48 protein-coding genes, 1 pseudogene and 1 riboswitch (2 of these 50 only partly in view) are annotated in these 57,671 nt (G+C 59.1%); of the genes and pseudogenes, 24 read left to right on the forward strand and 25 right to left on the reverse strand.

Translation table 11 applies throughout. The features are described 5' to 3' along the window. The 9 genes from glxR to ACRQ1B_RS18750 form a co-directional block, all read left to right on the forward strand. Positions 1-65 carry the end of a 2-hydroxy-3-oxopropionate reductase gene (gene glxR, locus ACRQ1B_RS18710; RefSeq protein ID WP_432295442.1) on the forward strand. It extends 829 nt beyond the left edge of the window, so 65 of the gene's 894 nt are visible here — the last part of the coding sequence; the start codon falls outside the window, past its left edge; the stop codon is at positions 63-65. A gap of 23 nt (positions 66-88) precedes the next feature. Then, a complete protein-coding gene (locus ACRQ1B_RS18715; RefSeq protein ID WP_432295444.1) occupies positions 89-1,402 on the forward strand; it encodes a glycerate kinase type-2 family protein in 1,314 nt (437 codons plus the stop codon). Between the two features lie 30 nt (positions 1,403-1,432). Then, entirely contained in the window at positions 1,433-2,230 is a 798-nt protein-coding gene (gene garL / locus ACRQ1B_RS18720) for a 2-dehydro-3-deoxyglucarate aldolase (protein WP_432295445.1), read from the forward strand. Between the two features lie 194 nt (positions 2,231-2,424). Next, complete coding sequence (locus tag ACRQ1B_RS18725) at positions 2,425-3,384, forward strand: phosphotransferase (RefSeq protein WP_432295446.1); 960 nt, start codon at positions 2,425-2,427, stop codon at positions 3,382-3,384. Continuing rightward, positions 3,381-4,649: a phosphopyruvate hydratase gene (gene eno, locus ACRQ1B_RS18730; protein ID WP_432295448.1), complete on the forward strand. Its 1,269-nt coding sequence runs from the start codon at positions 3,381-3,383 to the stop codon at positions 4,647-4,649. Before ACRQ1B_RS18725 ends, eno begins: the two co-directional genes overlap by 4 nt. Positions 4,650-4,776: 127 nt before the next feature. After that, a complete protein-coding gene (tcuC, locus tag ACRQ1B_RS18735) occupies positions 4,777-6,093 on the forward strand; it encodes a tricarballylate/proton symporter TcuC (protein ID WP_432295449.1) in 1,317 nt (438 codons plus the stop codon). Between the two features lie 109 nt (positions 6,094-6,202). Then, positions 6,203-7,162 (forward strand): D-2-hydroxyacid dehydrogenase, encoded by a 960-nt coding sequence (locus ACRQ1B_RS18740; protein ID WP_432295450.1) that lies wholly within the window; start codon positions 6,203-6,205, stop codon positions 7,160-7,162. Positions 7,163-7,222: 60 nt separating this feature from the next. After that, positions 7,223-8,011 carry a 2-keto-4-pentenoate hydratase gene (locus ACRQ1B_RS18745; RefSeq protein ID WP_432295451.1) on the forward strand — a complete coding sequence of 263 codons (789 nt, stop codon included), beginning with the start codon at positions 7,223-7,225 and terminating at the stop codon, positions 8,009-8,011. Positions 8,012-8,129: 118 nt separating this feature from the next. Then, positions 8,130-8,942, forward strand: a complete 813-nt coding sequence (locus ACRQ1B_RS18750) for an HpcH/HpaI aldolase family protein (RefSeq protein ID WP_432295453.1) — start codon at positions 8,130-8,132, stop codon at positions 8,940-8,942. Between the two features lie 156 nt (positions 8,943-9,098). Here ACRQ1B_RS18750 and recQ read toward each other — a convergent pair whose 3' ends face one another. Beyond that, positions 9,099-10,916: a DNA helicase RecQ gene (recQ, locus tag ACRQ1B_RS18755; protein ID WP_432295454.1), complete on the reverse strand. Its 1,818-nt coding sequence runs from the start codon at positions 10,914-10,916 to the stop codon at positions 9,099-9,101. Between the two features lie 278 nt (positions 10,917-11,194). On the opposite strand from recQ, the gene ACRQ1B_RS18760 reads away from it, so the two are divergent. After that, positions 11,195-12,832 (forward strand): FAD-binding dehydrogenase, encoded by a 1,638-nt coding sequence (locus tag ACRQ1B_RS18760; RefSeq protein WP_432295789.1) that lies wholly within the window; start codon positions 11,195-11,197, stop codon positions 12,830-12,832. A 50-nt stretch (positions 12,833-12,882) separates the two neighbouring features. Here the strand turns inward: ACRQ1B_RS18760 and ACRQ1B_RS18765 are convergent, their stop codons facing one another. Continuing rightward, positions 12,883-15,291: a phosphoketolase family protein gene (locus ACRQ1B_RS18765; protein ID WP_432295456.1), complete on the reverse strand. Its 2,409-nt coding sequence runs from the start codon at positions 15,289-15,291 to the stop codon at positions 12,883-12,885. A gap of 558 nt (positions 15,292-15,849) precedes the next feature. Here ACRQ1B_RS18765 and ACRQ1B_RS18770 point away from each other — a divergent pair. Further along, positions 15,850-16,191 (forward strand): DUF6665 family protein, encoded by a 342-nt coding sequence (locus tag ACRQ1B_RS18770; protein ID WP_432295458.1) that lies wholly within the window; start codon positions 15,850-15,852, stop codon positions 16,189-16,191. A gap of 8 nt (positions 16,192-16,199) precedes the next feature. Here ACRQ1B_RS18770 and ACRQ1B_RS18775 read toward each other — a convergent pair whose 3' ends face one another. Then, on the reverse strand, positions 16,200-17,111 hold the full coding sequence (locus tag ACRQ1B_RS18775; protein ID WP_432295460.1) for a helix-turn-helix domain-containing protein: 912 nt from the start codon (positions 17,109-17,111) through the stop codon (positions 16,200-16,202). A gap of 212 nt (positions 17,112-17,323) precedes the next feature. Between ACRQ1B_RS18775 and ACRQ1B_RS18780 the strand changes: the two genes are divergently transcribed. The 7 genes from ACRQ1B_RS18780 to uxaC all read left to right on the forward strand — a co-directional run bounded on the left by ACRQ1B_RS18780 (position 17,324) and on the right by uxaC (position 25,902). Continuing rightward, on the forward strand, positions 17,324-18,205 hold the full coding sequence (locus ACRQ1B_RS18780) for a carbohydrate ABC transporter permease (RefSeq protein WP_432295462.1): 882 nt from the start codon (positions 17,324-17,326) through the stop codon (positions 18,203-18,205). A 3-nt stretch (positions 18,206-18,208) separates the two neighbouring features. Further along, complete coding sequence (locus ACRQ1B_RS18785) at positions 18,209-19,114, forward strand: carbohydrate ABC transporter permease (protein WP_432295464.1); 906 nt, start codon at positions 18,209-18,211, stop codon at positions 19,112-19,114. 1 nt (position 19,115) lies between these two features. Next, on the forward strand, positions 19,116-20,234 hold the full coding sequence (locus ACRQ1B_RS18790; protein ID WP_432295466.1) for an ABC transporter ATP-binding protein: 1,119 nt from the start codon (positions 19,116-19,118) through the stop codon (positions 20,232-20,234). A gap of 51 nt (positions 20,235-20,285) precedes the next feature. After that, entirely contained in the window at positions 20,286-21,524 is a 1,239-nt protein-coding gene (locus ACRQ1B_RS18795; RefSeq protein WP_432295790.1) for an ABC transporter substrate-binding protein, read from the forward strand. A 73-nt stretch (positions 21,525-21,597) separates the two neighbouring features. After that, positions 21,598-23,163 (forward strand): polygalacturonase PglA, encoded by a 1,566-nt coding sequence (gene pglA / locus ACRQ1B_RS18800; RefSeq protein ID WP_489753110.1) that lies wholly within the window; start codon positions 21,598-21,600, stop codon positions 23,161-23,163. Beyond that, on the forward strand, positions 23,160-24,287 hold the full coding sequence (locus ACRQ1B_RS18805; RefSeq protein WP_432295470.1) for a glycoside hydrolase family 88/105 protein: 1,128 nt from the start codon (positions 23,160-23,162) through the stop codon (positions 24,285-24,287). Before pglA ends, ACRQ1B_RS18805 begins: the two co-directional genes overlap by 4 nt. Before the next feature lie 196 nt (positions 24,288-24,483). Next, positions 24,484-25,902, forward strand: a complete 1,419-nt coding sequence (gene uxaC / locus ACRQ1B_RS18810; protein ID WP_432295472.1) for a glucuronate isomerase — start codon at positions 24,484-24,486, stop codon at positions 25,900-25,902. A 68-nt stretch (positions 25,903-25,970) separates the two neighbouring features. Here the strand turns inward: uxaC and ACRQ1B_RS18815 are convergent, their stop codons facing one another. From ACRQ1B_RS18815 to ACRQ1B_RS18825, 3 genes are read right to left on the reverse strand one after another with little or no spacing between them, the layout of a single operon-like run. Then, positions 25,971-27,332 carry a cytochrome P450 gene (locus ACRQ1B_RS18815; protein ID WP_432295473.1) on the reverse strand — a complete coding sequence of 454 codons (1,362 nt, stop codon included), beginning with the start codon at positions 27,330-27,332 and terminating at the stop codon, positions 25,971-25,973. A 30-nt stretch (positions 27,333-27,362) separates the two neighbouring features. Then, positions 27,363-29,045 (reverse strand): Dyp-type peroxidase, encoded by a 1,683-nt coding sequence (locus ACRQ1B_RS18820; protein WP_432295475.1) that lies wholly within the window; start codon positions 29,043-29,045, stop codon positions 27,363-27,365. After that, a complete protein-coding gene (locus ACRQ1B_RS18825; RefSeq protein WP_432295476.1) occupies positions 29,042-30,130 on the reverse strand; it encodes a hypothetical protein in 1,089 nt (362 codons plus the stop codon). The genes ACRQ1B_RS18820 and ACRQ1B_RS18825 overlap by 4 nt, the downstream gene beginning before the upstream one ends. Before the next feature lie 1,104 nt (positions 30,131-31,234). Here ACRQ1B_RS18825 and dgoD point away from each other — a divergent pair. Next, on the forward strand, positions 31,235-32,383 hold the full coding sequence (gene dgoD / locus ACRQ1B_RS18830; protein WP_432295478.1) for a galactonate dehydratase: 1,149 nt from the start codon (positions 31,235-31,237) through the stop codon (positions 32,381-32,383). A 221-nt stretch (positions 32,384-32,604) separates the two neighbouring features. Further along, a complete protein-coding gene (locus ACRQ1B_RS18835; protein WP_432295479.1) occupies positions 32,605-33,636 on the forward strand; it encodes an L-idonate 5-dehydrogenase in 1,032 nt (343 codons plus the stop codon). A gap of 71 nt (positions 33,637-33,707) precedes the next feature. Here ACRQ1B_RS18835 and ACRQ1B_RS18840 read toward each other — a convergent pair whose 3' ends face one another. The 6 genes and pseudogenes from ACRQ1B_RS18840 to ACRQ1B_RS18865 form a co-directional block, all read right to left on the reverse strand. Beyond that, complete coding sequence (locus tag ACRQ1B_RS18840; RefSeq protein WP_432295481.1) at positions 33,708-34,208, reverse strand: cupin domain-containing protein; 501 nt, start codon at positions 34,206-34,208, stop codon at positions 33,708-33,710. Positions 34,209-34,311: 103 nt separating this feature from the next. Further along, positions 34,312-34,764 (reverse strand): pseudoazurin, encoded by a 453-nt coding sequence (locus ACRQ1B_RS18845; RefSeq protein WP_432295482.1) that lies wholly within the window; start codon positions 34,762-34,764, stop codon positions 34,312-34,314. Continuing rightward, complete coding sequence (locus ACRQ1B_RS18850; protein WP_432295484.1) at positions 34,761-35,561, reverse strand: ABC transporter ATP-binding protein; 801 nt, start codon at positions 35,559-35,561, stop codon at positions 34,761-34,763. Before ACRQ1B_RS18850 ends, ACRQ1B_RS18845 begins: the two co-directional genes overlap by 4 nt. After that, on the reverse strand, positions 35,558-36,565 hold the full coding sequence (locus tag ACRQ1B_RS18855; RefSeq protein ID WP_432295485.1) for a FecCD family ABC transporter permease: 1,008 nt from the start codon (positions 36,563-36,565) through the stop codon (positions 35,558-35,560). The genes ACRQ1B_RS18850 and ACRQ1B_RS18855 overlap by 4 nt, the downstream gene beginning before the upstream one ends. Before the next feature lie 31 nt (positions 36,566-36,596). After that, positions 36,597-37,547 (reverse strand): annotated as a pseudogene (locus tag ACRQ1B_RS18860) (ABC transporter substrate-binding protein); the annotation flags it as partial. A 248-nt stretch (positions 37,548-37,795) separates the two neighbouring features. Beyond that, positions 37,796-38,031, reverse strand: a riboswitch (cobalamin riboswitch). Positions 38,032-38,116: 85 nt separating this feature from the next. After that, on the reverse strand, positions 38,117-39,007 hold the full coding sequence (locus ACRQ1B_RS18865) for a GntR family transcriptional regulator (RefSeq protein ID WP_432295486.1): 891 nt from the start codon (positions 39,005-39,007) through the stop codon (positions 38,117-38,119). Between the two features lie 228 nt (positions 39,008-39,235). On the opposite strand from ACRQ1B_RS18865, the gene ACRQ1B_RS18870 reads away from it, so the two are divergent. Genes ACRQ1B_RS18870 through ACRQ1B_RS18880 form a run of 3 tightly spaced genes read left to right on the forward strand, consistent with a single transcriptional unit; the run spans position 39,236 to position 42,901 of the window. Then, positions 39,236-40,354 carry a mannitol dehydrogenase family protein gene (locus ACRQ1B_RS18870; RefSeq protein WP_432295487.1) on the forward strand — a complete coding sequence of 373 codons (1,119 nt, stop codon included), beginning with the start codon at positions 39,236-39,238 and terminating at the stop codon, positions 40,352-40,354. Beyond that, on the forward strand, positions 40,351-41,361 hold the full coding sequence (locus ACRQ1B_RS18875; protein ID WP_432295488.1) for a zinc-binding alcohol dehydrogenase family protein: 1,011 nt from the start codon (positions 40,351-40,353) through the stop codon (positions 41,359-41,361). The genes ACRQ1B_RS18870 and ACRQ1B_RS18875 overlap by 4 nt, the downstream gene beginning before the upstream one ends. 13 nt (positions 41,362-41,374) lie before the next feature. Then, positions 41,375-42,901, forward strand: coding sequence for a UxaA family hydrolase (locus ACRQ1B_RS18880; protein ID WP_432295791.1), 1,527 nt, complete (start codon positions 41,375-41,377; stop codon positions 42,899-42,901). A gap of 24 nt (positions 42,902-42,925) precedes the next feature. Here ACRQ1B_RS18880 and ACRQ1B_RS18885 read toward each other — a convergent pair whose 3' ends face one another. The 10 genes from ACRQ1B_RS18885 to ACRQ1B_RS18930 all read right to left on the reverse strand — a co-directional run bounded on the left by ACRQ1B_RS18885 (position 42,926) and on the right by ACRQ1B_RS18930 (position 52,961). After that, entirely contained in the window at positions 42,926-44,092 is a 1,167-nt protein-coding gene (locus ACRQ1B_RS18885) for a fumarylacetoacetate hydrolase family protein (RefSeq protein WP_432295490.1), read from the reverse strand. An 11-nt stretch (positions 44,093-44,103) separates the two neighbouring features. Then, positions 44,104-45,393 carry an L-fuconate dehydratase gene (locus ACRQ1B_RS18890; protein WP_432295491.1) on the reverse strand — a complete coding sequence of 430 codons (1,290 nt, stop codon included), beginning with the start codon at positions 45,391-45,393 and terminating at the stop codon, positions 44,104-44,106. Between the two features lie 41 nt (positions 45,394-45,434). After that, the gene (locus ACRQ1B_RS18895; RefSeq protein WP_432295492.1) at positions 45,435-46,280 is read right to left on the reverse strand and encodes a fumarylacetoacetate hydrolase family protein; all 846 of its coding nucleotides are present in this window, start codon (positions 46,278-46,280) and stop codon (positions 45,435-45,437) included. A 42-nt stretch (positions 46,281-46,322) separates the two neighbouring features. Then, positions 46,323-47,054 carry an SDR family oxidoreductase gene (locus tag ACRQ1B_RS18900; protein ID WP_432295494.1) on the reverse strand — a complete coding sequence of 244 codons (732 nt, stop codon included), beginning with the start codon at positions 47,052-47,054 and terminating at the stop codon, positions 46,323-46,325. Positions 47,055-47,067: 13 nt separating this feature from the next. Next, positions 47,068-47,397, reverse strand: a complete 330-nt coding sequence (locus ACRQ1B_RS18905; protein WP_432295495.1) for an L-rhamnose mutarotase — start codon at positions 47,395-47,397, stop codon at positions 47,068-47,070. Positions 47,398-47,408: 11 nt separating this feature from the next. Beyond that, a complete protein-coding gene (locus ACRQ1B_RS18910; RefSeq protein WP_432295496.1) occupies positions 47,409-48,221 on the reverse strand; it encodes an amidohydrolase family protein in 813 nt (270 codons plus the stop codon). A 4-nt stretch (positions 48,222-48,225) separates the two neighbouring features. After that, the gene (locus ACRQ1B_RS18915) at positions 48,226-49,233 is read right to left on the reverse strand and encodes an aldo/keto reductase (RefSeq protein ID WP_432295497.1); all 1,008 of its coding nucleotides are present in this window, start codon (positions 49,231-49,233) and stop codon (positions 48,226-48,228) included. Between the two features lie 66 nt (positions 49,234-49,299). Then, positions 49,300-50,244 (reverse strand): ABC transporter substrate-binding protein, encoded by a 945-nt coding sequence (locus ACRQ1B_RS18920; RefSeq protein ID WP_432295499.1) that lies wholly within the window; start codon positions 50,242-50,244, stop codon positions 49,300-49,302. Positions 50,245-50,348: 104 nt separating this feature from the next. Beyond that, complete coding sequence (locus ACRQ1B_RS18925; RefSeq protein ID WP_432295792.1) at positions 50,349-51,335, reverse strand: ABC transporter permease; 987 nt, start codon at positions 51,333-51,335, stop codon at positions 50,349-50,351. Between the two features lie 84 nt (positions 51,336-51,419). Then, the gene (locus tag ACRQ1B_RS18930) at positions 51,420-52,961 is read right to left on the reverse strand and encodes a sugar ABC transporter ATP-binding protein (protein ID WP_432295500.1); all 1,542 of its coding nucleotides are present in this window, start codon (positions 52,959-52,961) and stop codon (positions 51,420-51,422) included. A 146-nt stretch (positions 52,962-53,107) separates the two neighbouring features. Between ACRQ1B_RS18930 and ACRQ1B_RS18935 the strand changes: the two genes are divergently transcribed. After that, positions 53,108-53,797 carry a FadR/GntR family transcriptional regulator gene (locus ACRQ1B_RS18935; RefSeq protein ID WP_432295502.1) on the forward strand — a complete coding sequence of 230 codons (690 nt, stop codon included), beginning with the start codon at positions 53,108-53,110 and terminating at the stop codon, positions 53,795-53,797. A gap of 4 nt (positions 53,798-53,801) precedes the next feature. Here the strand turns inward: ACRQ1B_RS18935 and ACRQ1B_RS18940 are convergent, their stop codons facing one another. From ACRQ1B_RS18940 to ACRQ1B_RS18950, 3 genes are all read right to left on the reverse strand, one after another. Beyond that, positions 53,802-55,487, reverse strand: a complete 1,686-nt coding sequence (locus tag ACRQ1B_RS18940) for an ABC transporter permease (protein WP_432295503.1) — start codon at positions 55,485-55,487, stop codon at positions 53,802-53,804. A gap of 203 nt (positions 55,488-55,690) precedes the next feature. Further along, positions 55,691-56,668, reverse strand: coding sequence for a Fe(3+) ABC transporter substrate-binding protein (locus tag ACRQ1B_RS18945; protein ID WP_432295793.1), 978 nt, complete (start codon positions 56,666-56,668; stop codon positions 55,691-55,693). A 185-nt stretch (positions 56,669-56,853) separates the two neighbouring features. After that, on the reverse strand, positions 56,854-57,671 hold the 3' portion of the coding sequence (locus tag ACRQ1B_RS18950) for an ABC transporter ATP-binding protein (protein WP_432295504.1). Its footprint extends 217 nt past the window's final position; 818 of the gene's 1,035 nt are visible here — the last part of the coding sequence; its start codon lies beyond the right edge, outside the window — the gene reads right to left on this strand; its stop codon occupies positions 56,854-56,856.

A 57,671-nucleotide genomic window follows, 5' to 3' on the forward strand; every position in this document is an offset into this window, starting at 1 on the left:
CGGCCATGGTCAGGGCGCTCGAATTCCTTGCGAATTTTGAAATCGGTCAAAAGCCGAACGCCTGACCGGCGAATGGGAGGAGGACGCCATGGCCGACGCTCAGAAGGAATTGTTGAGGCAGATGTTCGAGGCCGCGATTGCCGCGGCCCAGCCGGCCCGCTGCGTTCCGGCGAATCTGCCGGAACCTCCCAAAGGGCGGTTGCTGGTCATCGGCGCCGGCAAGGCTTCGGCGGCGATGGCCAAGGCGTTCGAGGACGCATGGTCGGGCGAGCTTTCCGGGCTGGTCATCACCCGTTACGGCTATGCTCAGCCTTGCCAGCGCATCGAAATCGTCGAGGCGGCGCATCCCGTTCCCGATGACGCGGGTCTTAAGGCCGCAAGGCGGATCCTTGACCTCGTCAGCGGCCTGACGGCCGACGATCTTGTCGTCTGCCTGATCTCGGGCGGCGGATCGTCGCTGATGCCGCTGCCGATTGATGGCCTGACACTTGCCGACAAGCAAGCCATCAACCGTGAACTGCTCAGATGCGGCGCCACGATTTCGGAAATCAACACCGTGCGCCGTCATCTGTCTGCGATCAAGGGCGGTCGCCTGGCGGCGGCATGCCATCCGGCCCAGGTCGTCTCCCTGATGATCTCGGATGTACCCGGCGATAATCCGATGGATATCGCCTCCGGCGCCACGGTGGCGGACCCGACGACCTGCCACGATGCGCTGTCCATCATCAATCGTTACGGGATCTCCGTGCCCGAAATTGTGAGGCAGATCCTCGAAAGCGGCCGCGGTGAAAGCATCAAGCCCGACGATCCGCGGCTTGCCAATTGCGAGGCCCGCATGATCGCCACTCCACAGATGGCACTGGAAGCGGCTGCCGTGATTGCGGAGCGCGCCGGATATGAAGCCCACATTCTCGGGACCTCGATCGAGGGCGAAGCGCTGGATGTCGGCAAGGTCATGGCGGGCCTTGCCGGCCACATCGCCAGCCGCGAGCAGCCATTCCAGACACCTTGCATCCTTCTGTCCGGCGGTGAAACCACGGTCACCATTCGCGGCGATGGACGCGGTGGCCGCAATGTCGAGTTTCTTCTTTCGCTTGCCATCGCGCTCAACGGAGCGAGCGACATCCACGGTCTGGCAGGAGATACGGACGGCGTCGATGGAATAGAGGAAATCGCCGGTGCAACCTTCGGGCCAGACACGCTTCAAAAGGCGCGCGCGCTGGGCCTCGTACCGCGCGAATATTTGGCCAGAAACGACGCCCACAGCTTTTTCCAGGCCCTCGGAGACAGTGTCGAGACCGGACCGACCCTAACAAATGTCAACGATTTCAGGGCGATTCTGATCGATCGCCCGACAGCCAGGCAACCATTTGCGAAAGACTCGCCGAGCCAGCTTCGCTGACCACCAACATACTGGGAGGAGGAAACCACCATGCCCAAACAATCACCTTACACCGCCGTTCCGAACACTATTCGCCAGCGTCTGTTAGCCCGTGAAACACTTATCGGCTGCTGGAGCGCATTGGGTAGTCCGATCACCACGGAAGTTCTCGGCCTTGCGGGTTTTGACTGGTTGCTGATCGATCTCGAACACGCACCTAACGATATCCTGTCGCTCATACCGCAACTGATGGCACTGAAAACCTCCGCCTCGGCACCTTTCGTGCGGCCCCAGTGGAACGACACCGTATTGATCAAACGTCTGCTCGATTCCGGCGTCTACAATTTCATCATACCCTATGTCCAAAGCGTGGATGAGGCACAAGCCGCCGTTGCTGCCACGCGATATCCGCCGCATGGCGTGCGTGGCGTTTCCGTATCCCATCGGTCCAACCATTATGGGACGATCGCGGACTATATGAAGGTCATCAACGACAATATCACGGTCGTCGTACAGATCGAGAACAAGGCCGGGGTGGAAGACGCGGCAGCAATGGCGGCCATTGACGGCGTTGATGCGCTGTTTGTAGGCCCGTCAGACCTGGCTGCGGCTTATGGCCATCTCGGGAATGCCAACCATCCGGAAGTTCAGGATGCGATCAAAGCGGTGTTCGCCGCCGCGAAAGCGCAAGGCAAGGCTTCGGGTATCCTGGCGCCCGTCGAAGCCGATGCACGCCGTTATCTCGATATGGGAGCGACATTTGTCGGCGTCGGCTCGGATCTCGGTGTTTTCCGAGGGGCGACCCAGGCCCTGAAGGACAAATACCTGGAGCCGGCTTCGGCTCCTTAAGCCCACGGCTCATTCGTTCCGCGAATTTTGAGAACGCAAGCATGACAGCTCGCGCGACAACGCCCTCCGACGCCTGAATGCCGAAGGGACACAAGGTATATGACCGTCCATTCAAGCAGAAAGACGTTGCTGTGAATGTTAATCAGATCTCTCCGAATAGTAGCCACCAGAATATCCGAGCTCTGCTCGCCCGCATGCAAATCTTTGATGAGGCCGATGACCTTATCGTCGAGATGCTGCCCGGCGGCGTGTCCTCAAACGTGCTGAAAATCTCCACTGGAAAGCGGACATTTTGCCTCAAACAGGCTTTGCCGAAACTGAAGGTCGCCAAGGATTGGCAGGCACCGGTCGATCGTATTTTCAGTGAGATTGACTGGCTGAAAACCGTCGACGGCATTGCCCCCGGCTCGGTACCCAAAATCTACGGCGTCGACCGCGCTTCAGGTTGCTTTGCCATGCAGTTCCTGCCCGCAGCCGACTATCCGAACTGGAAAACACAACTGCTGGAGGGGCACGTTGATGAAAACATCGCCGCCGCGCTCGGCAACACGCTTGGACGCATCCATGCCGCGACAGCCGATCGGGCCGACATGGCGGAGGCTTTCGCCAATGATGCCAATTTCGAAAGCCTGCGACTGGATCCCTATCTGGGCGAAACAGCGCGTATCCATCCGAACCTCGCCGAGAGGATAACCGCCGTTCTAGAGCGGACGAGGCAGTGCAAGCGCACGCTTGTGCATGGGGATGTCAGCCCGAAAAATATTCTGGTCGGCCGCGATGGGCCGGTGATCCTCGATGCGGAATGCGCCTGGTATGGCGATCCGGCTTTCGATCTCGCCTTCTGCCTCAACCATTTCTGGCTCAAGAGCGCGTTGTTCCCGAATCGCGCGGACGGATACATGCGCCTCTTCCGGCGGATGGCCGAAGCGTATTTTGCCCATGTCAGCTGGGAGCCTCGCGCCAATCTCGACATGCGCGTCGCCACCCTCCTGCCGTGCCTCACTCTGGCGCGAGTCGATGGCAAGTCACCGGTCGAATATCTCGATGAAAATCAACGCATGCAGGTGCGTCGCCTCGCAACGAGGTTGATCGATGACGGCTTGCCGTCTCTCGAAGACCTGCAGGCCGCATGGATGAAGGAAAGACAGCAATGAGTATAATCAAGGATGTCCGGGCACGCCGCGTGTGGGATTCACGCGGATGGCCGACAGTCGAAACGGAGGTCCTGCTCGAAAACGGCCGTACCGGCCGCGGCATCGCGCCGGCGGGCGCTTCGCGCGGCACGCACGAAGCGGTTGAGCTGCGCGATGGCGGCAAAGCGCTCTCCGGCAAGGATGTTCAAAAAACCATTGCCAATATCGAGCGCGAAATAGCCTCTGCCCTGATCGGCATGGATGTGACAGACCAGGCAGCGATCGACCATCAGATGATCGCACTGGACGGCACACCGACCAAGGAACGCCTTGGTGGTAACGGTATCATTTCAGTCTCTATCGCGGCGCTGCATGCGGCGGCAGCCGATGCCGGACAACCGTTATGGCGATATCTTGCGGGAGAAAATCCGGTTCGCCTTCCCCTGCCGCAAATCCAGATTTTCGGGGGCGGCGCCCATGCTGGCCGTCGCATCGATATCCAAGACCTGATGGTCGTCGCCACCAGCGCGAAATCTTTCGATCAGGCGCTGGAAATGACCTGCGAAGTCTACCACAGCGCCGGCCGCATCATGAAGGATCGTGGACTGCTGCAAGGTGTCGCGGACGAAGGCGGCTGGTGGCCGGCATTCGACAGCAATGAGCAGGCACTTGATACGCTGGTGCGGGCAATCGAAGGGGCGGGATATGTGCCGGGCGAGGATGTTTCCATCGTACTCGACATCGCCTCATCGGAATTCGGCAGGAACGGCCGCTACCGGCTGGCATTGGAGGAAGCCGAATACGATTCCGACGGCATGTGCGAACTGCTGCTTGGTTGGCTCGATCGCTACCCGATCGTTTCGATCGAGGATCCGCTGGCCGAAGACGACGAGGCCGGTCTCATTGCCTTCACGCAAGCTGCCGGATCGAAAGTACAAATCGTCGGCGACGATTTTTTCGTCACCAATGCGCGTCGTGTCGAAGACGCGGCAGCCAAAGGCGCCTGCAATTGCGTGCTGATCAAGCCGAACCAGGCGGGTACGATCACCGAAACCAAAGCAGCGCTCGATGCCGCCCGCAAGGCCGGTTACGGCGCCATCGTCTCGGCGCGGTCCGGCGAAACAGAAGATGTCACCATCGTTCACCTCTCGACCGGCTGGAATGCCGGCCAACTGAAAGTGGGCTCGTTTGCCCGCTCAGAACGCATGGCGAAATGGAATGAGGCCATTCGTATCGAAAGCGGTGGTCATCCCTTTGCCGGACGCAAGGCGCTGACGCGCTCCTGATCTCGCAAATTCGCCGATCGGGGGCGGCGCGGAAAGGCTGAAGGAGGTTTTCTCCTTTCCTCAACCGCTCCCAACGCGGGTTCCAGCCGCGGATCTCATTTTCAAACGCAATTGGGAGGGAGACATTGTGACCCAAATTGCAGACATGCCGGCACAGGCGGCTCAACCAAGGAAAAGTGTAGACGTCAAACGTATCGTTCAGGTCGGCGCAGGCAATGCGCTCGAAATCTACGATTTTATGATTTATGGCTATTACGCCCGATATATTGCCCAGACTTATTTTCCAAGCGACAACGAATATGTGTCGCTGATGATGTCCCTGATGACATTTGCCTTCGGCTTCCTCGCTCGACCGGTTGGCGCGATCGTGCTCGGCGCCTACACCGACCGCCATGGCCGCCGCAAGGGTCTGATCATGGCGCTTTCGCTCATGTCGATCGGCATCATTGCCGTCGCCTTGACCCCGTCCTATGCCTCGATCGGCATCGCTGCTCCGATCATCGTTCTCTTCGGCCGCCTGCTACAGGGCTTTTCCGCCGGTGCAGAACTCGGTGGCGTCGTGGTCTACCTCGCTGAAATCGCACCGCCCAAGCGCCGGGCCTTCTATACGAGTTGGCAGGCCGGGTCGCAGCAGTTTGCCGTCATGACAGCTTCGATCACCGGGCTGGTGCTGCTCTGGACGATGGCACCCGACGACCTGCACAGTTGGGGTTGGAGAATCCCGTTGCTGATTGGTTGCGCGGTCATTCCGGTCATGTTCTGGCTGCGGTCCAGCCTTCAGGAAACCGAGGTTTTCGCCAAGAAGAAAAAGGCCCCGACCGTTCGTGAGATCTGCACGAGCCTGACCACCGGTTGGCGCGTCATCCTCACCTGCATGGGTATGGTTGCCATGGCAACCGTCACGGCGCAGACCGTTACGACATACGCCCCGACCTTCATCAAAAGCCTGAACCTCGGTGAATCCGCCGGTTTCATCACGCTGTTCTTCGTCGGCCTGACCATGCTGATCTTCCTGCCGACCATGGGCATCGTTGCGGACCGTGTGAACCGCAAGAAAATGCTGGTCATCGTCACCATCACCGCTGCGATCACCGCCTATCCGCTGCTTTCGTGGCTGGCGGATGGACCGACCGTTTTCAAGTTCGTGGTTTTCGAACTCTGGTTCTCCTTCATCTATGCCTCCTATAGCGCAGTGCAGGTGGCCACCATGGTTGAACTTGTTCCGGCACATGCCAGAACGGCGGGTTACTCCTTCGCGCAGGCGGTGGCGGCCGCCGTGCTCGGCGGCTTTACCCCGGCAATCCTCGCCTGGCTGACACATACATTCGAAAGCAACGCCATGGTCGGCGTGTGGCTGACGATCAATGCTCTGATCAGCCTGACTGCCGTGCTGACATTGGACGGCAAAAAGGTTGGCGAGGCGCAAAGTGCCGAGTTCCATTAGGGAACTCGCGTTTTCCGCGCCGGGCACTTCCCCCGTCCGGCGCGGAAATTTCACACAGACCTCCTCGCGGCCACTCCGGCCGTGCCATGAATACGGATAGGATAACCACATGAAAATCATCGTGCTGGACGGGTTCACACTGAACCCGGGCGATATTTCCTGGGCCGGGCTGGAAGATCTGGGCGAAGTCACCGTCTACGACCGCACACCGGAGGAACTCACAGTGGAGCGGATCGGTGATGCGGATGCCATCTTCACGAACAAGACGGTCATCTCCAGAGATATTCTGGAACAGTGCCCCGACCTGCGATTCATCGGTGTTCTCGCGACCGGCTATAATGTGGTCGATATCGATGCGGCGAAGGTAAAGGGCATCCCCGTCTGCAACGTGCCGACATACGGCACCATGTCGGTCGCCCAGTTCGCAACCGCCCTGCTGCTCGAACTCTGCCATCAGGTCGGACGCCACAGTCAGTCTGCTCGCTCCGGCCAATGGGCCAAGGGTGAAGACTGGTGTTACTGGCTCAACCCACTGTTCGAGTTGCACGGTAAGAACCTGGGCATCATTGGTTTTGGCCGTATCGGTCAGGCCTTTGGGCGTATCGGCCAGGCACTCGGCATGAATATCATCGCCCATGACAGCTATCGCGACAAAAACCTTGAAAGCGACAGGCTGCGTTACGCAGACCTCAATGAACTCTATGCCGAGGCGGACGTCATCAGCCTGCATTGCCCCCTCTTCGCCGATAATGTCGGCATGATCAACACGGCGGCAATTTCAAGAATGAAGCCGGGTGTCTTTCTGATCAATACGTCGCGTGGCCCGCTCATCAACGAACAGGACCTTGCAGACGCCCTCAACCAGGACCGCATTGCCGGTGCCGGGCTAGATGTTCTCTCATCGGAGCCACCCGCAGCCGACAACCCTTTGCTGACTGCCAAAAACTGCATTGTTACGCCGCATATCGCATGGGCCGCGCGTGAACCGCGCATGCGCATCATGGCAACTGCGGTCGAAAATCTGCGCGCCTTCATCGGTGGCAAAGCGCAGAACGTGGTCAACGCCTAGAAGGCATTTTCATTCCGACCTTTTCCAACCGTCCATTTTCACGATTCACCGGACAGACAAATGACAATACACAACCCGATCGAACAAGCCGCCGCACGCGTGCGGCAAGCCTATGAAAACCGCAGTTTCTGCGCGCCCGTCCGAGACCTTTTGGGTGACAACGATCTCACCGCCGGCTACGCGGTCAACCAGTTCAACAGCGATTACTGGCGGCGCCAGGGACGTCGCGCGGTCGGGCGCAAGATCGCTCTTTCTTCCAAGGCCGTGCAGCAGCAGATGGGAGTCAACCAGCCGACCTATGGCATGCTGTTTGCCGATATGTGCCTCGCCGAAGGCGTTTCCATCGACGCGACGCCTTACGGGCAATTGAAACTGGAAACCGAAATCGCGCTCGTGCTGGAACGCCCGCTTGAAAGGGCAAAACATACGGTTGCGGACATTATCAGCGCAGTCGCTTATGCGGTGCCAGCCTTCGAAATCGTCACCAGCCGCTTCAACTGGGATGTCAAACCGACCGACTTCGTGGCGGACAACTCCAACGGCTGCCTTTTCACGCTTGGCTCCCAACCACGCAAGCTTTCCGATTTCGACATCCTGCGTTGCAAGATGCGAACGACGCTGCGCGGCGAAGAGGTTTCTGTCGGTTCGGCGGCGGCGTGTTACGGCAATCCGCTCAACGCAATGATCTGGCTAGCCGATACGCTCGCTGCTGCCGGCCAGCCGCTTCAGTCAGGCGATGTGGTGATGACCGGATCGCTCGGCCCGATGGCTATGATCACCGCCGGAGACGTATTCGAGGCGGAAATCGAAGGTCTCGGCCCCATCAGCCTCGCATTCGATCCCGGCTGAATTTCAGTAGACACAAAAGACGTCAAGGGGCGTGTGCCCGCCCCTGCCGAGGACGGCTGGCGCTCGACTGCGCCGGCACGATCGGCGCGAACCGGCACGCGATGAACAGGAGGATACCATGAGCATTTTGATCAACCCGCTCAAACGCGCGCTCCAGGCCGGCAAGCTGCAGATCGGTCTGTTCAGCCAACTCGGCAATCCGGTAACCGTTGAAATGATCGCCGGATCCGGCTTCGACTGGATCGGCATCGATACGGAACACGGACCGACCGATCTGGTGGCACTGTATTCGCAACTGCAGGCGTGTGGTGCGGCGAACGGCGTGACGTCGCCGGCTGTGCGCCTACCATCCAATGACCGTATCCTCATCAAGCAATACCTCGATATCGGTGTGCAGAACATCATCATTCCGCAGGTCGATACGGCCGAACAGGCTCGTGCGATCGTCTGGGAAACACGCTATGCGCCGCGCGGCGGACGTGGTTATTGCGGAGCGCCGCGGGCGTCCAATTTTGGCCGCATCAAGGATTATCCCTTCAAATCGGCAGAGGAAATCTGCGTCATCGTACAGCCGGAGTCGATGAAGGCGATTGAAAACCTGGAAGCGGTGGCCGAGGTGGACGGCGTCGATTGCTTCTTCTTCGGACCCGGTGATCTTTCTGCCGATATGGGCTATCTGCATCAGGCTACGCATCCGGAAGTCGTCAAGGTGCTGGAATCCGCCGCCAAACGCGTCCGCGCCGCCGGGAAGGCAGCCGGCATCATTTGCCCCAATGAAGAGCTTTGCCGCCATTACATCGATGTCGGTTTCAACTTCGTCGAGGTGGGCTCGGATCAGGGTATCCTTGTGCGTGGGGCGGACGATCTCGCCGCCAAATTCATGCCGCTGACTCAGGAAATGAAACCGCACAACGTCCTGCAGTCAGCGTAAAGCATCGTGGTTCGACAGCCGGGGATATCGCTGGCCTTTCCTGATGTCGGAAGGCCGGCGCTTTGCTGGGCTATGTCGGACTGTGTCGTGGAGCGAACAACACAGTTCCCAACATCATAACAGCTCTGAATCAAAAACGGTGATCGCGGCACAGTTTCAATCCAGTATCACCGCCAAAAAATCGTCGCCGTACCGCTTGAACTTCGTCTCGCCCACCCCGGCAATGTTCAGCATCTCGCGTTCGCTCGAGGGACGTTCCCGCGCGAAAGCCACCAGCGTTGTATCGGGAAAAACCATATAGGGCGCGATGCCTGCATCCTTGGAAATCTCCAGACGCAGCTTGCGAAGCCGTTCGAACAGAACGGCTTCCACCTCCGAAAGTCCTGCCCGGCTATTGGCGCCAGCGCTTGATGACCGGGCCGCCTTGCGGTCGGCGCGCGTCTTGTCCTTGCGGAAAATCACCTGGCAGCGTTTCTTGAACACGTCGGCGGCACTTTCACGCAGCACCACGGCACCAAAGTTGGCGTGGTCTATGCCGATGTGATCGAAGGCCAGCAACTGCCGGAAAACCGATTGCCAGGTCTGCACCGAATGTTCGCGTCCGGCACCGAAGACCGGAAAGTCCGTATGTCCGAATTTTTCCGTCTTGTCGGTTACCTTGCCGATCAGCACATCGATCAGATGACCGGTACCAAAACGCTCGCCCGTCCTGTAAACCGCTGCCAGCGCCTTGATGGCCGCATCGGTGCCGTCCCATTGTTCCACCGGTTGGCGGCAGGTATCGCAATTGCCGCAGGCCTGGCTATGGCGCTCGCCGAAATGCGAAAGGATGGCGGTGCGTCGACAGCCCGCTGTCTCGCATATGGCCAGCAGGGCATTCAGCTTTGCCCGTTCGATGCGCTTTGTTTCGTCGGACGACTCCTCGTTCTCCTCAATCATCCGATGACGTTGCACGATGTCCTGCATGCTGTAGGTCATGAACGTGGAGGATGGCAGGCCATCGCGGCCGGCACGCCCGGTTTCCTGATAATAACCCTCCACCGAGGACGGAAGGTCGAGATGTGCGACGTAACGTACATTGGGCTTGTTGATGCCCATGCCGAAAGCGACCGTCGCCACGAGGCAAAGCCCTTCCTCCATGCGAAAGGCTTCCTGAACTTCCGCTTTAACGTCAGGATCAAGGCGCGCATGATAATACCGAGCGCGAAAGCCCTGTTCATTCAACCAGTTACAGGTCTCTTCTACCTTGTTGCGTGAAAGGCAGTAGACAATGCCGCTTTCACCCTTAAATCTGCTCAGAAATTCAAGCAGTTGCGCGCGCCCGTTCGAGCGTTCGACGATCTCGTAATAGATATTGGGACGATCGAAACTGTCGACGAACACATCCGCCTGACCGAGGTCGAGAAGCCGAATGATGTCCTCACGTGTATGCGGGTCGGCGGTCGCGGTGAGTGCTATGCGCGGCACACCGGGAAAGAGCGTTTTCAGATTGCCGAGCGCCAGATAGTCCTTTCGGAAATTGTTACCCCAGGTGCTGACACAGTGGCATTCATCTACACAGATCAACGACACGCGCGCTCGGCCAAGCATGGTCTGAAAGGACGGCAGGACGATGCGTTCGGGGGTCACATAAAGCAGTTTCAACGTCCCGGCGGAGACTTGGCGCCGCACGTCGGCATTCTGTTCATCACTCTGCGACGATGAAAGGCAGGCCGCCGCAACGCCCAGCGCCTTCAGATCCTCCACCTGATCATGCATCAGGGCCACCAGCGGTGACACGACAATGGTCAGACCGTCGAGGCAGAGCGCAGGGATCTGGAAGCAGAGGGATTTTCCTTTGCCGGTCGGGAAAAGAACGAGAGCGTCCCCGCCACGCAGGACGGTTTCGATGACCTCTTCCTGCTGCCCGCGAAAGGATTTGTAACCCCAGACCTGTTCGAGCGCTTGTTTGGGATTGGCATAAGGGCTTTGCATGGGGCTCTCGTTTCAAGACGTCGGCGGCGGCATTGCGGGGGCGGCGGCATCGATGCTCTCGCGCGTCTCAGGAGATGGCACTCTGAAGACTCGCCGCCACAAACTGTGGTCTCGATCTATATCGCCTTCGGCGTGGTGGCAAACATGCCGACCTATTTGCCGCTGTTGCTTCTGAAAAAACGACTGCAACCGGAAGATACGCAGAGTTGCGAAATGCGCGCGACGTGTCAATAAATATGCTGCCGAATCTGCCTGGGGAGGAGTTCGCATTGCTCGAGATGAAAACGGATGTCGTGGTGATCGGCGGCGGGCTTGCCGGCCTCGTTGCAGTCTGCGAACTGGTTGAACGAGGGCGCAAGGTCATCCTGCTGGAACAGGAGCCGCCGGCAAGCCTGGGAGGTCAGGCCTTCTGGTCGCTTGGCGGCCTGTTCATGGTGAACACACCCGAACAGCGACGCCTCGGCATTCGCGACAATTATGATCTCGCGCTTCAGGACTGGGTCGGCTCTGCCGGTTTCGACCGCACCGAAGATCACTGGCCGCGATTATGGGCGCAGGCCTACCTGCAATTTGCCGCTGGCGAGATGCACCGCTGGCTGCATGGTCTCGGCATGCGCTGGTTTCCGATCGTCGGCTGGGCTGAACGGGGTGGCGGGCTTGCGGGCGATCACGGCAATTCTGTCCCGCGCTTTCATATGACGTGGGGGACCGGCCCCGGAACGCTTGCGCCATTTCTGAAGCGGGTTCTGGCGGCACAAGATGACGGCCTTGTCGATATCAGGCACCGCCACAGGGTGACTGCCCTGCAGATGACAACAGGTTCCGTCACCGGCGTTATCGGCGAAGTGCTCGCACCTTGCAACGTTGTCCGTGGAAGGCCCTCGAACCGGGACGTCTTGAAAAATTTCGAGATCGACGCATCCGCCGTGATCATCGCGAGCGGCGGCATCGGCGGCAATGAGGCGCTGGTGCGGCGCAACTGGCCCACGGATCGCCTCGGCGATCCACCCAAAACAATGGTCTGCGGCGTGCCGCAGCATGTCGATGGGTTGATGCTCAATCATGCGACCGCAGCCGGAGCACGGATGATCAATACGGATCGCATGTGGCATTATACCGAAGGGCTCAAGAACTGGGATCCGATCTGGCCGAACCACGGCATCCGCATTCTGCCCGGCCCGTCCTCCATGTGGTTAGATGCCGCCGGCAATCGGCTTCCGTTGCCCGCCCTGCCCGGCTTCGATTCGCTGGGAACGCTGAAGGAACTGTGTTCACGCGGTCATGCGCATTCTTGGTTCGTGACCACGCAAAAAATCATCAAGAAGGAATTTGCACTCTCCGGCTCGGAACAGAACCCGGACTTGACTGGCAAAGACATTCGACTTTTGCTGAAAAGCCGTCTTGGCAAAACCGCAACACCACCTCTGGAAGCTTTCAAGAAGCACGGCGAGGATTTTGTCGTGGCCGACACACTCGAAGCTTTGGTCGAGGGCATGAACAAGATCGGCGAATGCCAGATCTCGCTGGATCACCTGCAAGCGCAGATCGAGGCGCGCGACCGCGAACTGCAAAACGGGTTTGCCAAGGATCTGCAGATCGTCGCGATACGGCAGGCGCGCGCCTATATCGGCGACCGGTTGATGCGGACGGCCAAACCGCACCGCATCCGCGACCCGAAAGCGGGGCCGTTGATCGCTGTGCGCCTGCACATATTGACGCGCAAGACATTGGGCGGACTGGAAACGGATCTCGACGGGCAGGTTTTTGGCAAGAACGGCGGGCCGTTGACAGGTCTTTACGCCTGCGGCGAAGCAGCCGGCTTCGGCGGTGGCGGTTATCATGGTTATCGTGCGCTGGAAGGCACGTTTCTCGGCGGCTGCATCTTTTCAGGCAGAGCGGCCGGTCGCGCGGCCTGAGTGCAACGAAAGCTCCGCCGTCCGCTTATCCGGACGGCGGAATTGTGGCTTTATTCGCCAGCCGGAATCTCCGGCTTTGCATAAGGCCATTTCCAGTCCCGGATTTCTGGCATGTCGTCGCCGTATTCGTGGACATAAGCCTTGTGCGCAGCCAGCTTTTCCTTGAGCGTTTGGATCAGCCCTGCTGCCTTTTCCTTCAATGCCGGCAAGCGTTCGATCGCCTCGATCGCCAGGTGGAAGCGATCGAGTTCGTTCATCACCGCCATGTCGAACGGTGTGGTCGTCGTGCCTTCCTCGACAAAACCGCGGACATGGAAATTCCGGTGGTTGGTCCGCTTATAGACCAGTCGGTGGATCAGATACGGATAGCCGTGATAGGCAAAGACCACCGGGCGGTCCTTGGTGAAGATGTCGTCGAACATCTCGTCGGAAATACCGTGCGGATGATGCTGCGGCGATTGCAGCGCCATCAGGTTGACCACATTGACGACGCGGATACGCAGATGCGGCAGGATCTGGCGCAGGTAATCGACCGCCGCGAGTGTCTCCATGGTCGGCACGTCACCGGCGCAGGCCATGACGATATCCGGGTCAAGTCCTTCTTCCGTGCCCGCCCATTCCCATATGCCGATGCCCGCCTTGCAATGAACCTCCGCTTCTTCGATCGTCAGCCATTGTGGTTCCGGCTGCTTGCCGGCAACGATGACGTTCACGCGGTCCCAGGTTTTCAGGCAATGATCGCCAATGACCAGCAGGGTGTTGGCATCCGGCGGCAGATAGACGCGGACGATATCGGAACTCTTGTTGGCGACGAGATCGATAAAACCCGGATCCTGATGCGAGAAGCCGTTGTGATCCTGCCGCCAGACATGGGATGTCAACAGGTAATTGAGTGACGAGATGGGCTTGCGCCAAGGCAAATGGCTGGAAACCTTGATCCACTTGGCATGCTGGTTGAACATCGAGTCGATGATATGGATGAAGGCTTCGTAGCATGAGAAAAAGCCGTGACGGCCGGTGAGCAGATAACCTTCCAGCCAGCCCTGGCACATGTGCTCACTCAACACTTCCATCACCCGGCCTTCCGGCGCGAGGTGATCGTCGCTATCGAGCGTTTCGGCCATCCATACCTTGTCGGTGGCTTCGAACACGCTGCCGAGACGGTTGGACGCGGTCTCGTCCGGTCCAAAAATGCGAAAGTTCTTTTCCTCGGCGTTGTAGCGAATGACGTCGCGCAGATAGTCGCCGAGAATTTTTGTTGATTGTGTTTCGACGCTGCCTGGAGACGGAACCGCAACCGCATAATCGCGGTAGTCCGGCGTTTTCAGTTCACGACGCAGAAGTCCGCCATTGGCATGCGGGTTTGCCCCCATGCGCCGGTCGCCGCGTGGCGCGAGCGCCTTCAGTTCCGGCTTCAGCTTGCCGTCCGGATCGAACAGATCTTCCGGATCATAACTGCGCATCCACTCCTCGAGAATGCGGCGATGCTCTGCATCTTCCCGGCAGCTTGCGACCGGAACCTGGTGGGCACGCCAATGGCCTTCCACCTTCTTGCCATCGACCACTTTCGGGCCTGTCCAGCCCTTGGGGCTGCGCAGGATGATCATCGGCCAGCGGGGGCGTTCCGATGCATCCGTTTCCGCATGCGCCTTGATGGCGGCGATCCGTTCGAACACGGTGTCGAGCGTACCGGCCATCAGCGGATGCATGAGTTGCGGATCATCACCTTCCACGAAGAAAGGCTCATAACCATAGCCCTTGAACAGGTGTTCGAGTTCCTCATCCGAAAGGCGGGCCAGCACGGTCGGATTGGCGATCTTGTAGCCGTTCAGATGCAGAATGGGCAGAACGACGCCATCGCTTGCGGGATTGAGGAATTTGTTGGAATGCCAAGCGGTGGCCAGCGGACCGGTTTCCGCTTCGCCATCCCCTACCACGCAGGCAACCACGAGATCGGGATTGTCGAAGGCAGCCCCGAAAGCATGCACCAGCGCATAACCGAGTTCACCGCCCTCATGAATAGAGCCGGGAGTTTCCGGCGCGACGTGACTTGGAACACCACCGGGGAAGGAAAACTGCCGGAACAGCTTTAGCATGCCGTCTTCGTCTTCGCCGATCTGCGGATAGATTTCCGAATAAGACCCCTCAAGGTAGGTATTGGCCACCATACCCGGTCCGCCGTGTCCCGGCCCGCAGATATAGATGATATTGGCGTCACGCGCCTTGATGATACGGTTGAGATGGGCGTAGATGAAATTGAGCCCGGGCGTTGTGCCCCAGTGGCCAAGAAGGCGCGGTTTGACATCCTCGGCCTTAAGCGGCTCCTTCAAGAGAGCATTGGCCAAAAGATAAATCTGGCCAACGGACAGGTAATTTGCTGCGCGCCAGTACCGGTCGATCAGGGAAATATCGCGATCATCGAGCGGGGCGGCGGTAATATGCGTTGTGGCAACGTTCATAAATTATCCTCCTGCAGGCCCCTCCCGATCGCCTTGAAGGCATCAGTTCTGATAGGCCCATGGGAAGGCTACGCAACCCAAAAAACCGAGTCAATATTCTCTTTCGGTCTTGATCATGATCAAAATAAATCGATTTAATTCATTTGGCGCCACAAATCAGCAAACAACGAATTGCGGAAGTCGTAAAATTCAATCGCAGCCGAATGGGAACGTACTAAATAGGTAAATAATCGAATTTAATCATGATCAATATTGATTTCTAATTATTGCGATTGAAATAAATATTGAAGTTATGGAAATATATTATTGGCATTTATTTATAAAAGCGACCAGCGAATGTCTTTATCGCTGAATTCTTGAAAAGCAGCCGCATGCGGTCGTTCGTCGCATGACAGGTCCAGCAAGGTTGCCGCCGATTGGCGCTTGCCAATTCATCGGCGGCGATTGCCGCAATCTTTGGCATGCGTCACATTGCCGGGTCGCCATCCCTGTGGCGACTGTCCATCATAGGCAGGTCAGTGCGTCCCGTATGGGACGTCATCATCCACGGAGATCGACATGACAGTTCGTCCGCCGGGGAATTTTGGAAATTTCGATCCGACAAAAAGTGGCCTTGCCACCCTTGAATATGAATTGATGGCAGAGCGCGCCCATGCGCTCGGACGCCATGGCCAAGCCGTAGAGATGGCAATTGCCGCACTCAACGCGGGCGAAAGCAAAGCGCTGAAAACGGCAGAAATCGAGCGCCTGATCGATGCTGCTTCCGAAGCCGTGTGGGGCTTCTTCGTCCATAGGGAAACCTGCGGGCTTCATAATGGCGAGGACGTCATCAAGGAGTATGGTATTCCGGGCAAGGTTCTCGCGCGCCTTGGTGCAAGGCCACGCCAGCACCCTGCCTGACACCGGAGTTACGGGTCGGCATTCATCAGTCGCTGCTGTTCCGGCTCATCAAATGCCAAAAGTCCGCCATTCCGATTGCGTTTCACGCGGTTCACGTGGTCGCGCGGACTGATGCCGGTCGTGCGCCGGAACATGCGCGAGAAGTAATAGGGATCGCCATAACCGACTTCGGCTGCCACCATCGCAACCGCCATCCCCGTCTCAAGCAGGTGCATCGCACGCTCCATGCGCTTGAGTTCCTGATATTTTCGCGGCGTCTGCCCCACTCTCTTTTTGAATTCTCGCAGAAAATAGTCGGCATTGAACGGCGAGGCATCCACAGCCCTCTCGGCAACATCCGAATCGAGTGGATTGGCAGAGATCATCGCGACTGCCTTCATAACGGCAAGATCGAGCGCATCCGCGCCTTCGGCCTGATATGTCGCCCGGTCCTGCCAGCGAACAAAGGCATCCTCGATATAGGCGATCAATAGATACATGAAGAGATGGTGCTGCCCGAGCGTGATCGATGACGGCGGTGCGGTCTGACGGTACTGGCGCACCAGCGGCCCGAGGAGCGCCCATTTCTTCAGCCGCACCTTCTGCCGCAGCTCCATCTGCGCAATCAGGTCGTGATTGCCGTAGATATCGAGCGTGAAATGCTGGGCAATGCCGGTATAGGCTTCCGGCCCGTGGTTCCAGCCGCGAAACCGCTGCCCGCGCCGTATGAGCATCGCATCCCCCGGCTCCATCACATACCGCTCGCCCTCGATCACGTAATGGCCACGTCCCTCGAGACAGATCACCAGATCTTCCACGGGGTTGGTCTTGTCGATCCTCCAGACCTTGGAATGCTGCATGCGGATGGTCGCGCGCGTCAGCTCCAGTGCCAGCGCGGATGGCGCAATACTGGAAAGAATCCCACCTTCGATTTCGTCCATCTTTTTTCCCATGTTTGTTTATTCATTCTGGGACGAAAATCCAATTATGTCACGAGGATTACAGCTCAAACGAGCAAATTGATCTTTGTTTAGATTGATAGCTAAGTGCATGACGCATAACAGCCTTGCACTTTCTGGCTGGAGGAGGAATTGAATTTGCACAAAAACGAATTTGCCCCGGCGGGGTGGCTTTTGCCGCCCGGAGGCGTCACATGAAGTCACAGCGTTTTATGGGATACGCCTATCTGGCGCCGTATCTGGTCGGCCTGATCATTTTCACGACCATACCTTTTTTGACATCGCTTTATCTCAGCTTCACCAGTTACGATCTGATGAGCAGCCCGCAATGGACCGGGCTTTCCAATTACGAAAGACTTTTCACCCGCGACCGTACTTTTGACAAATCCCTGACTGTCACGTTGATCTACGTGTTCAGCACCGTGCCTCTGAAGCTCGCCTTCGCGCTCTTCATCGCGGCGATCCTGAATTACAAGTTGAAATTCATCAACGTTTTCCGCACGGCCTTTTACGTGCCCTCGATCCTCGGCGGATCGATCGCCATCGCCGTTCTGTGGCGCTACCTGTTCTCCACCGAAGGCCTCGTCAACATGGCGATCGCCATGCTCGGCTTCGGCCCGGTGGACTGGTTCGGCGATCCAACCAATGCGCTCTTCACCATCACGCTTCTGCGCTGCTGGCAGTTCGGCTCGGCCATGGTGATCTTCCTCGCCGCCCTGCAGTCGATCGACAAGTCGCTCTATGAAGCCGCTTCCATCGACGGTGCCGGCAAGGTCACGACTTTCATCTTCGTCACTCTGCCACTTTTGACGCCAGTCATCTTCTTCAATCTCGTCATGCAGATGGTCCAGGCGTTCCAAGAGTTCAATGGTCCCTACATCATTACCCAGGGCGGCCCGCTGAAATCCACCTATCTCCTACCCCTCTACATCTACGAGGAGGCCTTCAAGAAGTTCAACATGGGCTACGCCTCGGCGATCGCCTGGGTGCTCTTCGCCATCATCATGGTCCTCACGCTCGTGGCCTTCTGGTCCTCGAAGAAGTGGGTCTATTACGCCGGCGACAAAAGGAGCTAAGCCATGACCGACATCCATTTGTCCAACACATCTGTCCATACCGCCGACGAAGCTGCGGCCGCGAAGCGGGCCCGCATGGACCTCATCTCATCGGTCGTCCGCTACGCGCTTCTCTTCGGTGTCGGCTTCCTGATGCTCTACCCGCTGATCTGGCTGGTGGGCGCCAGCTTCAAGACCAATTCGGAAATCTTTGCCGGTGCAGGCTTCTTGCCGGAAACGCCGACACTTGAAGGTTATGTCCAGGGCTGGCAGACGTCCACGCCTTACACATTCGGCAGGTTCTTCTGGAACTCGTTCCTTATCATCCTGCCAAAAGTCATCGGTACGGCAATTTCGTGCACGATGGTCGCTTACGCCTTCGCGCGCTTCGATTTTCCGTTCAAGAAGATCCTGTTCGGATCGGTCATCGCCGTCCTGCTTTTGCCCAACGTTGTCACCCGAATTCCGCAATACATCCTGTTTCGGGATCTCGGCTGGTTAGACAGCTTTCTGCCGCTCTGGGTGCCGTCGGCACTCGCCGGCGATGCTTTCTTCGTCTTCATGCTCGTGCAGTTCCTGCGCTCGCTTCCGACGGATATGGAAGAGGCCGCTCGCGTCGATGGCGCAAACAGCCTGCAGACGCTCGTCTTCATCGTCGTTCCCATGCTTGGACCGGCACTGGTTTCGGTCTGCCTGTTCCAGTTCATGTGGACGATGAACGATTTTCTCGGGCCGCTGATCTACATTTCGTCGGTCGACAAATACCCCGTGAGCCTCGCGCTCAAACTCTCAATCGATACAACCGAAGCCTTCGAATGGAACCGCATCCTGGCGATGTCGGTGCTCACCATCACACCTGCGCTCGTCGTGTTTTTTGCCGCGCAGCGTTATTTCATCGAAGGGATTTCTGCGGGAGGCAGGAAAGGCTGACATGGCAAACGTTCAACTGAAAAACCTCGACAAAGTCTACAACAAGACCAACAAAGTCGTTCACGGCATCAACCTCGACATTCAGGATGGCGAATTCATGGTGCTGGTCGGACCATCCGGCTGCGCCAAATCGACGACACTGCGCATGATTGCCGGTCTGGAAGATATTACCGGCGGCGACGTCATCATCGGTGGCCAGCGGGTCAACGACCTGACACCGAGCAAACGGCAGATCGCCATGGTGTTCCAGAACTATGCGCTTTATCCGCATATGAAGGTGCGCGGCAATCTCTCCTTCGGCTTGCGCATTGCAGGCCGACCCAAGGCAGAAATCAATGCGGCGGTCGACAAGGTCGCGGCCATTCTGGAAATCGAACCGCTGCTGGACCGCCTGCCGAAACAGCTTTCGGGCGGTCAGGCACAGCGTGTCGCGCTCGGCCGCGCCTTGATCAAGAACCCAGGCGTTTTCCTGTTCGACGAACCGCTGTCGAACCTTGATGCCAAACTGCGTGCTTCCATGCGCGTTCGCATCACCGACCTGCACCGCCAGCTGAAAGCGGAGGGCAGTTCGCCCACCGTGGTCTACGTCACCCACGACCAGACGGAAGCGATGACCATGGGCGACCGCATCTGCGTCATGCAGGCCGGGCGCATCATGCAGGTTGCCACGCCGAAGGAACTCTACAACGCTCCAGCCAATCTGTTCGTGGCCGGGTTCATCGGCACGCCGGAGATGAACCTCGTCGATGGCGCGATGGAAGGCGGTGAATTCGTCATGGGTGGCCAGCGCCTGGCGCTCGGCACCGAATTGACGGCCCGGCTTTCGGGTCAGCCGGGTGAAGCTGTTCTCGGTATTCGACCGCAGCAGTTCTCTCTGGTCTCCGAGGGACCGGCTCTGCAGGCCAAACTCGTCAATGCCGAGTTCATGGGCCATGAGGTCTACATGCACGCCGATTGTGAGGGACGCCGCCTGATCAGCGTTGTCGGCGCCGCGGAATTCGAGGCACGCGGACAGTCGGATGTGATCCGTCTGCGCCCGGACCCGAAGACACTTCACATTTTCGATAAATCGGACGGTCGTAACGTTTCTCTGCAGGCAAGCAGCAGCATCGCGGCCTAGTTTCAACGAGGAGGAAGACAGATGAAGGGCATTTTAAAAACATCGATGATCATGGCCGGCACGGCACTTGGTCTCATCGCCATGGCACCGTCGGCAGGAGCGGCGGAATTGCGCATGTCATGGTGGGGCGGTGAAAGCCGCCACGTGGCGACCCAGAAGGCCATCGCCGCCTGCGGTGCCAAATATGGCCACACCGTGAAGGGCGAATTTACCGGCTTCGACGGCTATCTCGAAAAGCTGACCACGCAGATGGCCGGCAAGACAGAAGCAGACATCATCCAGGTCAACTGGCCGTGGCTGCCGCTGTTTTCCAAGGATGGCAAGGGTTTTGCCGATCTGCGCACGCTGAAGGACATAGACCTTTCGAACTGGACCGAGGGAGATCTGCAGTCGGGTTCCACGAATGGCGTCTTGCAGGGTCTGTCCGTCTCCACGAGCGGTCGCGTATTCTTCTTCAACACGACGACGCTTGAAAAGGCTGGCGTGGCGGTCCCGACAACCTGGGACGAATTCTTTGCAATGACAAAGACGGTCAAAGAAAAGCTTGGTCCAGATTATTACACATTCAACGCAGTCAAGGAGACGGCGCATCTTCTGGTGACGCTTGCCGTGACGCAGGCGACCGGCAAGGGCATGGTAGACGCCAAAACCAATCGCGTTGCCTGGACGCCTGAGGAACTGGCCGCCGGCATCGGGTTCCTCGGCAAGCTCGTGGAAACCGGCGCGATCCGCTCGCAGAAGCAGGAAGCGGCGGACGGCAACGTCAACCTCTTCGAAAAGCCGGCCTGGTCGGAAGGCAAGATCGCCGGTTCCTACGAATGGGATTCCACCTATTCGAAATATGCCGACCCATTGAAGGAAGGCCAGGTTCTGAAGCCGGTGCCGATGCTGAAGATGACCGACGGTAAATCCGAAGGTGTTTTCCGCAAACCGTCGATGGTCTTTTCCATCTCGAAGAACTCGAAAAACCCGGAGGCAGCAGCGCAGATCACAAATTGCCTGCTGAATGAACCGGAAGGCATCGATGTCCTCGGCACCTCGCGCGGCATTCCGGCATCCAAGGCCGCGATGGCACGACTGACCAATGCAGGCGAGCCGGAAGTTCGGGAAGCCAATGCCATCGTCATGGCCTCTGAAGGCCCGACGATTTCGCCGTTCGACGAAAACCCCGTCATCCGCGGCATCATCATCGATACGCTTGAAGAATACGCCTACGAGCAACTCGACGAGCAGGAAGCAGCCGAACAGATCATCGAGGGCGTCAACGACGCACTTGCCAAGTTCGACTGATCGCGACCGACACCAGCCACCCGGACGGATTGAGATAAGGCCGGGTGGCTGACCACCACACAAGAGAGCCAAAATGTACAAAGTCATTCCAGTTGCGATCTCCGCACGGATCGCGGCCATGAGACTGTCTGTGCCCGGCGCACGCCATGCACTGCCGCGTCCCCTGCCCTGGCGGTTGTTCCGGGCTGGATCGGATGACGCGGTTCAGCACGGAACTGCTGAGAAAGCCGTAACACTTGTCGATATGCTTGAACCCTCCACGAACTATCGTTTCGAGGTAGACGGTTTCGAGAACCTGAATTTTCACACCGCTACTTGCGCCGGTCTCATTCATGCCGCCGATTACGGGCTCATTGCCGATGCGGCGCTGACGGATCTGGCCGCGGCCAAAAGCAACGCGGACCGGCTGGGCACCGCACTGGCGAACGTTCCGGTCGGAGGCACGCTTCATATCGGTCCCGGCGTATGGACCACATTTCCTCTGGCCTTGCGCAGCGACATGACGTTGCATCTGGCCGCGGGGGCGGTCATGCGTGCGCCAAGCCTGAGAGAGGGATGGCCGGTCCTTCCCGCACGTGATGCAGCCGGGAGGATGCTCGGAAGCTGGGAAGGGCTGCCCGACGCCTGTTTTGCCGCTCCGGTTCACGCCATCAGCGCCGAACGACTGGTGATCGAAGGCAGAGGCGTGCTGGATGGATCGGGTGACGCCGGTGACTGGTGGACTTGGCCGAAGGAAACACGCAACGGCGCGCGGCGTCCCCGCGGACTGCACCTGATCGATTGCCGAGATGTGACCCTGCTCGGCTTCACCATCCGCAATGCGCCGTCATGGACCGTGCATCCGCAAGGTTGCGACAGGCTGGCGGCGATCGGGCTGCACATTCAGGCCCCGCATGACAGTCCCAACACCGATGGTTTCGACCCCGAAGGCTGCACCGATGTGTTGATCGAAGGCGTGCGTTTTTCAGTCGGCGACGATTGTATTGCGATCAAGGCCGGCAAACGCGGCGGCAAAGGGGAAGCAGGTCACCTGCGTGAGACACGTGGCGTCACGGTGCGCCATTGCCTGATGGAGCGCGGCCATGGCGGTGTCGTCATCGGCTCGGAAATGTCCGGCGGTGTGCATGACGTGACGGTCGAGGACTGCGACATGACCGGCACAGACCGCGGCTTGCGCATCAAAACCCGACGCGGTCGTGGCGGCGCCATCACCCATATCATCATGCGCCGGGTCAAGATGGATGGCGTGCTGGTGCCGCTTTCCGCCAATGCCCATTATTGCTGCGATGCGGATGGGCACGCCGACTGGGTGCAATCGCGTGCACCTGCGCCAGTCGTTGAGGGCACGCCGCAGATCGATGGCATCCTTGTCGAAGACGTCGATGTGCATGGTCTTGCCTTGGCCGCCGGCGTTTTCCTCGGTCTGCCGGAAATGCCCATCCGCAACATTCGCATCCGCGGGCTGCGCATCCATTCGACCGATCCTGCGGCCACACCCATGCCGCCGATCATGGCGGATCACGTCCGTGCGATGCGTCACGAAGCTATTCTTTGCGAACACGCCGAGATCGATTGCGACGACTCCGCGCTTCTTTCGCCCGATTCCATCTCAACCTCCAACGTATTGGCAGCGTCATGACACCTACCGATTATTTCGACCATTATTGCAGCCGTTACGAGGCCTACAAAAACGGCGCCTGGTGCTATGAAGATGGCTGCATCTATCGCGGGCTCGAACTGCTCTATAAGGCAACCTCCGAAAAGCGTTGGCTCGACCACCTTCTCCGCCTCATTTCCCCGCAACTCGGTCCCGATGGCAGCCTTGCCGGCTACACGCCGGATGAGTTCAACATCGACAACATCCTGCCCGGACGCGCGCTGATCTTCCTCGGTCGAGAAATCGGTGACCCGCGCTATATGGCAGCAGCCAAACGGCTGATAGGCCAGCTCGATGCTCATCCGCGCATTCCGGCCGGAAACTATTGGCACAAAAAGCGCTACCACTCTCAAGTCTGGCTGGATGGCCTCTACATGGGACTGCCCTTCCAGGTGGAATATGCGCTTGCAACGGGCGAAACACCGCGCATCAGCGATGCGCTGCAGCAGATGGCGACGGCACTTGCGCTGACCGCGATCGGCGGCGGCCTGCATGTCCACGGTTATGATGACAGTCGCGTCGAAAAATGGGCAGATCCGGTCACCGGCAAATCTCCGGCGGTGTGGGCACGTGCCATGGGTTGGCAGGCAATGGCGCTTGTCGACATTCTGGCCGCTTTGCCGGACGACCAGGCGACATCGGCGCTGAGGAAGCAGACCGGCCAAATCCTGCTTGCTGTCGCCGACCGACAGCAGAGATCCGGCCTGTGGTCCCAGGTCCTCGACGCGCCGGATCTCTCCGGGAACTATGACGAGACATCCGCATCGGCCATGTTTGCCTATGCGCTTCTGGCCGCAGAAAATCTCCATCTGACCGTGGGCGAAGAACGGAGGCTTGCGGCCGCCGGTGCAAAGGCGGCAAGCGCCCTTATCGATACGCGACTTATTGCCGAAGATGGTGAAACACGTCTCACCGGAATTTGCCAGGTCGCGGGCCTCGGCCCGTTCAATGGCCGCTATCGCGACGGTTCACCCGCATATTATCTGACGGAAGAGGTGGTCGCAGATGATGCGAAGGGTGTCGGGCCATTCATGATGGCCTATGCGCAAGCCATTATGTCGCCCCAGGATCAGGTTGCGCCGGAACGGCACTTCGCATCTAACTAGCATCGCGATCCCGCACACCGGAACGCTTCTGAAAATCTCGCTTCGCGCCTCAAAGGCTCGCTCGGAGCGCGGTATCCACTGAGCCTTGCCGTTGAGCGGCATGCCGTAATTCACTTATGGCGCCGGGTCGCTCACCGCAGACAGCATCACGGAATGCGCAGCCTTGGGAGGCGGGCATGTCTAGAAAGGTAATCGAATGACCAACACGTTTTCACTCCACCCGGATCGGCTTTTTCCCGATGCCCCCGCCACAAGAGAGATTGCGCGCAGCCTTTATGCCAAGGTCGCCAATCTGCCGATCATCAGCCCGCACGGCCATACCGAACCATCCTGGTTTGCCGACAATGCGCCCTTCGGTGATCCGTCCAGCCTTTTCATCATTCCCGACCACTACGTCCACCGCATGCTCTACAGCCAGGGAATACGGCTCGAAAACCTCGGCATCCCGACCATCGACGGTACTGCGGTCGAGACCGACAAGCGCAAGATCTGGCGGATCTTTGCGGAAAACTTTCACCTGTTCCGCGGCACGCCATCCTGGCTTTGGCTTGGGCATGCTTTCACAGAAGTGTTCGGCATCAAGGAAAAGCTGACCGCTGAGAGCGCCGACCGTTTCTACGATCATATTTCCGAAGCGCTGCAGCAGCCGGAATTCCTGCCACGTGCGCTTTACGAGCGTTTCAACATCGAAGTGATTGCCACGACGGAGAGCGCACTGGACGACCTGCGCCATCACCGTAAGCTGGCGGCAAGTGGCTGGAAAGGCCGTGTCGTTTCGGCGTTCCGCCCGGACGCCGTCGTTGATCCGGAATTTCCGAATTTCGCCAAAAACATCGCCGAACTGGGCCGCATCGCCGGTGCCGATGTCTCGACATTTGCGGGCTATCTCGCCGCCCTGCAGAACCGCCGCCAGTATTTCAAGGATTTCGCGGGCTGCACCTCGACCGACCACGGCCACGCAACGGCCCGCACTGAAAATCTGTCCGAGGAAAACGCGAACGCTCTTTACCAGCGTGTGATCAGCGGCGCGGTTTCTCCGGCCGATGCCGAGACGTTCCGCGGTCAGATGCTGACGGAAATGGCGAAGATGAGCGTGACGGACGGCCTCGTCATGCAGATTCACCCCGGCGCATGGCGCGACCACAACCATCAGATTTTTGCACGTTACGGCAAGGACAAGGGCGCGGACATTCCCAAGGCCACAGACTATGTCGGCAACCTCAAGCCGCTGCTCGATCGTTTCGGCAATGATCCGCGCCTGACGGTCATCCTGTTCACACTGGACGAAACGGCCTATGCCCGTGAACTGGCGCCACTTGCCGGCCACTATCCCGCCCTGAAACTCGGTCCCGCGTGGTGGTTCCATGACAGCCCGGAAGGCATCCGCCGGTATCGCGAGCAGGTGACGGAGACGGCCGGCTTCTACAACACGGTCGGCTTCAACGACGATACCCGCGCATTCCTATCGATCCCGGCCCGCCACGATGTGGCTCGCCGCATCGATTGCGGTTTCCTGGCACGGCTTGTTGCTGAACATCGCCTTGAGATCGAAGACGCCCATGAACTGGCCTGGGAACTCGCCTATAATCTGGCCAAGACCGCCTACAAACTCTGATCGGCGGCCAAAATCTTATCCGCGCTCCATGTGGAGCGCGGGCCTTCGCGTATCCGGCATCGTCCATTTCACCCGTCGAATTCGACGTGGAAATGAACCGGAAAAGGTGTGCCCTGCTGGTCTATCTGTCCCCTTGCCCCCTCAGCACGGCGAAGGCCTTTTCTGGCCAACAGCGGCTTCAATATGCCGGGAATCGTCACACGATTGAGATAGGCGCCGAAGCAGGCATGCAGACCGGATCCCCAGAGCATATAGGTTTCCCAAGGTCGGTCGGTGCGAAACGCATTGGCATGAGGAATGACAAGGGGGTCGAACATCGCCGAAAGATTTGATGCAAACACCATTGTGCCCTTGCGGATGTGCCGCGCCCGTAACGTGCCGCCGGCCACAACACTGTCGCGCAAGGCGCGACGATAGATCACCGGATTGAGCGGCCGGAAACGCAAGGCCTCGAACACATGCGCCGCCAGTGCCGCATCGTCCCCCGCACGGGCCGCACGACAGGCTCCAGCCAATGCGTGTGGCCGGTCCAGCAGTTCGTCGAGGGCAAGGTTGACGCAGGCGGATGTCGTCGGCAACTCGCCAATCAGCAGACCGATCAGGTTATCACGGATATTCCTATCGCTCATTCCCGGCAAACCGCCAGCCTGCATGGCGAGACAGCGCCCAAGCACATCATCGCGGTGATCGCCGGAAGCCTTGCGCGCCGCAATCAACTCATCCAGCCATTCGCGAAAGGCAATGGCCACCGCCGTTGCTTTCCTGTCGAGCGCCGTATCGGCCTTGAGATCGATGAAGAGGTACCAGAACAGTGTCGTGGTCCAGTCGGCGATATCGGTTTCGGAAGGCCCCGGCGTTCCAAAATAATGATCGAGCAACCGCGCCGCTGTCGGCAAGCTAAGTGCTTGCGGCACATCGATTTTTCCGGGTTCGCTGTCGACCAGAGATCTGGCAGTGGCTTCGACAAAAGGCGTCACGATGGTCGCGACATCTTCCCGACGGACAGCGAGGCGCATGTTGGAAACATCGCGTGTGTAACGCGGGGTATTCTGCATGCCGAGGAAAAAGTTCTCGCCGCCGGTAATCATTTCCATGCGCGGCGCATAAACCACGCCGAAATCATCATCACGCGACAGAACATCGATCACATCCTCACGCCGCGTGACCGCGGCGGTGCCTTGGTTGGCATAGGCGACGACCAGTTGGCGTTTCAGCACCAGATTGGGTTGGACCAGCCGCAGGACCGCAAAGGCCCGGCGCTGAGACGCCGTTGCCGTCAACGCAGCGCCTATGCGGCTGGCAATCGGACCCTTGCCATTCAGCAGCGCCCCAATCACGCTGCCGACCAGCATCACGAATGCCGCAAGACCTTGGCCGACGAGCAGACAACGTCGCCAGATCGCGACGGGCAGATTGAGCAACCAAAACACGATCCTGTCCCTCGCCTCCAATTCAAAACATCAGGTGGGGTCGATAATGCCCATGCCGATCAGCCGAAGTGACGTCATGCTCGGCACGAAGAAATAATCGCCGCCGCGCGGCTCCACCAGTTGCGGCAGCCGATCGCAAATGAACGGGCGCCGCCCGGATGCGGGATCGGTGGTGATGACCATCTTGTGGTTGTCACCTTCCAGATGGTTGCCGAGGATCGGGCAGGTATCGCTGCCGGCATTAAAATCCAACCCGTAATGGATCCATTGCTGCTGCACGAACTCGAACTGCCGGAAGAGATTGGTACAGATCGCCAGGAAAATGATTCCGTGTTCGCCGCCGTCGCCGGGCGCGTTGCGATCATATTGCCCGTATGGCAGGCCGCGCCGCAAAATACGTCGACGGTTCACCAGCGCCGAGCCGTCGCCGCCCTTCAAATCTGCAGAACTAGCAAGCGGATCGAGCATGTCTCGCGGGTTGGCACGCCGCAGGTGCGACGTGACCGGACAGGTATTGCCGGCCGGATCGGACCGATAGGTGAAATTGGTGAATTCGAGAGCGATCTGTGCCAGCTTCGCCTTGTCCTCGTTCTTGCGGGCTTTTTCCAGTTCGGCGTTGAATTTCTGCCAGTCGGCAAAGGTTGGTGCAGCCATCAGGGGCACACCATCCTCCCAGCGTCCGACCAGTTTCGCGCGAACGGTTTCGGTGCCTTCTTCGATGTCGACATCGCAATAGCGTGCATAACGCGCGCCCTGATCGGCAATATAACTTTCGAAACTGCCGACATTCTCATGCAGCTTGCGATAGGCCATGAATGTGCCGTTGCGGCTGAATTCGATCGGCATGGCAGCCCCCGGGACTTCCTGCCCCTCGTCCGCATAACCGAGCAGGAATTCACCGGTGGCAAGCGGCGCCCAGGTGCGATCAGGCATCAGCTTGCCGCCGCCGATAACGCGCAGGCGTTCTGCCTCCGGCGACATCTGACCTTCGAACACCGGGTCGCCAAAACCATCCGAGAGCTGGAAATGCTCCTTGTTGGTCGGCCACATACGGCCATTATCCTCTCGCAGAATAGCCGACATTTCCTGAAAGGCTTCGTCATGCGGGCCATTGCCGGTCAAAAGCACGACACCGCCATCCGATTGACGACAAAGCTGTTCGAGCCGTTCCGTCTCCTCGATCAGTTCTTTGACCGGCGTGCCATCTGCGTTCATCTCGGCATTCATGGACACCAGCACATGAACGCGGTTTTCGCCCCTTGAATTGCGCCAGACCGGATCGAACGTATCGAGAAACGGATCGTCGCCCAAAATGGCGGCACGCTGCTGCATGCCGTCGATGAATTCGTCCGGCATCTCCCTGAGCGTTCTCGTCGGCACACCGAGCGCCAGCAGTCCGTAGAAGGTGAAGGCGATATTGATGGCCACTTTCGGCTTGGGCAACGTCACTTCGCCCGGGTAATCGGGGACACCCTCGGCGCGCACCACGTCCTTGACGCGCGGGTTGCGCGTGCGCAGCAGCGGTTCGCCGCGATCGGGGTTTTTCCAGCGAGCCGCCGTGGTGATTTTGGGACGCAAAACCTCCACGAAGTCACGACCCTTGGCGGGATCGCGGATCGTCAGGAAAAAATAGCGCGCTTTCGGAAAACCCTGCCGCCCGTAAGCACGCAGGATACCACCCTGGATATCGGCAAGATCGAGAACCACCGTCATGCCCCCATCCCCCCGATAGTGCTGCGAATGACGCCGGGCGGCTGTGTTGGTCCCGCCAGGTCATTCGGTCGATGGTACACCAGAAACTGGCGGAATGCCGCGCCGGTTTCGGCAAGGTCCCGCCCCTGCTGCTGAATGGCGAAATCGGAAAAGACCTGCTGAAGATAAAGCGCCTTCAAAACATCGCGCAGAGAGGAATTGGGGGCAGCCGGAAAAGGCTGCGCGCCCCATCGCATGACCCGGATATAATCGATGATCAAGCCTATGATGCCCAGGAGGAGGGCAAGGCAGATCGCCATCCACCAGCCCATCTGGCCGAACATCGCAGCAATGAGCGGCAACAGGAGAAGAACGACAGGCACTGCGATCAGCGACCATTTCGACATGGACTGCAGTTGCGGCGCCCCGACCCAGTAATCATTGAAAGGCATTGTCGTTTCGAGCTGGCAGGGCAGCAGGAAATCGGCAAATCCGCTGGCATTGCGAACCTTGGAAAAACCGTAGCAGTAACGAAACACCGCCGTCAGTTCCTCCGGCATGAGCCGCCACAGTTCTTCGCAATAATCGCGCGCCGGGTCTTTGCCCTGCGGATCGAAGTCGATCATCACCAGCAAATATGGACAGGACAGCGCATCGACCGGCTGCGGATCCAGAAGATTGGTTTCGCGGATGGATGCGACGATGGCATCGCCATGATCGCGCCCGTTGAAATTGGGCTGATCAAGCACGACGATCCGGGCAAAATGGGTTCGGAGCGAGCGTGCGAAAGGGCTTTGTATGCCTATTTTTTCGCTCTCTTTCGATTGCAAGGCTGTCGGGAGGGTTTCGAGCGCCTCGCGGACCATATGAATGGGTGAGCTACGCATGCCCTCGTGCTCGACAATGCCTTTGTTCCAGACCGGCACCACCGCGGTGAGGAAATAATGACCTCCGTCCAGATTAGGCATCGGCCTTCTCCTTCTGCAAATCGACAGCTGGGACTGGCGGCGATCCGCCGGCAGATTTTTCCGGTGCCGACTCCTCGACCATGCTGTCCGATTCGACCACCGCGTCGACTGCAGCCTTGACCGCTTCGATATCGGCATCGTCAGGCGTTCGCTTTCCACGCAGATGCGCGACCTCGGGCGCAAAGGACATGGGCGTCGCTTCCGGCGGCCCGTCGCCATGCGGTCCCCATCGCTCACGCACCGCCTGGCAGCGATGCAGGTCGGCGATGGCCGTATCGCAACTGGCAATCGGCGCGTAGCCGGGCGAACCCAGACAGCCCTGCGCGACCAGAAGCACGTCCTCATAGGCGGCGGCAAGCGCCGCATCATCACCACTGTCCTTGACGGCTCGCAAGGCAGCAGCGAGTTTCAACGCCTGTTTGATGTCGCGCTGGCCGCTGCCGGGCGTCGCATTGTAATAATAACCGGTATCGACCTGATTGTTGTGGATGTAGGTCTTGAACGGCGTGATCGGGATAGAATTGGGATATTTGGTGCTCGAGTACCAGAACAGATCAAGACCGCTCGGAATGCCGTCGGCAAAGGCATCGATATACTGATCCCAGGTTCCGTTGAAATTGCTGCAGAACAGCATGTAGTCGTTTTGCAACTTTTGCGGAGGCTGCCCACACTGCGGCCACTGATCACGCCGAATGATCACCCATCGTGCGAAATGAATGAGCGAAAGTCCAAGAAGCCCCGAAAGCGTTCCGGGAAACGCACGTGAAATCATGAAGATGAAACGATTCAGCCACGTGCAGGTCGGTCGCATTGGCGTGACGACGTTCATGCCATAAGCCTTGCCGGCAACATTTGTCATATCAAAGCCCCCCGCTCCTGCAAAAAAATCTAAACCTAAAATTGCATATTCGCAACCTAAAGAAATAGCAGTTCATCATTTATCTTTTTACGCGCATTGCCGCCTCATGGGTGCCCGTTTTCCTTCGCGCAGAGGCATCGCAACGGCCGTGTAGCCTGCGTCAAATCATCATATTTGGTTTGACAATAAGTATGATTTATTTAGCTTCGTGGAGCGGCAGCGGAGGCTGGCAGCCGCATACATGAGACAGAAATCCTGTGCCGTTGCAGGTTCCGGTCCCGATACATTGCGATCGGGTACGGCCGATTTCGCGTGCTCAAAGACACCGGAACAGCCTCAGACGTGTTCAACAATCCGGCGTTTGCCGGGCAATGGGTAAACGCATGAAAATCACCAAATTGACGACCTATATCGTTCCGCCGCGTTGGCTGTTTCTGAAGATAGAAACCGACGAGGGCGTCGTCGGATGGGGTGAACCGGTTGTCGAAGGCCGCGCGCTGACCGTGCAGGCCGCCGTTCACGAGCTGGAAGATTACCTGATCGGCAAAGACCCTTTCCTCATCGAGGACCACTGGCAGGTCATGTATCGCGGCGGGTTTTATCGCGGCGGTGCCGTTCATATGTCGGCCATTGCCGGCATTGATCAGGCGCTATGGGATATCAAGGGCAAGGCGCTTGGCCAGCCGGTGCATTCGCTGCTCGGCGGTCAGGTGCGTGATCGCATCAAGGTGTATTCGTGGATCGGCGGTGACCGCCCTTCCGATGTGGCCAACAATGCCAAAGAGGTTGTTGCCCGAGGGTTCAAGGCGATCAAGCTCAACGGCTGCGAGGAAATGCAGATCGTCGATACCAATGAGAAGGTGGACAAGGCGGTCGAAACCATCGCCATCATCCGCGAGGCGGTCGGCCCGCATATCGGCATCGGCGTCGATTTCCACGGCCGCGTGCACAAGCCAATGGCCAAGGTTCTCGCCAAGGAACTCGAGCCCTACAAGCTGATGTTCATCGAGGAACCGGTGCTCTCGGAAAATCGCGAAACACTGAAGGAAATCGCCAACCATTGCTCGACACCGATCGCGCTTGGCGAACGGCTTTATTCGCGCTGGGATTTCAAGCAGGTTCTGTCGGATGGTTATGTCGATATCATCCAGCCCGATCTTTCGCATGCCGGCGGCATTACGGAATGCCGCAAGATCGCGGCCATGGCGGAAGCCTATGATGTCGCTCTCGCACCGCATTGCCCGCTCGGGCCGATCGCGCTTACCGCCTGCCTGCAGGTGGATGCCGTCAGCCACAATGCCTTTATCCAGGAACAGAGCCTCGGCATCCATTACAACAAGGGCAACGACATCCTCGACTACATCTCCAACAAGGATGTTTTCCAATACGCTGACGGTTTCGTTAGCATTCCGCAGGGACCGGGCCTTGGTGTCGAAGTGAACGAAGATTATGTGATCGAGCGGGCCAAGGAAGGCCATCGCTGGCGCAACCCGATCTGGCGGCATGAGGATGGCAGTGTTGCGGAATGGTAAGATAACAGCGTAGCATGGCGCTGTCGGCCGGCGAGGAGGCCGGCCGACAGATGATTGTAGACGTTACAGCCGATAGGCTGCGGCCTTTTGGAGGGTTCGATGAATGTTTTTCTTGCGGCGGGCATGTTCCGCCGCTTTTGCCGTGGCGCCGGTTCACATGAACGACTAGCAGCCCCGCAACAGCGCGATCGCTCTCTACGGCACCCTTACGGAGAGCTTTCATGAAGGCCGTCGTCATTCACAAGGCGCATGACCTCAGGATCGAAGACTGCGATGTCGGCGAGCCGGGCCCAGGTGAAGTCCGCATCCGCCTCAGGGCCGGCGGCATTTGTGGCTCGGACCTGCATTATTACCATAATGCCGGATTCGGCACCGTCCGCGTCCGCGAACCGATGATCCTCGGCCATGAGGCCTCCGGCGAAATCGCGGCGGTCGGCGAAGGCGTCACCAATGTCACGGTTGGCCAGCGCGTGGCGATCAACCCCAGCCGTCCGCAGGGGGATTGCGAATTCATGCGTGAAGGCCAGCGCCAACATGCCATGGAAATGCGCTTTAATGGCTCTGCCATGCGCTTTCCACACGTACAGGGGCTTTTTCGCGAAGAAATCGTCGTTGAGGCCGAACAGGCTGTGCCCGTCAAGCCCGATACACCTTTCGAAGAGGCCGCCTGCTGCGAACCGCTCGCCGTCTGCCTGCATGCAGTCGAACAGGCGGGATCGCTGGTCGGCAAACGTGTTCTGGTCACCGGTGCCGGCACGATCGGTTGCCTGACTATTCTCGCCGCGCGCTATGCCGGTGCCACTGAGATCATCGCCACCGACATTTCCAATTCGGCGCTGGCAATCGCAAAATCCATCGGTGCGGATACCGTTATCAACGTTGCGGAGCAACCGGAGGGCCTCGCACCCTATGCCGAAGGCAAGGGGCAGATCCACGTTGCGTTCGAATGTTCGGGAAGCGGCCCGGTTCTGGCTGGCCTCCTGAAAGTCGTGCGCCCGCGTGGCACCATCGTGGCCGTGGGCATGGGTAACGACGTGACAGTGCCGATCAGCGCTATCGTCACCAAGGAACTGGTGGTGCGCGGCACATTCCGGTTCGATGCGGAATTTGCATGGGCGGCAAAGCTGATCTCAGAACGCCGCATCGACGTGCGTCCGCTTCTCTCAGCGCAGATACCCATGGATCGCGCCGTCGAGGCATTCGATCTCGCCAGCGACCGGACCAGATCCATGAAGGTGCACCTGACCTTCTGACCTTCACCTGCTGACCTTTTTATACCAAGACCGGCGCCGCCTTGGCAGCGGTTCCGGCCTTGGAGAAAAATTCAGTCCGGTTCGCCCGGATGTTTGTGGATCGGGTCCACCCAATAAACCGTCTCCGGCTTTTCCACCGGATCGACATCGGTGATATTGACGACAACCGCCTCGTTGTCAGAGCGCACCAGCACGCATTCCAGCTCATTGTCCGGATCGGCATTGATTTCCTGATGCGGCACATAGGGCGGCACGAAAATGAAATCCCCGGGGCCGGCCTCGGCCACATATTCCAGCTTGTCGCCCCAGCGCATACGCGCCTTTCCACGCACGACAAAGATCACGCTTTCCAACGCACCATGATGATGAACCCCGGTCTTGGCATTGGGCTCGATTGCAACCGTCCCGGCCCAAATCTTCTGAGCGCCGACACGCGCGTGGTTGATTGCCGCCTGCCGATACATGCCGGGCGTTTGCGGCGTATTGTCATCGAGCTGGTCACCTTTGATGACCCGGACCCCATTGTGTTTCCAATGATCCTCGCCGTGGTGGTGGGGATGGTCATTCGTCATGCATCTTCTCCTCTATCGCGGCAGCAAATGCATCCTGCGACAACACCACCGGGACGGCAACCTCTGCAGCAACCGATCAAAGGCGTCAGATGACACGGCCGCTTTATTTGGTGTTGCCGTTTTCAGCCTGGGAAATCAGCGCCTCCATGCGCGGCTTTGCACGTGCCGGAAGGGAGACGGACTTATAACTTTCCGGCACGGCCGCCTCGCCCACCTTGATGAGCATGACCATGCCCATGCCGAGATGCGGCGAGCATTTGATGCCGTAGAAGCCGACGGTATCGAACGTGGTCTCGAATGGATCGTTGATCCTGCTTTTGAAGCCCTTGGCGCCATCCGGAATCATGTCGTCGATCGTTGCGGCGTTGTGGCTCTTGTGGGTCGGCACGAATTTGACAGTGTCGCCGGGCTTGATCTCAAGATAGTCCGGCTCGAATACCATCGGCCCTTTCTCTCCCCGGTTCAGCATCCTGACTTCGAACGTCTCGGCAAAAGCAGCTCCGCCAAAGCTCAAGGTCGCCAGCATGGCAAAGAGCAGGCTAAAAATCTTGATCATGAAATATCGTCCTTTCTGGAGGAATTGCGTTTGCGATCGCTGGCCCGGAAGCGGACATGACAGAGGCCGTCTTCGTCTTCACAGACGGTCGCGTCCACACCGAAGACGGCACTTATCGTGTCCGAAGTCAGAACCTCCGCTGGCGCACCTATGGCAGTCAGCCTGCCTTGATCCATGATGGCAATGCGATCGCAGAACATGGCGGCATGGTTGAGATCGTGCAGCGCCGCCACCACCGTCAGGTCCTGGCGGCGTACCAGATCGAGCAGATCGATCTGGTGACCGATATCGAGGTGGTTGGTCGGCTCGTCGAGAAGCAGGACGCGCGGCTCCTGTGCCAACGCTCGCCCGATATGCAGACGCTGGCGTTCTCCCCCGGAAAGATGATGCCAAAAGCGCTCTGCCTTATCGATCATATCGACGTTTTCAAGCGCCGCGTTGACGATCGCGTCATCCTCCAGGGACCATCCGGATAGCGGCCCAAGATACGGCGTTCGGCCCAGTTCGACGGCTTGACGCGCCGTAATTCTTTCGGTGGTTTCCGCCTGTTGCTCCACAAACGCAAGCTTTTGAGCAATGTGGCGGCTGCCGATGGATTTTATCGCCGCATCACCCAGCCTCACATGTCCGGAAAGCGGTTTGCGAATGCCGGCCAGCATCGAGAGCAACGTGCTTTTGCCGGAACCGTTGGGGCCGATAATGCCGAGAAACTCACCCGGCGCGACGTCGAAGGAAACGTCACGCACGATTTCCAGACTGCCGGCGGACCAGCTGAGATTTCGGGCAGAAAGCTTCATGGTCGCGTCCTCTTCTGCCCGAGAATGAAGGCAAATGCCGGGGCACCGAACAGAGCCGTGATCACACCGATTGGCAGCACCTGCCCGGAAACGATGGTGCGCGAAAGGATATCGGCGACGATCATGAAAACGGCCCCGACCAATGCCGTTACCGGCAGCAGACGCCCATGTCGAACACCGACGATGAGCCGTGCCGCATGAGGGATGACGAGGCCGATAAAGCCGATCGAGCCGACCAGCGAGACCATCGCGGCCGTCATCGCGGCGGCTGTACAGATCAGGACGACCTGAACGCGGCGCACGCGGATGCCGAGCGAGGCGGCCGCCTGATTGCCGAAGGCGAAGGCGTCGAGTGCGCGGACATGCCAGAGACAAATGAGAAGACCGATGATCGTGACCGGCAGCGCCAGACCGACATCCGGCCAGCGCACACCTGACAGATTGCCGAGCAGCCAGAACATGATGCCGCGCGCCTGCTCGGCCGTCGCCGACTTGGTCACGACGAAGGAGGTCAGCGCATTGAACATCTGCGAGCCTGCAACGCCGGCAAGGATGATAGCATTGCTGCCGCTGCCGGCGCGCATGGCCAGCAGGCTGACGAGCAGGAAAGCGGCAAGCGCGCCCGCGAGCGCACCCATTGGCATGGTCAGCATTCCCGCGCCAAAACCCAGAAGCGCTACGGCAACTGCACCGGTGGAGGCACCGGCGGAAATGCCGAGAATGTAGGGATCCGCCAGCGGATTGCGCAGCAGCGACTGCAGCACGGCACCGGCGATTGCCAGCGAGGCGCCGCAACAGGCAGCAACGACAGCGCGACTGAGGCGATAGGCCCAGACGATGCCCTCGTCGAGTGGTTCCAGCGGGTAGCCGGCGCCGAAAACGCGGTTGGCGACCGTTTTCAACACGACATCAAATGGAATGGAGGTTTCGCCAATCGCCGCCCCGGCGACTAGCGCAACGGCAAGGATGACGAGCGCCGCAAGTGCGACGCCCGTTCTACTCATTTTTGACGTTATATGTTCCACCGCTATCAGCTTATTTGGCAAGGCCCGAGGCGGCGATGGCATCAGCCAGCTTTTCCAGTCCCTCGACGGTGCGGATGGTCGGGTTCATAGCCTGCGCATCCATTTCGAAGACATGGCCTTCTTTCACGGCAGGCATCAGGCTGGCGACGGGATCTTCCTTGAGGAACTTGTGCTTGACGGCGACATCATCGGCCGGGAACCGGCGGCGATCCATCTTGCCGGCAACGATCATCGTCGGGTTGGCCTTGGCGATGGTTTCCCAGCCGACGGTCGGCCATTCCTCATCGCTCTCGATCACATTCTTGATACCGAGCGCCGACATGATGTAGCCCGGCGCGCCGTGGCGACCAGCGACATAAGGATCGATATCGAGTTCGGCACTGGAGAACCAGAAGACGGCCGAGAGCTTGCCATCCGCCGAAGCGATCTTTGTACGCGCGGCTTCTTCGCGCTTCTTGAGATCGGCGACAACTTCTTCGCCACGATCCTGAACGTTGTAGATCTTCGCCAGATCACGGATTTCCTGATAGATCAGCTCCATAGAAAACACGCCGGTGCGTACGCCATCACCACCACCGGAATTGTCCTTGCCGACGCAATCGGCCGGCGAGGTATAGACCGGCACGCCGAGTTCGGCGAACTGGGCAGGCGTGCCCACCACACCTTCCGGACCGATCTGCCACTGGAACTGGGTCGTCACCAGATCCGGCTTCTTGCCGATCACCGCTTCGAAACTCGGATCGTTGTCGGCCAGGCGCTCGACCTTGGCGTTCGTTTCCTCAAACCCCTTCAGCACCGGACTGACCCAGAGCGCCGTGCCAACCACCCTGTCCGACAGGCCAAGCAGATAAAGCACTTCGGTGACGCTCTGGCCAACCGACACCGTGCGCGACGGTGCCTGTTTGAAGGTCAGTTCAAGACCGCAATTCTTGATGGTCAAAGGGTACTGGGTTTCGGCAGCCTGTACCGGGGTCGAAAATGGAAGGATCGCGACGGCCGAAGCCAGCAAACCTGCGCAGACCGACAGGCGTGAAAAATGAAACATGGTCTCTCCTGGAAATGTGTGATCGATGGAGGGCGACAGCGCGTATCAGAACGCTTGCCGGCGGACAGTCGACATCGACGAAAAAGGGATAAAGACCATGGAGTGCGCACAAGCGCATGGAAGCGTCATAACGTGATCCTCTTCCGGGCATCCCCGCCCGTAACGATAGTTCTGTCCTGACGGCAGGTCTCCTGGCTCACGAACATGCCGTCCACCTGCCTTCCCATGCCGATCACGACACAGTGGCCAGATACCCTTCGGGCATCTCGAGGATGGACGGTGATCCGCTTACAGTTGCGGGGGCAGCCACGGCATTGAGATCTGATAAATCGGATCCGCACCGTGTTCCCTTTTAATTCCATTGCTTTCGGCGCTGGAAACCGTCGCCGCTGAGTTAGCTGGCAGATGTGCCCGCCGTCAATGGCAATAGTGTATGTTATGTAATATCATTACGTGTCAAGATAAAATATGCTGCCTGTTTTGCATCAGGCAAGGTCGATGGACGTCAGCATGGTCGATCGCGCGGTGTGCAGGTGCAGGCGGCATGCCTCGCGCGCCCTTGCGGGATCACCGCTTTTCAAACCGTCGATATAGGCCAGATGCTCGTGCAGCGCGCGATGATTGCGGGCCACTTCATCTCTTTTGTTCCACTGGTAATGATAGTGAAAAATCACCGACATTACGCCCTGGATATTGCCGAGAAACCGGTTCGGCACGGCACTATCCACCAGCTTGTGGAACCGATGATCAAGGTCGGAAAAATCGCGGCCGCGATTATTGAAATCGGCAAGGATTGCATGATGCTCTTCCTCGATCAGCGACAATTCGCCCCAAAGCAGATCATCTTTCGGGAGAGCGACAAAACGATCGACGGCCCGAAACTCGATCAACTCGCGCATATCAAAAAGCTCGCCGACAAAATCCACAGTCAGGCCCAGCGTGCGCCAGCGCCCGTTGCTCTGGCGCTCCAGAAGACCGAAATGGCTGAATTTATTGAGGCAGTCACGAATGGCTGACGTGGACACGCCGAACTGGCGGGCAAGATCCAAACCGTTGATGACTTGTCCGGGGCTGCAATCGGGACCGACCAACCATGCCATGAACTTGCGCTCGACCATATCGGCCAGCGGTTCCATATCGGCATCGGCGAGATAGTCACTACGCTTCGGCAGACGCAATTGCTGCTTGGCGCGACCTTCAACCGCGACGATGCCGCGCATGGACAACGCCGCCAACACGGCGCGCACCGTCGTGCGGCTGATACCGAGTGTCGCAGCCATGGCCGGCTCGGAAGGCAGCGGCGCACCGGCCTGCGCATCGGCCAGCATGTCGAGGGCCTGATTATAGCTGCGCTTGAAAAGAGCATTGGTTTTCATGACCGGGAGAGCGCCTTGAAATGACACTTGGCAGAAGCTGTTTTTTATGAATGCTCTTTTTATATAAAAAACAAATTGCCTGCAAGGCAATTGTCTTTTATCCCAAAAGAACAGTTTTAATGCATGTTACGGGAGAGGGAGCATGCGACGCGAATTGCATTTCTGTCGGCCTGCTGCGCCTCGACCGATCCTTGTTTCAAACAGTTATCAGATCAGGGCGGAGCGTCCATGACGGGCATCATTTTACAGTTCGGCACCAGCCGTTTTCTCCAGGCGCATGCGGATTTCTTTCTGCATGAGGCAAAGCAGGCAGGACAGGATGTTCTGCCTGTCATTATCGTACAGACATCGGGTTCCGCCGAGCGCGCCGGGCGGCTGGCGGCCTTTGCAAATCCAGACGGTTTCCCGGTTATTATTCGTGGCCTGGAAGACGGCAAGCCCGTCGAGCACGCCGTTGCGGTCAAAAGCGTCGAGCGCGGCCTGTCCGCATCCGCGAACTGGGCAGAAGTCGTCAACCTGTTCTGCGAGCAAGCAGAATACGTTCTCTCCAATACAGGAGATTCCGGCTACGACATTGCGGCGGAAACGACAGCCCCCGATCTCGACATCCTGTCGCCACGCCCGTCCTTTCCGGGCAAGCTTGCCCAGCTTCTGAAGGCACGTTTCGAGAGGACGGCAAAGCCGATCACGATCCTGCCTTGCGAACTGATCAATGGCAATGGCCCGGTGCTGAAAGGCATCGTTCGTGATCTCGCACAGAAAGGCGGAGCCGACGCCGCTTTTCTGACATGGCTGGACGAGAAGGTGATTTTCGCCAATACGCTGGTGGATCGCATCGTTTCCGAACCGATCGAACCGGTTGGCGCGGTGGCCGAGCCTTATGGGCTCTGGGCTGTCGAGCGCGCCCCCGGCCTCAGCCTGCCCTGCACCCATCCGTCGATCGTGCTGACAGACAAGCTCGAACCTTTCGAACGACTAAAACTGCATATCCTCAATCTCGGCCACACCACACTCGCCGATATCTGGCTGAAGGAAGGCCGCCCGAAAGGCGAAACGGTCAAGGACATCCTGGCCGACCCCACCATCCGCCAGCGGCTCGATGCCATTTATTGCGACGAAGTCGTTCCGGGCTTTGCCGCCCATGGCATGGGTGAAGAAGCCAAAGCCTATGTCGAAACCACGCTCGGCCGTTTCCTCAATCCCTATCTCGAACACCGTATTGCCGACATTGCCGGCAACCATGCGCTGAAGATCGAGCGGCGCATAAAAGCCTTTCTCGACTGGGCCGGCACACCGGCACCAACCCTTGAAGGCATCGTCCACGCCACTGACAGGAAATCCGCATGAAGGCACTCGTCTGCGATGAACCCGGCCGCCTCTCCATCGTCTCACGCGCCGAACCGGTGCGTGGAGAAAAAGAGGTGAAGGTCCGCATCCGCCATATCGGCATTTGCGGCACGGATTTTCACATCTTTGCCGGCAAACATCCCTTTCTCGATTATCCTCGGGTCATGGGGCATGAACTGTCGGGCACGGTTGAAGAGGCGTCGGCGGAGAGCAGACTGAAGGCCGGCGATCCGGTCTATATCGTGCCCTACCTCTCCTGCGGCACCTGCAAGGCCTGCCGCAAGGGCCTGTCCAATGCCTGCTGCAACATTCAGGTTCTGGGCGTGCACAAGGATGGCGGCATGGCGGAATATCTCTGCGTGCCGGAGCAGAATGTCATCCCCACCGGCAATATTCCGCTCGAAGATGCGGCAATGATCGAGTTTCTGGCCATCGGCGCGCATGGCGTCAAACGCGGCATGATTACCTCGGAAGATCGTGTTCTTGTCACCGGCTCCGGCCCGATCGGCATGTCTGCGATCATCTTCGCCAAGGCCCGCGGCGCGCATGTGACTGTGATGGACACGCGCGAGGATCGCTTGAAATTCGCCGTCGATCAGCTTGGCGCAGACAGCGTCATTTTTGCTGACGAAAACGCCGAGGCGGAAGCCGAACGCCAGACCGGCGGCGAATGGTATGACGTCGTCATCGACGCCACCGGCAATGCCGTGCCGATGCAGCGCGGTTTCGGTTTTCTCGCCCATGGCGCGCGTTACGTGCTTCTGTCCGTCGTGCGGCAGGATATCACCTTTTCCGATCCTGAGTTCCACAAGCGCGAAGCGACACTGATTGCCAGCCGCAATGCCCAGCCTGATGATTTTGCCGAAGTGGTGCGGCAGATCGAGGCCGGCAAAGTGCCGACCCGCGCGCTCAACACCCATCGCGGACGCCTGGAAGACGGCGTTTCGCTTTTCGCCGAATGGTCGAAGCCGGAAGCCGGCGTGATCAAAGCGATCCTGGAGGCTTGACATGACATTGAACATGACCACGAAAAAGACACTCCGCCTGAACCCGCAGGACAATGTGGTGGTAGCGACCGCCGACTTGCCCACGGGAACCCCAATTGAAGGCGATGTTGTGGCCGTTGCCCGCGTGCCGCGCAGCCACAAGGTGGCGACGCGTCCTATCGCCAAGGGCGAACCGATCCGCAAATTTGGCCAGATCATTGGTTTTGCGTCGACCGACATCAATCCGGGCGAATGGGTGCACGAAAAAAACGTCACCATGGGCGAGGATTTTGAGCGCGATTATGCTTTCGCCGCCGAAGCCCGTCCGAAGGAAACGCTGCTGCCGGGCGAAACGCCGGCCTTCTTCAACGGTTTTCGCCGCGCCGACGGCCGCGCCGGCACCCGCAACTATATCGGCATCCTCTCCTCGGTAAACTGTTCCGCCACGGCGGTGGATTACATCGCCGAAGAGATCAACCGCTCAGGCATTCTCGCCGATTACCCCGATATCGATGGCATCGTCGCCCTGCCGCACAGCCAGGGCTGCGGCATGGCTAACAAGGGCGAGGCATTTGACGTGCTGTCGCGCACGCAATGGGGCTATGCCAGCCATCCCAACTTTGCAGCAACGCTGCTGGTCGGCCTCGGCTGCGAAGTGTTTCAGATCCCGCGCATGAAGGAAACCTACCAGATTGCCGAGGGCGAGCATTTTCAGTCGCTGACCATTCAGGAAACCGGCGGCACCCGCAAGGCTGTCGAGGCAGGGGTTGCGCGGATCAAGGAAATGCTGCCTTTCGTCGCCCGCTCACGCCGCGAGCCGATTTCCGCAGCGGAGCTGTCGCTCGCGCTGCAATGCGGCGGCTCCGACGGTTATTCAGGCCTCACCGCCAACCCGGCGCTCGGTGTCGCAGCCGACATGCTGGTGCGTCAGGGCGGCACGGCCATCCTCTCCGAAACACCTGAAATCTACGGCGCCGAACATCTGCTGACGCGCCGCGCCGAAAGCGTCGAGGTCGGCCAGAAGATCGTCGACCTCATCGCATGGTGGGACGAATACACGACCCGCAATGGCGGTGAGATGAACAACAACCCCTCCCCCGGCAACAAGGCGGGTGGCCTCACCACCATTCTTGAAAAATCGCTCGGTGCGGTGGCCAAGGGCGGCAACTCCACGCTCAGAGGTGTCTACCGCTACGCCGAACGTATCGACCGCAAGGGTTTTGTCTATATGGACACGCCCGGTTACGACCCGGTGGCGGCGACTGGTCAAGTAGCGGGCGGTGCCAACATTCTCTGTTTCACCACCGGCCGCGGCTCCGCTTATGGCGGCAAACCGGTGCCATCGATCAAGCTCGCCACCAATAACGAGCTTTACGCCCGCATGACCGAAGACATGGACATCAATTGCGGTGATGTCATCGATGGCGTGAGCCTCGAAGACAAGGGCCGCGAGATTTTTGAGGTCATCCTCGACGTCGCGTCCGGCAAGAAGTCGAAATCGGAACTGCTGGGGTATGGCCGCCACGAATTTGTGCCGTGGCAGATCGGCGCGGTGATGTGATGATACACTTCTCTGAGGGCGACCTCAGAGAAGCCCCCGCCCCGCCAGATTGCGCATCAGCGCGCCGACGCCAAAAGTCCAGGGCGGGCAATCGGCGCAGCGCGCCATGCGGTTGACCAGACGCCCGAGTTCCGGCGCGCTGATTTCCACCCGATCGCCCACTTCGTGGGTAAAGCCTTGGCCGGGACCGCGACGATCCTTGACCGGCGCGAACATCGTGCCGAGGAACAGCACCGCGCCATCGGGATATTGATGATTGGGGTTGAGCAACTGCCCGGCCAGATCCGCGGGATCGCGGCTGATGGCGTTCATGCGGCTGACGCCATCCATGACAAAACCATCCTCGCCGGTCACCTTCAGCGACACTTCGAGATTACGCACTGTATCGAGCGTGAAGGTATCATCGAACAGGCGGATGAACGGACCGATCGAGCAGGAGGCGTTGTTGTCCTTGGCCTTGCCGAGTAGCAGCGCCGAGCGCCCTTCGATATCGCGCAGGTTGACGTCATTGCCCAAAGCGGCCCCGACGATCGTTCCATCTGAACGGATAGCCAGCACCACTTCCGGCTCCGGGTTGTTCCATTCCGACTTCGGATGCAGGCCGGCCAGCGCGCCGCTGCCTACGGAAGACATGGGTTGCGCCTTTGTAAAGATTTCCGCATCCGGGCCGATGCCGACTTCGAGATATTGCGACCACAGTTTCATCTCGGTCAACAGCGCCTTCACCTCGGCAGCCTTCTCCGACCCCGGCACGAGGCCGGTGAGCTTTTCACCAAGCACGGGCGCGAGCTTTTCGCGAACATTGGCCGCTTCGGCCGGATTGCCGCGCGTAAATTCCTCGATCACCCGTTCCAGCATCGAACCGGCAAAGGTGACGCCAGCGGCTTTCACCGCCTGGAGATCGACGGGTGCCAGCAGCGCGCCAAGACTTCCATCGAGAAAACCGCTGAGAGGTCCAACAACCGGACCGGCTTCGCTCACGACACGCGTGGCGATGCCGTCGATTTCCAGAAGAGCACTGGAGGTCAGGGCAATGCCGGAAATATCGTGCAACTGGCCATCGCGATACAGCACCGGCAACGGTCCACCGGCAGCGTTTGACCACACACGACCGATCAGGATCGCCTTGTCGGCATCGGTCGGCAGAATGGTTTCAGGTGAGAGCGTCAGCGCCAGAATATCATTCATCATCACAAAAATCCTCAAGCGGCCTTCGGGCGACCAAATGTATAATCGGCAATCGATTGCGGTTTCATCTCGATCGAGAAACCGGCCTTCGATGGCGGCATGTAGGCCGCATTCTTGATCACGCAAGGATCGACGAAATGTTCGTGCAGATGGTCGACATATTCGATCACCCTGCCCTCCTTGGTTCCCGACACCGCAATGTAATCGATCATCGATAGGTGCTGCACATATTCGCAAAGCCCAACGCCACCGGCATGCGGCCACACCGCCTTGCCGAATTTCGCGGCGATCAGCAGCACGGCCAGAACCTCGTTCAGACCGCCCATGCGGCAAGCATCGATCTGCACGATATCTATGGCGCCTTCGGCGATGAACTGCTTGAACATGATGCGGTTCTGGCACATTTCTCCGGTCGCCACTTTTACCGGCGCAATCGCCTCGCGGATCTTCTTGTGGCCCGCCACATCATCCGGGCTGGTCGGCTCTTCGATGAAGAACGGTTTTGCGAAGGACAGCGCCTTCACCCAGTCGATCGCCTGATCGACATCCCAGACCTGATTGGCGTCGATCATCATGTAGCGGTCAGGGCCGATCACCTCGCGGCAAATGGTAAGCCGGCGGATATCGTCTTCGAGATCGCGGCCAACCTTCATCTTCACATGGTTGAAACCGGCATCGACCGCTTCCTGCGCCAAACGGCGCAGCTTGTCATCCGGGTAGCCCAGCCAGCCGGCCGATGTCGTGTAGCAGGCGTAACCTTCCTGCTCGAGCGTCGCGATACGCTCTGCCTTGCCGCTATCGGCCTTGCGCAGGATGTCGATCGCTTCGTCGCGGGTCAGTGCATCGGTGAGATACCGGTAATCGATGATGTCGGCGATCTCTTCCGGTGACATGGTGGAGACGAATTTCCACACCGGCATGCCCGCTTCCTTAGCTAGCGCATCCCAGAGGGCGTTGACGACGGCACCGGTGGCGAGGTGCATAGCACCCTTGTCCGGACCAATCCAGCGCAACTGGCTGTCTCCGGTCAAATGCCGCCAGAATTTGCCGGGGGCGGCACGCATTTCCGACATATCCTGGCCGACTACGAGATGCCGCATCGCTTCGATCGCCATGCAGCAGATGTCGTTGCCGCGACCGATGGTGAAGGTCAGGCCATGGCCGGAAATGCCTTCGCGATCGGTTTCGAGGATGACATAGGCCGCCGAATAATCCGGATCCGGGTTCATGGCGTCGGACCCGTCCAGACTTTGGGAGGTCGGGAAACGCAGGTCGAAAACGCGGAGATTGGTGATACGGGTCATGAGGCGGCCTCGTCTGTCAGAATGTTAGGTTTGGTGCTGGATCAGCGGTCGGCAACAAAAGTCTGCTTTTGTGTGCCGAGACCTTCGATACCGAGTTCGACAACATCGCCGTCCTTCAGGTAACGCGGCGGTTTCAGGCCCATGCCGACGCCCGGAGGCGTGCCGGTGGAGATAACATCGCCCGGATGCAGCGACATGAACTGCGACAGGTAGGAGACGAGGAAAGCGACGCCATAAACCATGGTCTTCGATGAACCGTCCTGCTGCTGTTCGCCGTTCACCTTCAGCCACATGGCAAGGTTTTGCGGATCCGGCACTTCATCCTTGGTGACCAGCCACGGGCCCATCGGGCCAAATGTGTCGCAGGATTTGCCCTTGGTCCACTGGCCGGAGCGTTCCGTCTGGAAGGCGCGTTCCGACACGTCGTTGGTGACGCAATAACCGGCGACATAATCCAGTGCGTCGGCTTCCGAGACATATTTTGCGGTCTTGCCGATCACGACGGCGAGTTCGACTTCCCAGTCGGTCTTTTCAGACCCGCGCGGGATCAGAACATTGTCGTTCGGGCCGACGATGGCGGACGAGGCCTTCATGAAGATGATCGGTTCCGGCGGCACGGTCGCGCCGGTTTCGGCGGCGTGGTCGGAATAGTTCAGGCCGATGCAGATGAATTTGCCGGTGCCGGCAACGCAGGGGCCGAGACGCGGATCGCCATCCACCAACGGCAGGCTTTTGGCATCGATCGCGCCAAGTTTGGCGAGTGCATCGGGAGCAAGCGCTGCGCCCGAGAGATCGGAAACATGGGCGGAAAGATCGCGGATCTTGCCATCGGCATCGAGAATGGCGGGCTTTTCGGCACCGGGTGCGCCGTAACGGAGAAACTTCATGTCATCATTCCTTTCAGTACAAAGTCGGCATTCGTTAGAAAATCAGATCCCCCAGCCGCCGTCGATACCGACGGCCTGACCGGTCGTGTAGGTCGCACCGGCCAGATAGACGGCAAGATCGGCAATCTCTTCCGGCGTACCGAGGCGGCCCATCGGCTGGCGGGCGATGAAGGCGGCGCGCGCCGCCTCGTAATTGCCCTGGGCGCGCATGCGTCCTTCCAGCGACGGGCTTTCGACCGTGCCGGGGCAAATGGCATTGCAGCGAATGCCGCGCGCCACATAATCGGCGGCGACAGATTTGGTGAGACCGATCACGGCCGCCTTGGTGATGCCGTAGGCCGCACGGTTCGGCACGCCCTTTGAGCTGGAGGCGATCGAGGCCATGTTGATGATCGTGCCGTCGCCGCGCTCCAGCATGCCGGGCAGCACCGCCTTGATGGTGCGCACCATGGCGCGGACATTCAGATCGAAGGCGAAATCGAGATCGCTGTCCGGCATGTCCAGAACCGAACCGGCATGGACGAAGCCGGCGCAATTGAACAGCACATCGACCGCGCCGATTTTTTCGAAGAATTCCGTCACGGCACCAGCGTCGAGGACGTCGAGATGCGCGGTCTGGATATTGGTCTCACCATCGAGCGTCGAAAGCGCCGCATCGTTAATGTCCGTCGCCCAGACCTTTGCGCCCGCAGCGGCGAAAGCAAGCGCACTCGCACGGCCGATGCCTTGGCCGGCAGCCGTCACCACGACGGTCTTGCCCTGAATTTTGGTCATTTCGTCATCCTTATCAATCGAGGTGAAAAACGTTTTCCATCATGGCCCACCATTCACCCTCTTTCCGGGTTTCGAACGGTTTTTGGCAGGGAATACAGAACGACCACCATTCCTGGTTCTTTTCGCTCGCTGCCATTTTCGCCATGTCGGCCTCAAAATCCGTGCCGTGATATTCCCAGTAACCGAACAGAAGGTTTTCCGGCTCTTTCAGAAAGATCGTGTAGTTCCTGATGTTGCAGCTCGAAATCAGCGCCAGAATTTCCGGCCACACAGTGGCGTGCAATTCCTTGTAGGTCTCGACCTTGCCCGGCTGCACGCCGATGACCATTCCCATTCTCTGCATTCAGTTCGTCCTCACAATCGATACAAGCGGCGCGCATTGCCGCCGAAAACGGCATCGTGGTCAGCGGTCGGCACGATATCGCGGCACTGCGTGAGCCAGCTGCCATAACAGCCGGCGAGAAGCAGAACCGGCCAATCACTGCCCCAGATCACCCGCTCAGGCCCGAACAGTTCGAGTATAGTTTCGATATAGGGCCGCAGCGCCCGCGGGTCCTGATCGCCGGCCTCGGTCAGAAGACCGGAAAGCTTGCAGGAGACATTGGGAAGCTCGGCCAGCCGCAGCATCGCATGCCGCCACGCGGTAAAATGCCCGCTGGCGATACGCGGCTTGGCGCCATGGTCGATGATGATCGGCAGGCTCGGGTGGCGGCGGGCAAAGGCGTGCAGCGCCGGCAGATGCGGTTCCAGCACCAGCGCATCGAACACCAGATGGCTAGCGATCATCGCATCGACCGCCGGTTCGAGTTTGGGATCATCGATCCAGTTCTCGTCGGCAATATCCTGCAACATCGGTCGCAGGCCCTTGAGCTTCTTCGCCTTCGCAAGGTCGGTGATCACAGCAGGCGCATCGGCCGCCTTCATATCCACCCAACCGACCACGCCAAGAATGAAATCATTCTCTTGCGCCAGCCCCAACATGAAACGCGTGTCTTCGACATCAGGCAGGGATTGCACCAGAACAGTTCCGGCAACGCCCGCCTTCTGGATCTCCGGCAGAAAGTCTGCGGGCAGGAAGTCGCGATAAATGGCTTCCAGATCCGATGGTGGCCAGCCACCGCCGCGATCCTTCAGAAGCCAGAAATGCTGGTGGGCATCGATGATCATCGCCTCACACTCCCCCAATGGGTGCATCGGCCGAGATCACGCCCTTTTCCTTCAGCCGTGCCCAAAAGGATGCGGGAATGTCCTGTTCGAACCAGCCGACATTGGCCTTCATCTGCTCGCCATTGCGCGCGCCGGAAACGACGGTGACGACAGCCGGATGCAGCGTCGGAAACGCCAGCGCCGCCGCCTGCATGGAAACCCCTTCAGCCTCGCAGGCCGCTTCGATCTCGTTCACGCGGGCGAGAATATCGGCAGGCGCCTCGGCGTAATTGAATTTTTTGTTGCCGGCGAGCAGACCGGAATTGAAGGCGCCCGCGACAACGATGCCGACCCCTTCGCGGTGGCAACGGTCGAGCAGCGCCAGACTATCCTGTTCCAGCAGCGTGTAGCGCCCGGCGAGCATGGAGACATCGATATCGAATTCATCCATGGCTTCGGAGACAGCCTGCCATTCGTTGACGCCGAGACCGACCGCCTTGACGAGACCGCTGGAGCGCAATTCACCCAGCGCCTTGAAACCACCACCCTTGGTCAGTTGATCCCAGTAATGCTGATGACGATCGGCATGCGTGACGCGGCCGATATCGTGGACATACAGAATATCCGGCGCGAAGATACCGAGGCGCTGACGGCTCGCCTCGAAGGACCGCATGATCGCATCGTAGCTGTAATCATAGGTTGGACGAAAAGGCAGCGGTGCCACATAGGCATCCTCTTCCGCACCCACGGTATCATCCGGCACCATGATACGACCGACCTTGGTGCTGAGAAGGTAATCCTTGCGCTCATGATCGGTGAGCATCGTGCCGAGCCGCCGCTCCGAACGGGTGTAACCGTAAAACGGCGCCGTATCGAAATACCGGATACCCGCCTCCCAGGCGGCATCGAAGGCCGAGAGCGATTCCGCATAGCTGGTCAGCCGGTAAAGATTGCCCATCTGGGCGCAACCAAGCCCCATAGCCGTGAAAGAAACATCGCGGTTGCGCAGCCTGCGCCTGTCGGAAACTTTCATACTCTCAAATCCTGCTCGTCATATGGACGACGCGCGGACAAGAAGTCCGCGCGCCAAAAGTCTGGGTCAGTAAAGAACGTTCTTGGCTTCCGGCTTGTCGATATTGTCCTTGGTGACGACCACGACGCCGGTGTCGACGGTCTTTTCGACCTTTTGTTTGCCAAGGATGGTCAGCAGGGTTTCGACGCCTTTTTCACCCATCTGGTAGGAGCCCTGGACAACGGTGGCGGTCAGCGTGCCGTCTTTCACGAATTCCTGCAGGTCCTGATTGCCGTCGAAACCGATGGCGACGACCTTGCCCGCCTTGCCGGCCTGCTTGATGGCGCGGCCCATGCCGATCGCGGTCGGCTCATTGGCGCCAAAGATGCCCTTGAGGTCGCTGTTGGCGGCCAGAACATCGGTGGTCTGGTTCAGCGCCGTCGCCATCTGCGACTGCGAATAATACGGCCCGACGATTTCGAGCTTGGAGTTCTTCTTGATGTAGTCGGTGAAGCCGCCGACGCGGCCGATTTCCGAACCGGCACCGGCAACATAGGACATGACGGCGATCTTGCCGGTCGTGCCGACCTTGTCGATCATCGCCTGCGCCGCCAGTTCACCGGCCTTGCGGTTATCGGTCGCGAGAAACGACTGGTAATATTTGTCGGCACCGTCAGCGAGCTGGCTGTCGATGATGACGACCGGAATACGAGCTTCCCAGGCTTTCTTGACGGCCGGCACCAGCGCATCCGGATCGGACGGGGCAAGCAGGATCGCACCGACCTTACGGTTGACGGCGTTTTCAACCATGTTGACCTCATCGGCGATGGCGGATTCTGCCGCCGGGCCCTGGAAGGTCATGGTGTGTTTGCCCTTGGCGGTGGCAATCGCCGCATCCGCGCCTTTCTGGACATTCTGCCAGAAGGTGGAATTGACGGTTTTGACGATGACGGCGATTTCCGCCGCAGACGCGCCGGTGGTACCGGCAAGAGCGATGGCCGAAGCCATTAGGGCGATAGTCAGTTTGCGCATGTTTTGTCCTCCTCTTGTGTTCCGGCCCTGCCGGGGCCGTTGCGGGGGAAGGCTCCTCTCCTTCCCGTGCTGTATTGCCTGAAGCGATGACCGCTTCGTCTTCCTCAGCGGCGGTTGCGCAACTGGTCGATCCAGACGGTGACCAGAATGACAAGGCCGATGATGATCTGCTGGGTGAAGGCCGAGACGCCGTTCATGTTGAGGCCGTTGCGCAGGATGCCGATCACGAAGGCGCCGATGACCGTGCCGGAAATCGTGCCGACACCACCGATCAGCGACGTGCCGCCGATAACGGCGCTGGCAATCGCATCCAGTTCATAGGCCACGCCTTCATTAGGCTGGGCCGTGACGAGGCGGGACATCAGCACGCAGCCGGTAAGGCCCGCGAGCGTGCCGGAGACCACATAGGTAAACACCGTCACGCGCGAAACATTGACGCCGGAAAGCCGGGCGGCATCGGCATTGGAGCCGATCGCATAGATATAACGGCCGAGCACGGTGCGGTTGAGCAGAAAGGCGGCTGCAAGACCGATGATGATCATCAGCACGACCGGATAGGGAATGCCCGGAAAGCTGACGACCGGAAAACCCATCTCGTCGATGCTTTCGATGCGGAACAGCGAGCCGTTGCCGAGCTCGCCAAAGCTCTCGCCAAGGCCGGAAACGGCGCGTGCGCCAGTGATCTGCAGCGCGACACCACGCGCGATCAGCATCATGCCGAGCGTGGCGATAAACGGCGGCAGTCTCAGCTGCGTGACGACAAGACCGTTGATCAGGCCACAGGCCGAACCGGTGAGAATGCCGAGCAACATGCCGATCCAGATCGGCATGTTCAGTTCCTTCACTGCAAGGGCCGCCACGACACCCGCCAGTGCCAGAACCGAACCGACAGACAGATCGATGCCGCCGGTGATGATGACATAGGTTGCACCGATGCCGAGAAGCGCAATCGAGGTCACCTGCAGGGCGATGGTCATGCCGTTGCCGACGGTCATGAAGGCGCTGCTGGTGGCGGAAAAGATCACGGCCAGCACGACAAGACTGCCGAGCGCGGCAAACTTCTGGATGATGTCCTTCTGGCGTTCGCTCAGGCGGCGCCCCCTTGCCGGAGACTGCGGTTGGGCTGGCTGCTGCGCCGGCTTTTCACTGGTGATATCGGCCAAAACATGACCTCCCTATTCCGCACGCCGGCCGCTGCCGGACGCGTAATGCATGATTTCTTCCTGATTTGTGTCGCGCGTCGAAAGCGTCGCTGTGATGCGCCCGCCGTGAAACACGGCGACACGATCCGACATGCCCAGCACTTCCGGCAGTTCCGAGCTGATCAGCACGATACCGATACCGTTTGCCGCCAGTTCGTCCATGATCTGGTAGATTGCGAATTTCGCGCCGACATCGATGCCGCGCGTCGGCTCATCGAAAAACATGATGCGCGGCTCGCGAAACAGCCATTTGCCGATGATGATCTTCTGTTGATTGCCGCCCGAAAGCAGCCGTACCGGCTGGCCGAGGCTGGGTGTGCGGATGTTCAGCAGGTCGACATAACGCTGGCTCGCCTCCCGATGCTTTTTACGGTCGATGACACCGGCGGAATTGCTCACCGCCTGCATGCGCGCCATCACCAGATTGGCATCCACCGGCATCTTCACTGCCAACCCTTGCGCCTTGCGGTCCTCCGACAGATAGGCAATGCCGGCTTCGATGGCGCTGCGCGGATCGGTGATTTTCAGTACATTGCCGTCGAGTGTGATCGTACCGGCATCCACGGGATCGGCACCAAAAATGGCACGCGCCACTTCCGTGCGCCCCGCCCCCATCAGCCCGGCAAACCCTAAAATTTCGCCGCGCCGGATTTCGAAATTCACATCCGAAAATACGCCCGCGCGCGTCAGGCCGGAAACGGAAAAGATGACATCCGTGCCGGGCACACGTCTCGGCTCGGGAAACTTGTCTTCGAGCGAACGGCCGACCATGCGCGCCACGATATCGTCGAGGCTGAGCTCAGCAAATTCATCGGTGGAGATGTAACGGCCATCGCGCAGCACGGTGACGCGATCGACGATCTCCGCCATCTCGTCGAGACGGTGCGAGATATAGATGATGCCTGTACCCTGGGCTTTCAGATCTCGGATGACCTTGAAGAGAAGCTGCGCCTCCTGCTCGGTCAGCGAAGAGGTCGGTTCGTCCATGATCAGCACGGTCGCATCGAGCGACAGCGCCTTGGCGATCTCGACCATCTGGCATTGCGCGACCGACAGCGTGCGCACCTGCATATTCGGGTCGATATCGACGCCGAGACGATTGAGGCAGCGTTTTGCATCGGCAAGCAGCTTTCTCCGATCGACCAGAAAACCACGGCGCGGTTCACGTGCCAAGTAGATGTTTTCCGCCACCGTCAGATGCGGCACGAGATTGAGTTCCTGATGGATGATGGCAATGCCGGCGGCTTCCGAGTGCAATGTCGAAGCGAACTGCACAGGCTCGCCCTTGAAGGTGATCGAACCCTCGTTCGGCTGGTAGACACCGCTGATGATCTTCATCAGCGTCGATTTACCGGCACCGTTTTCACCACAGACCGCATGCACCTCACCGGCGCGCAGATCGAAGCTGACGCCGGAAAGCGCCTTCACGCCCGGAAATTCCTTCGAGACATTGTCGAGCTTCAGCAGAACCGGCCGCGCATCGATCGTGTCTGCCGTTGCCGGCATTCCTCCCATCGCGATCTCCTCCTCGCGCAAAAGCCTCCCGCGCTTTCGATGGGCAAACTAGGCCGTGGAATTAATATTGGTCAAGCCAATTATTCCCTGTCGGCTTGCATTTTCTCAATTTTGGCCATCTACTCAATTTCAGACTGTATTTTCTGATGATTGGCCAGACCACGATGACCGATGCACGCCGCCTCTACCAGCAGATCGCCGATCAGGTGCGGCAACTGATCGTCAACGGCCAATACCCACCCGGCTCGCGCCTTCCGGCCGAACGTGAACTGGCGCAGCAACTGGGTGTGTCGCGCCCGTCGCTGCGCGAAGCTTTGATCGCTCTGGAAATCGATGGCACAATAGAAATCCGCATGGGATCCGGGGTATATGTGCTCAACGCGGCCAAGCCATCGATCGCCAGTCGTTCACTTGGTGAAAGCCCGACGGAACTGATGCAGGCGCGCGCCGTCATCGAAAGCGCTGTCATTGTCCAGGCCACGGCAATGATCCCTGAGACGACATTGCAGATATTGCACGATATTCTGACAGCGATGCGGGCAGAAATCACCGAGGGCCGCAAGCCGCTGGAACAGGATCGCCAGTTTCATCTGGTGATCGCCGAAAGCGCGGGCAATTCGGTTCTGGCGGAAATCGTTGCCAGCCTGTTCGATGAGCGGCATAGCCCCATGTCGGATCACATGCGCGGCCGTTTCGAGACCCCGGAGACATGGCAATTCGCCCTGAGCGAACATGAGGCCATTCTCGCGGCACTCGAAATGAAAAATCCGCTCGCCGCACAGGCCGCCATGCATGCGCACCTGACTGCTTCCGGCCGCCGATGGGTGGAAAATTGAGCGTTCAGCCGACCGCCGATTTGTTGCTGCCGACACGCGACAAGAGCACGACCGGCAGGATAGCGATGGCGACGATGGCAAGGGCGGCAATGGCCGCCTCCTCATAGGTGCCGCGTGCGGCCTCACCATAAAGATGGGTGGCAAAGGTTTCGACATTGAGTGGCCGCAGCAGCAGCGTCGCCGGCAATTCCTTCACACAATCTACGAAGACCAGAAGCGCTGCTGCCGAGATTGCCGTTTTCGACAGCGGCAGGTGCACGTGGCGAAACGTGCCGGACACCGATTGCCCGAGCGTGCGCGACGCATGATCCAGCGAGTGCGGGATGCGCGAAAGACCGGCCTCGATACCGCCGGCCGAGATGGCCAGGAACCGCACCACCAGCGCATAGACCACCGCAGCACCCGAGCCCATGAACAGCAGTCCGGTGGAAACACCGAACCAGTCAAGCGCCGCGCGATCGATCAACCGGTCGAGGCCGGCCAGCACGATCAGCACACCGATGGCAACCACAGTGCCCGGCGCCGCATAACCCATGCTCGACAGGCGCAGCAGCGCGGCGGATTTTTTGCCAGGCCTGATGCGGGCTGCGTAAGCAACGACAAGACCGAGAAGGATGGTGATAATGGTTGCGACCGTCGCGATGACGATCGTGTTGACCGCCTCATCCAGAATACGTGGGGAAAGACCGGCGAAACGGTAGCGTTTCCATGCTTCCGTCACGAGATAGATGGCCGGCGCGACAAACCCCAGGATAATAGGAAGAAGACCAACGACGAGAAAGATCATGCCCTTGAGCGGCGAGACCTTTTGCGGGGTAAAACCCCGGCTGCGGCGAGCATCGGTGGCATAACGCTGCTTTCGCCGCGCCCAACGTTCGATGCCGACAAGCGCCACCACGATCAGCAGCAGGGCAAGCGCGATCTGCGAGGCACCCGGCAGATCGGTGCGGGTGATCCATGTCGTGTAGATCGATACCGTCATGGTGCGTACGCCGAGAAACTCGGCGGCACCGACATCGTTGAGCGTCTCCATCAGAGCCAGCGCCACGCCGATGGCGACAGCCGGACGCGCCAGCGGCAGCGCCACCCGCCAGAACACGGCGCGGCGTGACACACCCAATGTCCGGGCTGCATCGACGAGATTGCCGGACTGGGTAAGAAACATCGCTCGTGTCGGAATGTAGACGTAAGGGTAAAGCACAAAACCGAGCAGAAAAATGCAGCCGGTCATGGAGCGGATATCCGGCAGGCGGAACTGGCGTGGGCTTTCATAGCCCAGCACCCAGCGGATCGCTCCCTGCACCGAACCGATCGGGTGCAGGATATCGAGATAGGCATAGGCGATGATATAGGTCGGCACGGCAAGCGGCAGCAGCAGCGCCCATTCGAGCATTCGGCGGCCGGGAAAATCATAGGCCGTGACCAGCCATGCCGTCGTGGTGCCGATGACGGCGGTGACGATGCCGACACCGGCCAGAAGAATGACCGTATCAACCATGGCCACCGGCAGGATGGTTGAGAACAGGTGCGCCCAGAGACCGGACGAACCTTTTAATGCTTCCAGTGCTAGGCCCAGTACCGGCAACGTGACGACCAGCGCCGCGAAGACGGCCAGCATCAGCCAGATTCGGCCTGAACGAGCGCCGCGCCTCGCGTTTGACGGAGTGGCAACCGGTTGATTGAAGTGCATCACAATGTTCACTGGAGACTGCATCACACGACGACGAGTTCAACGCCGTCATCCTCGGGCTTGTCCCGAGGACCTGCTGAGTCCGAGACACGTGGACCATGGCAGATCCTCGGGACAAGCCCGAGGATGACGAAAGGCGAAGGCAGATAGCCTTTTTTTTGCAAGTGACGAAGGCGCCCCCGACGGGACGCCTTCCCTATCCCTTAGTTGTCGAAGCCGACCTTGTCGACCAGCTCGCTTGCCTGCTTGCGATGGCTGACGATTTCCGACAACGGCTTGTTGTCGACCTTCAGTTCGCCGAAGGAGGCGATGATCGGATCAATGCCGGCGCCGGCCTTGACCGGATACTCGTAGTTGGCTTCAGCATAGATCTTCTGGGCTTCGTCGGAGACGAGATATTCCAGGAATTTTACGGCTTCGGCCTTGTTCGGCGCATTCTTGGCAACGGCTGCGCCGCTGACATTCACCTGCGTGCCGCCGTCCTTGAAGGTCGGCAGGATGACCTTGATGGCATCCGCCCACTTGACCTGCTCTTCGCCGCCCTTGCCTGCCTTCATGAGGCCGACATAATAGGTATTGGCGATGCCGATATCACAAATGCCGCCGAGAATGTCCTTGGCAACGTCGCGGTCACCGCCGGCAGCCTTGCGCGCAAGGTTTGCCTTGACGCCGGACAGCCACTTTTCGGTTTCCTCCGCACCGTAATGGGCGATGTAATCGGCAAACAGCGCGGTGTTATACGGATGCTGGCCAGAGCGGATGCAGACCTTGCCCTTCCACTTCGGATCGGCGAGATCCTCATAGTTGAATGATGCCAGATCGAGATCCTTGGCGGCGTAAAGCACGCGGGCGCGATAGGACAGGCCGAACCAGTGGCCCTTGCCGTCGCGCAATTCAGCCGGGATAGAAGACGTCAGAACCGACGAATCGACCGCCTGGGTCACGCCCTTTTCTGACAAGTCGACCAGATTGCCGGCATCGACCATCATGAGAATATCGGCCGGCGAGCTTGCACCTTCCGAAGCGACGCGTTCAGCCAGACCATCCTTCATGAAGACGGTGTTGACCTTGGTGCCGGTGGATTTTGTGTAGGCCTCGATCAGCGGCGCGATCAGGGCCGGCTCGCGGGTCGTATAGACGTTGATTTCGGCTGCCGATGCGAGCGACGGAGCAACGAGCATGGACGTGGCAAGAAGCGTGGAGGCCAGAATGGCGGTCGGTTTCATGATAACTCCCCCGTTAGAGAAACACGGAGGGTTTGCACCATTTCATGACCAGATTAGTCAAGTTTATTTTGTCAATTACAGGTCGAAATCACGCAGACGTTATCGATTTTTTAGATGTATTTACAACCATTGATCTACCATCAGAATACACGGAGACGCTCGGGACGGATTGCAATATTCACCACATCCGTGCCCTCGGGCAGCCTTTCTGACATGATCGCTCTCAGCGGTGTCTCAAGTCCATCGATGGACAGCACAAGCTGTTCCGTATCGCCGTAAAAGACACGTTCGCTAATCCGCGCAGGAATGTTGCCGCCGCTCAGTGAGACGATGACATCACGCGGACGAATGTAGAGTGTTGCCGCTCCGGCCTTCTGTGCTCCCGACGCCACGGCAAAGCTGCCGAAGACGGTCTTGAACTTTCCGTCATGCCATTGGCCGGCAACCTTGTTGAAAGCGCAGAAGAATTCGGCCGCATAGGCATTGTCCGGCCGATCATGCAGATCATAGGGGCTGCCTGCCTGCACGATTTCGCCGGATCGCATCAGCACCACCCTATCGCCGACAGAAAGCGCCTCCTGGGGATCATGGGTCACCATGATGGCGGTGGCAGACAATGAGCGCAGCAGCGACAGTGTATCGGTGCGCACCTTGTCGCGCAGTCCCTGATCGAGATTGGAAAAGGGCTCGTCCATCAGGATGACGGCCGGCTGAGGCGCCAATGCGCGAGCGAGCGCCACACGCTGCTGTTCGCCGCCCGAGAGCGTATGCGGAAAACGATCGGCGAGATGCTCTATGCCGATGCGGTGAATGATATTTTCGGCGGCGGTGGCAGCCTCTGCCTTTGGCCAGCGTTTCAAGCCGAAAAGGATGTTGTCCCGAACATTCAGATGCGGAAACAACGCATAGTCCTGAAACACGAACCCGACACCACGCGCTTCCGGTTCAACGAAAGTCT

The sequence above is a fragment of the Endobacterium panacihumi genome (assembly GCF_050847465.1).
Lineage (GTDB): Bacteria > Pseudomonadota > Alphaproteobacteria > Rhizobiales > Rhizobiaceae > Neorhizobium > Neorhizobium panacihumi.

Bases quoted from the DNA above. Each gene is read 5' to 3' on its own strand.
- ACRQ1B_RS18715 (WP_432295444.1), top strand. From the start codon at position 89: ATGGCCGACGCTCAGAAGGAATTGTTGAGGCAGATGTTCGAGGCCGCG.
- garL (WP_432295445.1), top strand. From the start codon at position 1,433: ATGCCCAAACAATCACCTTACACCGCCGTTCCGAACACTATTCGCCAG.
- ACRQ1B_RS18725 (WP_432295446.1), top strand. From the start codon at position 2,425: ATGCAAATCTTTGATGAGGCCGATGACCTTATCGTCGAGATGCTGCCC.
- eno (WP_432295448.1), top strand. From the start codon at position 3,381: ATGAGTATAATCAAGGATGTCCGGGCACGCCGCGTGTGGGATTCACGC.
- ACRQ1B_RS18740 (WP_432295450.1), top strand. From the start codon at position 6,203: ATGAAAATCATCGTGCTGGACGGGTTCACACTGAACCCGGGCGATATT.
- ACRQ1B_RS18745 (WP_432295451.1), top strand. From the start codon at position 7,223: ATGACAATACACAACCCGATCGAACAAGCCGCCGCACGCGTGCGGCAA.
- ACRQ1B_RS18750 (WP_432295453.1), top strand. From the start codon at position 8,130: ATGAGCATTTTGATCAACCCGCTCAAACGCGCGCTCCAGGCCGGCAAG.
- recQ (WP_432295454.1), bottom strand. From the start codon at position 10,916: ATGCAAAGCCCTTATGCCAATCCCAAACAAGCGCTCGAACAGGTCTGG.
- ACRQ1B_RS18760 (WP_432295789.1), top strand. From the start codon at position 11,195: ATGAAAACGGATGTCGTGGTGATCGGCGGCGGGCTTGCCGGCCTCGTT.
- ACRQ1B_RS18765 (WP_432295456.1), bottom strand. From the start codon at position 15,291: ATGAACGTTGCCACAACGCATATTACCGCCGCCCCGCTCGATGATCGC.
- ACRQ1B_RS18770 (WP_432295458.1), top strand. From the start codon at position 15,850: ATGACAGTTCGTCCGCCGGGGAATTTTGGAAATTTCGATCCGACAAAA.
- ACRQ1B_RS18775 (WP_432295460.1), bottom strand. From the start codon at position 17,111: ATGGACGAAATCGAAGGTGGGATTCTTTCCAGTATTGCGCCATCCGCG.
- ACRQ1B_RS18780 (WP_432295462.1), top strand. From the start codon at position 17,324: ATGAAGTCACAGCGTTTTATGGGATACGCCTATCTGGCGCCGTATCTG.
- ACRQ1B_RS18785 (WP_432295464.1), top strand. From the start codon at position 18,209: ATGACCGACATCCATTTGTCCAACACATCTGTCCATACCGCCGACGAA.
- ACRQ1B_RS18790 (WP_432295466.1), top strand. From the start codon at position 19,116: ATGGCAAACGTTCAACTGAAAAACCTCGACAAAGTCTACAACAAGACC.
- ACRQ1B_RS18795 (WP_432295790.1), top strand. From the start codon at position 20,286: ATGGCCGGCACGGCACTTGGTCTCATCGCCATGGCACCGTCGGCAGGA.
- pglA (WP_489753110.1), top strand. From the start codon at position 21,598: ATGTACAAAGTCATTCCAGTTGCGATCTCCGCACGGATCGCGGCCATG.
- ACRQ1B_RS18805 (WP_432295470.1), top strand. From the start codon at position 23,160: ATGACACCTACCGATTATTTCGACCATTATTGCAGCCGTTACGAGGCC.
- uxaC (WP_432295472.1), top strand. From the start codon at position 24,484: ATGACCAACACGTTTTCACTCCACCCGGATCGGCTTTTTCCCGATGCC.
- ACRQ1B_RS18820 (WP_432295475.1), bottom strand. From the start codon at position 29,045: ATGACGGTGGTTCTCGATCTTGCCGATATCCAGGGTGGTATCCTGCGT.
- ACRQ1B_RS18825 (WP_432295476.1), bottom strand. From the start codon at position 30,130: ATGCCGATATCGAAGCGGTCAAGGCTGCAGTCGACGCGGTGGTCGAAT.
- dgoD (WP_432295478.1), top strand. From the start codon at position 31,235: ATGAAAATCACCAAATTGACGACCTATATCGTTCCGCCGCGTTGGCTG.
- ACRQ1B_RS18835 (WP_432295479.1), top strand. From the start codon at position 32,605: ATGAAGGCCGTCGTCATTCACAAGGCGCATGACCTCAGGATCGAAGAC.
- ACRQ1B_RS18840 (WP_432295481.1), bottom strand. From the start codon at position 34,208: ATGACGAATGACCATCCCCACCACCACGGCGAGGATCATTGGAAACAC.
- ACRQ1B_RS18845 (WP_432295482.1), bottom strand. From the start codon at position 34,764: ATGATCAAGATTTTTAGCCTGCTCTTTGCCATGCTGGCGACCTTGAGC.
- ACRQ1B_RS18850 (WP_432295484.1), bottom strand. From the start codon at position 35,561: ATGAAGCTTTCTGCCCGAAATCTCAGCTGGTCCGCCGGCAGTCTGGAA.
- ACRQ1B_RS18855 (WP_432295485.1), bottom strand. From the start codon at position 36,565: ATGAGTAGAACGGGCGTCGCACTTGCGGCGCTCGTCATCCTTGCCGTT.
- ACRQ1B_RS18865 (WP_432295486.1), bottom strand. From the start codon at position 39,007: ATGAAAACCAATGCTCTTTTCAAGCGCAGCTATAATCAGGCCCTCGAC.
- ACRQ1B_RS18870 (WP_432295487.1), top strand. From the start codon at position 39,236: ATGACGGGCATCATTTTACAGTTCGGCACCAGCCGTTTTCTCCAGGCG.
- ACRQ1B_RS18875 (WP_432295488.1), top strand. From the start codon at position 40,351: ATGAAGGCACTCGTCTGCGATGAACCCGGCCGCCTCTCCATCGTCTCA.
- ACRQ1B_RS18880 (WP_432295791.1), top strand. From the start codon at position 41,375: ATGACCACGAAAAAGACACTCCGCCTGAACCCGCAGGACAATGTGGTG.
- ACRQ1B_RS18885 (WP_432295490.1), bottom strand. From the start codon at position 44,092: ATGATGAATGATATTCTGGCGCTGACGCTCTCACCTGAAACCATTCTG.
- ACRQ1B_RS18890 (WP_432295491.1), bottom strand. From the start codon at position 45,393: ATGACCCGTATCACCAATCTCCGCGTTTTCGACCTGCGTTTCCCGACC.
- ACRQ1B_RS18895 (WP_432295492.1), bottom strand. From the start codon at position 46,280: ATGAAGTTTCTCCGTTACGGCGCACCCGGTGCCGAAAAGCCCGCCATT.
- ACRQ1B_RS18900 (WP_432295494.1), bottom strand. From the start codon at position 47,054: ATGACCAAAATTCAGGGCAAGACCGTCGTGGTGACGGCTGCCGGCCAA.
- ACRQ1B_RS18905 (WP_432295495.1), bottom strand. From the start codon at position 47,397: ATGCAGAGAATGGGAATGGTCATCGGCGTGCAGCCGGGCAAGGTCGAG.
- ACRQ1B_RS18910 (WP_432295496.1), bottom strand. From the start codon at position 48,221: ATGATCATCGATGCCCACCAGCATTTCTGGCTTCTGAAGGATCGCGGC.
- ACRQ1B_RS18915 (WP_432295497.1), bottom strand. From the start codon at position 49,233: ATGAAAGTTTCCGACAGGCGCAGGCTGCGCAACCGCGATGTTTCTTTC.
- ACRQ1B_RS18920 (WP_432295499.1), bottom strand. From the start codon at position 50,244: ATGCGCAAACTGACTATCGCCCTAATGGCTTCGGCCATCGCTCTTGCC.
- ACRQ1B_RS18930 (WP_432295500.1), bottom strand. From the start codon at position 52,961: ATGGGAGGAATGCCGGCAACGGCAGACACGATCGATGCGCGGCCGGTT.
- ACRQ1B_RS18935 (WP_432295502.1), top strand. From the start codon at position 53,108: ATGATTGGCCAGACCACGATGACCGATGCACGCCGCCTCTACCAGCAG.
- ACRQ1B_RS18940 (WP_432295503.1), bottom strand. From the start codon at position 55,487: ATGCACTTCAATCAACCGGTTGCCACTCCGTCAAACGCGAGGCGCGGC.
- ACRQ1B_RS18945 (WP_432295793.1), bottom strand. From the start codon at position 56,668: ATGCTCGTTGCTCCGTCGCTCGCATCGGCAGCCGAAATCAACGTCTAT.